The sequence below is a fragment of the Saccharopolyspora sp. NPDC045941 genome (genome assembly GCF_056431445.1).
In genome coordinates this window covers 1-41,985 of record NZ_JBWKKU010000078.1, presented here as the reverse complement: position 1 = coordinate 41,985, position 41,985 = coordinate 1, and the positions used below count along the sequence as shown (strand labels likewise).

41 protein-coding genes are annotated in these 41,985 nt (G+C 67.8%); 18 read left to right on the top strand and 23 right to left on the bottom strand.

What is annotated here, in order from left to right:
• Window positions 1-162: 162 nt before the first annotated feature.
• Both AC07FN_RS39625 and AC07FN_RS39620 read right to left on the bottom strand, forming a co-directional pair.
• Window positions 163-669 carry a methylated-DNA--[protein]-cysteine S-methyltransferase gene (locus tag AC07FN_RS39625; protein WP_478400285.1) on the bottom strand — a complete coding sequence of 169 codons (507 nt, stop codon included), beginning with the start codon at window positions 667-669 and terminating at the stop codon, window positions 163-165.
• A 13-nt stretch (window positions 670-682) separates the two neighbouring features.
• Window positions 683-2,149 carry an AlkA N-terminal domain-containing protein gene (locus AC07FN_RS39620; RefSeq protein WP_478400284.1) on the bottom strand — a complete coding sequence of 489 codons (1,467 nt, stop codon included), beginning with the start codon at window positions 2,147-2,149 and terminating at the stop codon, window positions 683-685.
• A gap of 143 nt (window positions 2,150-2,292) precedes the next feature.
• Here AC07FN_RS39620 and AC07FN_RS39615 point away from each other — a divergent pair, with 143 nt between their 5' ends.
• Window positions 2,293-4,671 carry a TOTE conflict system archaeo-eukaryotic primase domain-containing protein gene (locus tag AC07FN_RS39615; protein WP_478400283.1) on the top strand — a complete coding sequence of 793 codons (2,379 nt, stop codon included), beginning with the start codon at window positions 2,293-2,295 and terminating at the stop codon, window positions 4,669-4,671.
• Between the two features lie 126 nt (window positions 4,672-4,797).
• On the opposite strand, the gene AC07FN_RS39610 is transcribed toward AC07FN_RS39615, so the two are convergent.
• The 6 genes from AC07FN_RS39610 to AC07FN_RS39585 all read right to left on the bottom strand — a co-directional run bounded on the left by AC07FN_RS39610 (window position 4,798) and on the right by AC07FN_RS39585 (window position 8,726).
• Window positions 4,798-5,940, bottom strand: coding sequence for a hypothetical protein (locus AC07FN_RS39610; protein ID WP_478400282.1), 1,143 nt, complete (start codon window positions 5,938-5,940; stop codon window positions 4,798-4,800).
• A 594-nt stretch (window positions 5,941-6,534) separates the two neighbouring features.
• On the bottom strand, window positions 6,535-6,867 hold the full coding sequence (locus tag AC07FN_RS39605) for a DUF262 domain-containing protein (protein ID WP_478400281.1): 333 nt from the start codon (window positions 6,865-6,867) through the stop codon (window positions 6,535-6,537).
• 293 nt (window positions 6,868-7,160) lie between these two features.
• The gene (locus AC07FN_RS39600; protein WP_478400280.1) at window positions 7,161-7,316 is read right to left on the bottom strand and encodes a DUF397 domain-containing protein; all 156 of its coding nucleotides are present in this window, start codon (window positions 7,314-7,316) and stop codon (window positions 7,161-7,163) included.
• Between the two features lie 165 nt (window positions 7,317-7,481).
• A complete protein-coding gene (locus AC07FN_RS39595; protein ID WP_478400279.1) occupies window positions 7,482-7,658 on the bottom strand; it encodes a Scr1 family TA system antitoxin-like transcriptional regulator in 177 nt (58 codons plus the stop codon).
• A gap of 44 nt (window positions 7,659-7,702) precedes the next feature.
• On the bottom strand, window positions 7,703-7,894 hold the full coding sequence (locus AC07FN_RS39590; RefSeq protein WP_478400278.1) for a DUF397 domain-containing protein: 192 nt from the start codon (window positions 7,892-7,894) through the stop codon (window positions 7,703-7,705).
• A complete protein-coding gene (locus AC07FN_RS39585) occupies window positions 7,875-8,726 on the bottom strand; it encodes a helix-turn-helix domain-containing protein (protein ID WP_478400277.1) in 852 nt (283 codons plus the stop codon). Before AC07FN_RS39585 ends, AC07FN_RS39590 begins: the two co-directional genes overlap by 20 nt.
• Window positions 8,727-9,139: 413 nt before the next feature.
• On the opposite strand from AC07FN_RS39585, the gene AC07FN_RS39580 reads away from it, so the two are divergent.
• Together AC07FN_RS39580 and AC07FN_RS39575 are read left to right on the top strand one after the other, a co-directional pair.
• A complete protein-coding gene (locus tag AC07FN_RS39580; RefSeq protein WP_478400276.1) occupies window positions 9,140-9,352 on the top strand; it encodes an HC3 family zinc finger protein in 213 nt (70 codons plus the stop codon).
• Window positions 9,353-9,471: 119 nt separating this feature from the next.
• Window positions 9,472-9,756: a hypothetical protein gene (locus AC07FN_RS39575; protein WP_478400275.1), complete on the top strand. Its 285-nt coding sequence runs from the start codon at window positions 9,472-9,474 to the stop codon at window positions 9,754-9,756.
• Window positions 9,757-9,934: 178 nt separating this feature from the next.
• On the opposite strand, the gene AC07FN_RS39570 is transcribed toward AC07FN_RS39575, so the two are convergent.
• The 3 genes from AC07FN_RS39570 to AC07FN_RS39560 all read right to left on the bottom strand — a co-directional run bounded on the left by AC07FN_RS39570 (window position 9,935) and on the right by AC07FN_RS39560 (window position 13,376).
• Window positions 9,935-10,846, bottom strand: a complete 912-nt coding sequence (locus AC07FN_RS39570) for an SRA domain-containing endonuclease (RefSeq protein ID WP_478400274.1) — start codon at window positions 10,844-10,846, stop codon at window positions 9,935-9,937.
• Between the two features lie 132 nt (window positions 10,847-10,978).
• Window positions 10,979-12,379, bottom strand: coding sequence for an MFS transporter (locus AC07FN_RS39565; protein WP_478400273.1), 1,401 nt, complete (start codon window positions 12,377-12,379; stop codon window positions 10,979-10,981).
• 31 nt (window positions 12,380-12,410) lie between these two features.
• Window positions 12,411-13,376, bottom strand: a complete 966-nt coding sequence (locus AC07FN_RS39560; protein WP_478400272.1) for a nucleoside hydrolase — start codon at window positions 13,374-13,376, stop codon at window positions 12,411-12,413.
• A gap of 140 nt (window positions 13,377-13,516) precedes the next feature.
• Here AC07FN_RS39560 and AC07FN_RS39555 point away from each other — a divergent pair, with 140 nt between their 5' ends.
• The 3 genes from AC07FN_RS39555 (at window position 13,517) to AC07FN_RS39545 (ending at window position 16,122) form a co-directional block, all read left to right on the top strand.
• Window positions 13,517-14,413: a ribokinase gene (locus AC07FN_RS39555; protein WP_478400271.1), complete on the top strand. Its 897-nt coding sequence runs from the start codon at window positions 13,517-13,519 to the stop codon at window positions 14,411-14,413.
• 230 nt (window positions 14,414-14,643) lie between these two features.
• The gene (gene deoC / locus AC07FN_RS39550; protein WP_478400270.1) at window positions 14,644-15,333 is read left to right on the top strand and encodes a deoxyribose-phosphate aldolase; all 690 of its coding nucleotides are present in this window, start codon (window positions 14,644-14,646) and stop codon (window positions 15,331-15,333) included.
• A gap of 39 nt (window positions 15,334-15,372) precedes the next feature.
• Window positions 15,373-16,122, top strand: a complete 750-nt coding sequence (locus AC07FN_RS39545) for a GntR family transcriptional regulator (RefSeq protein WP_478400269.1) — start codon at window positions 15,373-15,375, stop codon at window positions 16,120-16,122.
• Here the strand turns inward: AC07FN_RS39545 and AC07FN_RS39540 are convergent.
• On the bottom strand, window positions 16,100-16,663 hold the full coding sequence (locus AC07FN_RS39540; protein WP_478400268.1) for a carboxymuconolactone decarboxylase family protein: 564 nt from the start codon (window positions 16,661-16,663) through the stop codon (window positions 16,100-16,102). The two genes, AC07FN_RS39545 and AC07FN_RS39540, sit on opposite strands and share 23 nt — an antisense overlap.
• An 80-nt stretch (window positions 16,664-16,743) precedes the next feature.
• Here AC07FN_RS39540 and AC07FN_RS39535 point away from each other — a divergent pair, with 80 nt between their 5' ends.
• From AC07FN_RS39535 to AC07FN_RS39520, 4 genes are all read left to right on the top strand, one after another.
• Window positions 16,744-17,220: a MarR family winged helix-turn-helix transcriptional regulator gene (locus AC07FN_RS39535; protein WP_478400267.1), complete on the top strand. Its 477-nt coding sequence runs from the start codon at window positions 16,744-16,746 to the stop codon at window positions 17,218-17,220.
• 136 nt (window positions 17,221-17,356) lie between these two features.
• A complete protein-coding gene (locus tag AC07FN_RS39530) occupies window positions 17,357-18,019 on the top strand; it encodes an alpha/beta fold hydrolase (RefSeq protein WP_478400266.1) in 663 nt (220 codons plus the stop codon).
• 139 nt (window positions 18,020-18,158) lie between these two features.
• Window positions 18,159-19,007 carry a metalloregulator ArsR/SmtB family transcription factor gene (locus tag AC07FN_RS39525; protein WP_478400265.1) on the top strand — a complete coding sequence of 283 codons (849 nt, stop codon included), beginning with the start codon at window positions 18,159-18,161 and terminating at the stop codon, window positions 19,005-19,007.
• Complete coding sequence (locus AC07FN_RS39520) at window positions 18,995-19,561, top strand: dihydrofolate reductase family protein (protein WP_478400264.1); 567 nt, start codon at window positions 18,995-18,997, stop codon at window positions 19,559-19,561. Before AC07FN_RS39525 ends, AC07FN_RS39520 begins: the two co-directional genes overlap by 13 nt.
• Window positions 19,562-19,666: 105 nt before the next feature.
• Here AC07FN_RS39520 and AC07FN_RS39515 read toward each other — a convergent pair whose 3' ends face one another.
• Both AC07FN_RS39515 and AC07FN_RS39510 read right to left on the bottom strand, forming a co-directional pair.
• Window positions 19,667-21,328, bottom strand: coding sequence for a hypothetical protein (locus AC07FN_RS39515; RefSeq protein ID WP_478400263.1), 1,662 nt, complete (start codon window positions 21,326-21,328; stop codon window positions 19,667-19,669).
• A 103-nt stretch (window positions 21,329-21,431) separates the two neighbouring features.
• Window positions 21,432-22,067: a TetR/AcrR family transcriptional regulator gene (locus AC07FN_RS39510; protein WP_478400262.1), complete on the bottom strand. Its 636-nt coding sequence runs from the start codon at window positions 22,065-22,067 to the stop codon at window positions 21,432-21,434.
• A gap of 115 nt (window positions 22,068-22,182) precedes the next feature.
• Between AC07FN_RS39510 and AC07FN_RS39505 the strand changes: the two genes are divergently transcribed.
• From AC07FN_RS39505 to AC07FN_RS39490, 4 genes are all read left to right on the top strand, one after another.
• Window positions 22,183-22,743, top strand: a complete 561-nt coding sequence (locus AC07FN_RS39505; protein ID WP_478400261.1) for an NADPH-dependent FMN reductase — start codon at window positions 22,183-22,185, stop codon at window positions 22,741-22,743.
• A gap of 17 nt (window positions 22,744-22,760) precedes the next feature.
• Window positions 22,761-24,209, top strand: coding sequence for an MFS transporter (locus AC07FN_RS39500; RefSeq protein ID WP_478400260.1), 1,449 nt, complete (start codon window positions 22,761-22,763; stop codon window positions 24,207-24,209).
• Window positions 24,210-24,287: 78 nt separating this feature from the next.
• Complete coding sequence (locus tag AC07FN_RS39495; RefSeq protein WP_358582543.1) at window positions 24,288-24,698, top strand: VOC family protein; 411 nt, start codon at window positions 24,288-24,290, stop codon at window positions 24,696-24,698.
• Between the two features lie 74 nt (window positions 24,699-24,772).
• Window positions 24,773-25,849: a peroxidase-related enzyme gene (locus AC07FN_RS39490; RefSeq protein WP_478400259.1), complete on the top strand. Its 1,077-nt coding sequence runs from the start codon at window positions 24,773-24,775 to the stop codon at window positions 25,847-25,849.
• A 189-nt stretch (window positions 25,850-26,038) separates the two neighbouring features.
• Here AC07FN_RS39490 and AC07FN_RS39485 read toward each other — a convergent pair whose 3' ends face one another.
• Both AC07FN_RS39485 and AC07FN_RS39480 read right to left on the bottom strand, forming a co-directional pair.
• Window positions 26,039-28,306: a molybdopterin-dependent oxidoreductase gene (locus AC07FN_RS39485; protein ID WP_478400258.1), complete on the bottom strand. Its 2,268-nt coding sequence runs from the start codon at window positions 28,304-28,306 to the stop codon at window positions 26,039-26,041.
• Window positions 28,307-28,352: 46 nt separating this feature from the next.
• Complete coding sequence (locus AC07FN_RS39480) at window positions 28,353-29,261, bottom strand: erythromycin esterase family protein (protein ID WP_478400257.1); 909 nt, start codon at window positions 29,259-29,261, stop codon at window positions 28,353-28,355.
• A gap of 167 nt (window positions 29,262-29,428) precedes the next feature.
• Between AC07FN_RS39480 and AC07FN_RS39475 the strand changes: the two genes are divergently transcribed.
• The 4 genes from AC07FN_RS39475 (at window position 29,429) to AC07FN_RS39460 (ending at window position 34,842) form a co-directional block, all read left to right on the top strand.
• Window positions 29,429-30,757: a purine-cytosine permease family protein gene (locus tag AC07FN_RS39475; protein WP_478400256.1), complete on the top strand. Its 1,329-nt coding sequence runs from the start codon at window positions 29,429-29,431 to the stop codon at window positions 30,755-30,757.
• A gap of 290 nt (window positions 30,758-31,047) precedes the next feature.
• Window positions 31,048-32,607, top strand: a complete 1,560-nt coding sequence (locus AC07FN_RS39470; RefSeq protein ID WP_478400255.1) for a hydantoinase/oxoprolinase N-terminal domain-containing protein — start codon at window positions 31,048-31,050, stop codon at window positions 32,605-32,607.
• A 61-nt stretch (window positions 32,608-32,668) separates the two neighbouring features.
• Window positions 32,669-33,745, top strand: a complete 1,077-nt coding sequence (locus tag AC07FN_RS39465) for a DUF917 domain-containing protein (protein WP_478400254.1) — start codon at window positions 32,669-32,671, stop codon at window positions 33,743-33,745.
• The gene (locus AC07FN_RS39460; protein WP_478400253.1) at window positions 33,742-34,842 is read left to right on the top strand and encodes a DUF917 domain-containing protein; all 1,101 of its coding nucleotides are present in this window, start codon (window positions 33,742-33,744) and stop codon (window positions 34,840-34,842) included. Before AC07FN_RS39465 ends, AC07FN_RS39460 begins: the two co-directional genes overlap by 4 nt.
• Window positions 34,843-35,160: 318 nt before the next feature.
• On the opposite strand, the gene AC07FN_RS39455 is transcribed toward AC07FN_RS39460, so the two are convergent.
• The 7 genes from AC07FN_RS39455 to AC07FN_RS39425 form a co-directional block, all read right to left on the bottom strand.
• Entirely contained in the window at window positions 35,161-35,787 is a 627-nt protein-coding gene (locus AC07FN_RS39455) for a helix-turn-helix transcriptional regulator (RefSeq protein WP_478400252.1), read from the bottom strand.
• Window positions 35,788-35,914: 127 nt separating this feature from the next.
• Window positions 35,915-36,085 (bottom strand): hypothetical protein, encoded by a 171-nt coding sequence (locus AC07FN_RS39450; RefSeq protein ID WP_478400251.1) that lies wholly within the window; start codon window positions 36,083-36,085, stop codon window positions 35,915-35,917.
• Between the two features lie 727 nt (window positions 36,086-36,812).
• Window positions 36,813-38,225, bottom strand: coding sequence for a GH1 family beta-glucosidase (locus tag AC07FN_RS39445; protein ID WP_478400250.1), 1,413 nt, complete (start codon window positions 38,223-38,225; stop codon window positions 36,813-36,815).
• A gap of 8 nt (window positions 38,226-38,233) precedes the next feature.
• Complete coding sequence (locus tag AC07FN_RS39440) at window positions 38,234-39,055, bottom strand: carbohydrate ABC transporter permease (RefSeq protein ID WP_358393608.1); 822 nt, start codon at window positions 39,053-39,055, stop codon at window positions 38,234-38,236.
• Between the two features lie 58 nt (window positions 39,056-39,113).
• Window positions 39,114-40,094, bottom strand: coding sequence for a carbohydrate ABC transporter permease (locus tag AC07FN_RS39435; protein ID WP_478400249.1), 981 nt, complete (start codon window positions 40,092-40,094; stop codon window positions 39,114-39,116).
• 5 nt (window positions 40,095-40,099) lie between these two features.
• Entirely contained in the window at window positions 40,100-41,380 is a 1,281-nt protein-coding gene (locus tag AC07FN_RS39430) for an ABC transporter substrate-binding protein (RefSeq protein ID WP_478400248.1), read from the bottom strand.
• Between the two features lie 124 nt (window positions 41,381-41,504).
• Window positions 41,505-41,756 carry a Smr/MutS family protein gene (locus tag AC07FN_RS39425; RefSeq protein WP_478400247.1) on the bottom strand — a complete coding sequence of 84 codons (252 nt, stop codon included), beginning with the start codon at window positions 41,754-41,756 and terminating at the stop codon, window positions 41,505-41,507.
• Between the last annotated feature and the right edge of the window lie 229 nt (window positions 41,757-41,985).

The following is a 41,985-nucleotide window of genomic DNA, read 5'->3' as shown; positions in this document are numbered from 1 at the left end:
GAACGCCGCGACGACATCCACGAAGCGTTCCTCGGCCTGGCCACATGCATCATCTGCTACCGACACACCAAAACCCTCTGTTAGGAACTCTAAGGGGTCGTTTCAGGACCGGCACGGAGTGCCGGTTTCGCGCGAAACCGCCCAGGCCTTGGAGCAGACTGTCTAGAAGTCGAACGCCGCCTGCGCGCCTGCGGTGTTGCGCCGCTCGAAGTCGAGCAGGTGCTGCTTCCGGCCCAGTCCGCCGCCATAGCCGGTGAGGTTGCCGTTGGAGCCGACGACGCGGTGGCAGGGCACGATGATGCCGATCGGGTTCTTGCCGTTGGCGAGGCCGACGGCCCGCGAGGCGCTGGGCTTGCCGATCCACTGGGCCAGCTCGCCGTAAGAAATCGTTTCGCTGTACGGGATTTCGCACAGGGCGGCCCACACGGCGCGTTGGAACGGGGTGCCGGCCGGCGCCATCGTCAGGTCGAACTCGCTGCGCTGCCCCGCGAAGTACTCGCCCAGCTGCTCGATCACCGGCCCGAACGGCGCGGCGTCCGGCTCGCCGAAGTTCTCCTCCGGCGGGCGGTGGCGCTGGTCCTCCATGTACAGACCGGTCAGAGCCCCGTCGACGGCGACGAGGGTGAGCGGCCCGACCGGACTGTCGATGACGGTCTTCACCGAATGCACGGAAATCCTCTCCTCAGGCGGGAAGCCGGTTGATCGCGTGGTCGCCGGTCGCCCACAGGTATTGCACGGCGTAGGCGCGCCAGGGGCGCCAAGCGGCCGCATGCCGGGTCAGCGCCGCGGGCGTCGAGGGCAGCCCCAGGTTACGGGCGGCGTACCGGATGCCGAGGTCGGTGGGCACGAAGGCATCGGGATCGCCGAGGGCGCGCATGGCGACCGTCTCGACGGTCCACGGACCGAAACCCGGCAGCTCGGCTAGCTGGGCGCGGGTCCGGTGCCAGTCGCTGCCGACGCTCAGGTCGATACCGCCGGCGGCCAGGGCGCCGATCAGCGTGGTGATCGTCTTCCGCCGCGACTGCGGGAAGGCGAGCGTCTCCGGGTCGAGCTCGGCCAGCGCCGCCGCGTCCGGGAACAGGTGGGTCAGCCCGCCTGCTGGGTCGTCGACGGGCTCGCCGTGGGCGGTGACCAGCCGGGCGGCTTGCGTTCGGGCCGCAGCGGTGGAAACCTGCTGCCCGAGCACGGCCCGCACCGCGAACTCGGCGGCGTCGACGGTCCGCGGCACCCGCCGCCCCGGCTCCTTCTCGACCAGCGGCGCGAGCACCGGATCCGCGCGCAGGAGATCGTCGACGGCGACCGGATCGGCGTCGAGGTCGAGCAGCCAGCGGCAGCGGGTGATGGCGGCCGACAAATCCCGCAGATCGGTCAGGGTCAGCCGGCAGTCGATGTACTCGGGCTGCGGTCGGAGCGTGACGACGCCGTGCCCGTGCGGCAGGCGCAAGGTGCGGCGATAAGCCCCGTCGCGCCACTCCTCAACCCCGGGCACGGCGGTGGCGGCGAGGTGCCCGAAGAGGTTGTCCGGGCACAACGGCGCCCGGAACGGCAACCGCAACACCAACGATCCGGCGGCGGCCGGCTGCCGCTTCGAAGCGCGCGCCCGCAACTCGGTCGGGACGAGCCCGAAGACCTCGCGCACGGTGTCGTTGAACGTCCGCACGCTGGCGAAACCAGCGGCGAACGCGACGTCGCTCATGGGCACGGAGGTGGTCTCGATCAGCAGCCGCGCGGTCTGCGCGCGCTGCGCCCTGGCGAGCGCGAGCGGCCCGGCCCCGAGCTCGGCCAGCAGCTGCCGCTGGATCTGCCGCACGCTGTACCCAAGCCGCGCGGCGAGCCCGGGAACGCCTTCCCGGTCGACGACGCCATCAGCGATCAGCCGCATCGCCCGCCCCACCAGGTCGGCCCGCTCGTTCCACTGCGGCGAGCCGGGGCTGGCGTCCGGTCGACACCGCTTGCAGGCCCGAAACCCGGCCTGCTGAGCAGCGGCGGCGCTCGGGTAGAACCGCATGTTCTCGACCTTGGGCGGCACCACCGGACAGCTGGGCCGGCAGTAGATCCCGGTGCTGATCACGGCGGTGAAGAACCACCCGTCGAACCGAGAGTCCTTCGACTGAACGGCCCGAACACACCGCGCAACATCCTCATGCATGCCACCCAGCATCGCCGCTGGACAGGCCGCAAGCTAGCGAAAAAACGACATCAACATTCGCGGCTCATCGCCCGTCAAACGGCCAGCATCGCGCCGCACAGCCCAGGCGGTGCGCACTTGTGGTGACCGATACTGTCCGTTCCGTGACGGGCGAGCTGGACGCGCTTCGGGCCGAGGTCGAACGATTGCAGGCGGAGAACACGCGGCTGCATCGATTGCTGCGGATGTCACCGCAGGAAGCAGCACCGCCCGGTCCCACTCAGACCGGCTTCTTCGAGGCACCACCCGGTCCGGTGCACGCCCGCTCCGCGCCGGCGGAGAAGGTCGCATTCTTCGGCGCCCTGTTCCGCGCGAGAACCGACATCTACGCACTGCGCTGGGAGAACAAACGCACCGGCAAGGCCGGTTGGTTGCCCGCAGTTCGTGGTGGGTGGCGCAAAGGGGTTCGCCACGAGGACCGGGAGTACCTGCCGTTGACCGCCGAGGTACTGACGGCACATCTGTCAGGCGAGCACCATCTCGGACTGTACCCGCTGTTGGACGGGGACAACTGCTGGTTCCTGGCAGCCGACTTCGATGGCCAAGCCGCGATGCTGGACGCGCTCGCATATCTGAAGGCAGCACGTGCCATTGGCGTTCCGGCGGGCTTGGAAGTATCCCGTTCAGGGACGGGTGCGCACGTGTGGATCTTCTTCGCCGCACCGGTGCCAGCAGAGGTCGCGCGAAAGCTCGGTTCCGGCTTGTTGCGCGAGGCTATGGCATTGCGGGGCCAGATGAACCTGGCCAGCTACGACCGGCTGTTCCCATCGCAGGACGTACTACCCACCGGCGGCGTGGGAAACTTGCTCGCGGCTCCGTTGCACGGGAAGTCCCGTAAGGACGGCGCAACGACCTTCCTCGACCTGTCCACGCTGGAACCATTTGAAGACCAATGGGCGTTTCTGTCCGCGCTGGGCCGAGTGAGCCCACGTGAGGCGACTCGACTGGCCAATCGGGTCGGATCGATCACCGTAGGCGCCAAGGTGGATCGGCTCGGAACGCCCGATTCAACACGCACCAGGCCGGTACCGCAGCCGGTGATCCACGCCGGCTTGGCCGCTGGGGTGAGCGTGAGTGAAGCCGAGTTGACCCCGGCATTGCTGGCGACGATCAAGCATGCGGCGTCGATGCCGAACCCGATCTTCTACGAGCGGCAGCGACGGCGAGCATCGACCTGGGGTGTTCCGCGATTCCTGCACAGTTACGACGAAACGCTCGACGGCCGCCTTGTGCTGCCACGCGGTCTCGCGAGCACCCTGTCATCGCTGGTGGAGCAAACCGGCAGCCGTTTGGAGACCGTCGATGAGCGCACGCCCGGCGCCAAGCAGGAGTTCGCGTTCACCGCGACTCTGAGCGCACAGCAACGATCGGCCACCGAAGCCTTGCGTGGACACGACCTCGCGGTGCTGGTCGCACCCCCTGGGGCAGGCAAGACCGTGATCGCATGCTCGCTGATCGCACAGCACGGGGTCGCGACGCTCGTGTTGGTCGACCGCAAGGCACTGGCCGATCAATGGAGGACCAGGATCGGCGACTTGCTAGGTGTGAAAGCCGGGCAGCTCGGAGGCGGCCGCAACAAGACATATGGCACCGTTGACGTCGTAATGCTGCCGACCTTGGCGAGGCGCGAAGACGTCGCGGACATCACGGGCGCATACGGACTGGTCGTGGTCGATGAGTGTCATCACGTGCCTGCGGCAGCCTTCGAGCACGCAGTCAAACAGATCCCAGCGCGTCGCTGGCTCGGCCTGACCGCTACCCCGTACCGACGGGACAAGCTCGACGATCTCATCGCACTACAGGTCGGCCCGATACGGCACACCATCGCCGCGGCGCCTCAACAACCGAGCACAGCAGCACCGCGGTTGGCTCTGGAACCGACGCACGACGACCGCCCAACCCCGGTGCTGCACGTGCACAACACAACGTTCCGTTACACCGGCGATGTCGAACCGTCCGATCCCGGCGGAATCGCCGCTGTCTACCGGGACCTCGTTGCTGATCGAGAACGCACCGAACAGGTCGTCGGCGATGTGCAGGAAGCGCTTGCTCGCGGTCGACACTGCCTGCTGCTGACGCAATGGACCGCACACCTCGAACAGCTAGCGGATTCACTGCGCAGCAAGAGATTCGACCCGATAGTGCTACGCGGCGGCATGGGCGCCAAAGCACGCGCCGCCGCGCAGGAACGACTCCAACGACAAGCGGACGAGGTTCCGTTGCTGGTCGTGGCGACAGGCCCGTACGTCGGCGAAGGCTTCGACTGTCCGGTGCTCGACACCTTGTTCCTTGCGGCACCTATCGCCTTCAAAGGCCGACTCGTCCAGTACGCCGGACGCATCCTCCGCCCCCACCCCGGCAAGACCACTGCCGAAGTCCACGACTACCACGACATCGCCACCGGAGTTCTCGCGTCTTCCCTGGCCAAACGCGCGCCCGGTTACACCAGTCTCGGCTTCCCGGACCCCCGTCGCGTCCGATGATCGCAGGCGCTGACGAGCACTGAGTAGGTCTTCGGTGTGTGCGGCGAGGCGGGCGGCGTCGACGCGGTTCATGCCCTTCAGGGCGAGGTCGACCGATCCGGATGTGCGGTTGTGATCAGCTGAGGTTCACAGTTCGGCTTTGTCGAAACGCTCCATCAGGCTCGGCTTGCGGCAGTGAACGTCCCGAATTTTCTGGTAGCGCTGGGTGAACGCCAACAGGTCGTTGCTTCGTGCGTTGAGCGCCTTGAGATCGAGCAGGAGGCTGACGGCAGAGTCGTAGTGGCTCTGGTTCTTGGTAGCGACTAGTGCTTCTACTTGCCGCCACGCCGCTTCCTCATCAGCAGCAAGCTCATCGAGCCGCTTCTCGCGAGCGGCAGCGGCCCTGCGCTGGCGGCTAGCGCGCGACTCTTCGGCGCGGCGAGCCTCCTCTCGCCGCCTTTCTGCCTCCCGTTCCGATGCCGCATTCAGCAACTCACCGACGGTACGGGAACCCGTCACAGGCACAGTCGCATGTAGACGTCGGTAGCGCCGCCGAAGATCGGCGATGCCGCTACCGTCGCCGTCGGCAGCGCGGACCAGGAGTGTGTCCTTTTCGTTCTGCGGCAAGCTTTTCACGAACTCGGCGAGCCTGTTGTCCGAAGGCCTGGCGCCGAGCGGTGGGCTGGCTTGTGCCGCTGCGGCCAGCAGGTCCTCATCGACCCGGAGAAACTCCACCAATGCACGCTGCGCTCCGGTCAGCTTCGAAAGCCCAGCGGGAACCGGAGGTTCGACCGCTTCGACGTCGATATCCTCCCAGTCGAGGTAAAAGCCGATCGCCGTCAGCCAAGCGAGATAAAGGGCCCGGTAGTCGCCACCGGCCAATTCCTCGCGAATCGCAAGCAGTGCTCCCAGCCTCGGATCGTCGGCATACTCCCATTCGCCGCTTTCATCCTGGTACGCGAAGCTGAGAATGACGTGGTCGCCATGCTGCCAGGCACCGGCCAGGTCGTCATCGACGCAGTACCGCTGCGCCGTCTCAAGATCGAGAAGCTGCTCGGACAACCGGAGCATCAGCGTCCGGTCTCCCCAGTTCGCAAAGTAGAGAAAGGCGTCGAAGTAACGCTCCATCAATACGCGCGGATTGCCCCGGAAGTCACTCCAGTGATACTCGTTGACGAATCTGGTCGCGGAAATGTCCGCCCGGCTCGAAAGAGCCCGAAGTTCGCCCTGCTGCTGTTCATCAAGCGGTTGATCAATAGCCAAGAACTCGTAGTACTGGTACTCGCTCACAAGCACCCCTCGTGCTGCCGGAGAACTGATCGTTTCGCGCCCGCGCACGCTACTCGCACCCGGCTCTACTGCGTCACCCGGCCAAGCCACTGAGCAGATCCTCGGGGCAGGCGACCAGGCGGGCTGCGTCGACGCGGTCCAGGGCCTGCAGGGGCAGATCAACCGACTTGCTTCGATTGACAGCGTCGAGCGGCTCCGTCGACGATGATCGATCCACTCGACGATCGGCCGAACCGAGTCGGCGACAACCGGAGATTCGCGTTCGCCGCTTGGTCTGCGCCTAAGTCTCTGCGATCGACGACGTTGGTCGCCGTACGTGTGTGCCTTGGGCTGCATGGCACCCAAAGCACACACGAGCGGAGACCAACGGAACCCGCATGCGCGGCCACGGTCTCCCGTATCTTCTCAGCGAACGACCACAGTCCGGATAGTCTCATTCAGAAGAGCGTTTAGATCATCAAGATACTTGTAGTCGCTCTCCATTTTCTTCAACGTGGCCAGTCGAAGATCGTCACGCACATCCAGGCCCGACAGAGAATACCCCTTGAATCCTTCCGATTCATCAGAGGCCGCGAACGACGAACCGTCAGCAAATTACCTAAGCGCCAGGAGGCGTTGCTTGCCGTCAAGCACGATGAACTTGCCACGCCGATCTTTATCCTCAGCAAGTACAATCTGAGGAATAGGAAGACCGAGAATCAGCGATTCGATGAATTTACTCTTACGCCCCTTAGACCACGCGTCTCTCCGCTGGAAACGCGGATTGAGCTGGATATTTCCACGACGGAGCTGACTCAAGATCGTTTCGGTTGTCCAGTCAGTGTCAGTGACGACCGCGCGCCTCACGTCCTCGGAGCTGACAGCCTCAGCAGCATCGTCCTCTTCCCCATCAACGTCGTCCCACTCGGCTTCGTCGTAGTCAGCCACGCGTCCCCTCAGCCTTCGTCGTAGAGGTATGCCTCAAGCACATTGGAACCTTGATCTTCCCAGAATTCTGTGAGGTTTGCGCCTAGTTTTGTAAACTAACGAGCAATGCAGGCCTCAGCACCGAGAGATCTAGTTTCGGCAGCAAACTCTCGGCCAGTGGATAACTCTTGACGACATCGTGCCGGCCTGTGCTCCAGCTTGCCCAGACGCTTGGTGGCTCGCTGGAAGCTGCTGGGTAGCAGCAGCGCAACCTGCTAAGCCGCGCGGTCCCGCAGCCTTGAAATGAATGCTGCCTACCGCGCCTGGGAGAACACGAGCACGGCACCGCTCTGCTGATCCTTCGAGTCCCGGACGCCGACTGACTTTGGTGCCACCGCCACCTCGACGCAGTTCGAGGTAGATCCCGACCTGCTTGACTTCCGCCACTCCGCCCGGGACCAATCCAGCACTGTCGTTACCTCAGCTCACGCTTGACCGCTATCAGGTGCTGAGATCCTCCCGCATTGAGCGCCACCAAGTCGATACGTCCAGGGCTTCCTGGTACGGCCCAGTCATCGGCGCTTCGTCGAGGAACACGGGGTCCTGGCCAACTCGGCGTGCACGACAGGACGCGCTCACGGGAACCCCATCAGCAAGAACCCGCCAACCATGCCCGGATGTGCGCAAACCTGGGTCGGCACAACCCGTACCGAGACCGACTTCAGCTTCGCGACTTCCTTAACGTGGCAAAGATGCTCGTGCATCACCTCGGCACCACCGACATGTGCTCGAAGTGCGGCCTCACCGATCAAGCCGACAGTGCCCCGGCAAACTGCCGGGGCACTGTCGTTGCCTCTCAGTAATCGAACCGGCCTGACTTCACCGCCTCTACGAACGCGATCAGCGTGCCTGGCTCCATCAGCAACGGCTGAGCGGTCGGGTTCTTGCTATCACGAATTGCCCGGATACCAGGAACATTCGAGGCGACTTCTACGCACGTGCCACTGCCGCCGCCACTGTAGCTGCTTTTACGAAATTCGAATTTCATTTTCGTACTGCTCCAGGTAGGTTGATATCAGCTGCCGCGACTCAGAAGAATCGAGCGCGACGTTGCCCAGATTCTCAAGCACGCTCTTGTAGACACTGGCGGACTCGTCATCGATGAAAACTCCGTTGCCCTGATTTTCCTGATAGACGACGTTGCGATCCTCTCCCAACTCGTAGAGCGTGAACGCACCCTCACATCCCCAGTAAGCGCCAACGGAGAAAGGAATCACACGGACCGACCTACTAGCGTCCTCCCCTATGCCGATCAGGTGGTTCAGCTGTGTCGCCATCATTTTTGGGCTACTGCCCACTCTGCGCCGCAGCGCAGCCTCGTCGATGAACGCAGAGTAACGCCGCAAGCCTGGACGTGTCAGTACGGTCTGGCGTCCAACTCGCGTAAAGACAGCCCGCTCACGTTCAGCAGATCCGAGTGGCGATGTGCTGATCAGGACTCGTGCGTATTCGGCCGTCTGCAACAGCCCCGGGAGAACTGAGACTTGGAACTCGTGAATCCCCTGCGCTTCCACCTCATAGGAAGAAATAGCAATGAGCTGCTGCGCGATTCCAGAACCGATCCCCACCCACGTGCCAGATGCATCACCGGCAAGGTTAATTAGCCGATCTTTCGCGGCGCCCGTGACAGACAGTGCGGTCAGGATGGAGGCAACCTCGCAGACGCTCGCCTTGCGTACGCCCGTCTCAATTCGGGAGAGCGTAGAACGTGAAATGTCCGTCGCTTCTGCCAGCTTCTCAAGCGTCCATCCGAGTGAATCTCGGTACTTCCGTATCTCAGCCCCGATGGCGCGAGCTTGAGAGCCTGCAAACTTCGCCACGTCTGACCTCCATAAGCATCGTAACCGCTCGTGCAACCCCTGAACGTGTCGCGCCTACCTGTGATTTCCCAGAGTTCCCTGAGCGCTGCTAGCTTTCTCAACATCAGAGACATCTGAGAAACGATCATAGTTGACGTAGCCGTGTGATCGGACCTGTGATCGCGTTGAGGTTTGAACGGAGCGTAGTCATGCCTGGTCAAGTCGATACTGAAGAGCCCGTGGCATGCTGCCCGTCGTCAACCGTCAGGCGCGCCTCGGCGCGGGCGCCTTTGGGCATGGGCCATCTCTCGGGCGCTGATCCGCGCTGCGCTATCCACCTCCACCGTGGCCGGAGGTGAGCGTCGAGATTTTCCTTGCGCGGCAACAGAAATGCGCCATGCACCGAACTGCCAATCATCGCTGATGGAGTTCCAATGTTCAATTACTTGACTTACGTCTGGCGCCCGGTCACCGGCGGCCGCCACGCTTTCCCGATCGCAGCAACGAAATCGCCTGCGGGTGTGCCGGTGGTGGCGTTCTGCGGAGCGGAAGCGGACGCAGGGGAGCTGCACGACCGCTCCGAAGTTGACTGGATACGCGAGGACACCTGCATGCGCTGCTGGCACGTCCTCACCACCCGCCCCTGACACTCCCCACACTTCCGGGTGGAGGTGGCGTTTTCGCGCGAAAACGGCGCCGCCACGCGTCCGAAACGCCGGTTTCGCGCGAAAACGGTGCACAACAACCCACGAAAGGAAACCTCGTCATGTTCTGGATTCAGCTCAGCACGTTCGTCCTGTTCAACCTGCTGATCCTCGCCATGCTCACCACCCAGCTCCCCGTGCAAACACTCGCGTTCGCGACGACAGGGCAGCACGCCGGAGGCGGTGAAGGCGCCTACACCGTCTGGCACCTCATCGCCGACATCGAAGCCGAAACCCGCGAAACGGCAGAAAAGCACGAGTCGGAACACGAACATCCCCGCATACCACCAGAATTCCCCACCACCGACCCCGACGAACCCACCGGACGCCACCACCTGCGCACCTAACACCTCGTGAGTGGTTTGGAGCGCTACAGCACTCCAAACCACTCACGAACCCCGAGCAGGGCCGGTGCGGTGACCTCCCCAGCCCTCACCCGCACCGGCCCACCCCGGTGACCGGGCGCGACACGCCCCCGACCACGCGCCCGGTCACCAGCAACCCTGCGCGCGAGCGCTATCGTTTTCAGGCCGCCTGAACGCGTTCGAAGTGTCCTGGCTTCGCCTCGTAGATACAGCTCACGCCGTACGACGTGAGCAGGTCAACCAGGTCAGATGCCGGGCGAACTGGCACCAGGATGGCGAGCTGGTCGTGCTTGACGTAGCGCCCATAGTCGAGAACCTGGCCAAGTGCGAGCCGAACATCGCTTCTTGAGGTCGCTCCCTTAGCTTCAATCAGCTCGCGGAGCCCTTCATCGAACAAGTCCGTGAACAGCTGACCAGCCTGCCCTGGCAAGCGGATCGATCGGCGCGTCGTCGCTCTCCCCTGCTCATGAAGCCACTCGGTGTACCGCTTCACCAGCGCCGCTTCTCGACGTTTCGCGACTATCGAAACATCTTTGGGAGTTGCGGAATACTCAGCCGCTTCATTCGACTCGACGGGGATCGACTGCACGTCAGGCTCCGTTGGCTCGCTCGCCGCAGGAACGGAAGGAACTGAGTCGGCACGCCAGAGGCGGAACACGATGACGCTGCGGAGTACGGCTTCCTCGTCGGGTGCGTCGGCGCGGTAGTAGGGCTCTACGGGGTCCAATGTGAACTCGCCGATGTACTTGACATAGCTCCGTCGCTCCGCTGCTTCGAAGAGCCGCAAAGCAACTCCTGGCGCTAGCACCGCCTTGTTTCCACGCACCAAACGCTGATCGCCAGCTTGGCCTTCACCGGTGTAGTGGTAGGAACCGTCTTCACGCCAGCCGTCGTATTTGTAGCCGTACTGCGCCCCCTGCGGAGAGCTGAACAGCAGCACGCTGCCCGCCTTTGGCGCCGACGCAATGCCGCCCTGACGAGAACCGCCAAACCTGTCGTGGACCTCGGTACGTCGCAACTCATCATCGACCTTGAGATCCCACTCGACCAGACCATCGTCACTCTTAGTCACCTGATCACCCCAAGTGACTATAGCCTGATCAGACGAAGTAGGCGCCAGATTTGACCTACGGCTACATCGGCAATCACAAGCGGGACCAGGCAAGCACGTTCGAGTACTCCGCAGCAGGTGACATGACGCTGCTCAGACCTTCTCGGTCGAGCTCTGCTTGCCCGGCAGTACGAAGGACGCCGCCAGGGCCACCGTCGAGATCGCTGTTGCCACCACCAGGGCCGTTGTGAATCCTGCCGGGTCCGTTGCGCCTTCCGGGGTTCCCTGGGCCACTAGGCCCGACAACACTCCGATGCCTACCGAGGCTCCGAGGTTGAACATTGTTGCGTTTAGGCCTGGGAGGATTCCTGGGGACTCCGCTGGCGCGTAGATCACTCCCATTCCGTTCAGGGCCGTTGCCGCGCATGCCGCGTAGGACACTCCCATCAGCGCTACCAGCGCGAACAACAGCCATGGGGACTTCACCGCGAATACCGTTGCCGCGATCAGCGCGAGGTTTACCGCCAGGCCGATTCTCAGCATCTTTCGGTAGCCGATCTTCGGCGCCAGGGTTCCCGCTAGGGGCGCCAGGATCCAGCCCGCCAGGGCGTAGGGCATCAGGAACATCAGCGCCGTCGTCGTTCCGTCGTAGCCGAAGCCCGCCGCCGCGTTCTGGGCCAGCGTCGGGTACACGAACGTCAGGACCGCGAAGATCGAGGCCATCGTGCAGAACGTCGTCACCAGGAGGCCCCACACACCCCTGCTGCGCAGGGCCGGCAGTGGCAGGAGCGGGTCGGACTGGCCGCGTTCCACCAGCCAGAACACCACCAGGAGCACCACGCCCGCCCCCAGGCACGCCAGCGGCCACGGGGCGAGCCAGCCCGCCGTCGGGCCGAGCGAGAGCCAGGCGTTCAGGCCCAGCAGGGCCAGGCAGATCACCGCCGCGCCCTTCCAGTCCATGCGGGTGCCCGTGCGCTCCGAGTCCGGGACCCAGGCGCCGATCATCACCACCGCGATCACCTCCAGGGCGAAGGTGAAGCCGAAGATGCCCCGGAAGCCGATCGTGTCCGTGATGACTCCGCCCAGCAGCGTGTCCACGCCCGCGACGCCGCTGTTCACCGCCGTCAGGATGCCCAGGTAGCGGCCGAACTGCTTGGTCGGCAGGATGTCGCGCAGCGTCAGGATGCCGAGGGAAATCGTTGCGCCGCAGGCACCTTGCAGGGCTCGGCCGACCATCAGCACCTCGACGTTCGGCGCGATCGTCGCGATCAGGCTGCCCGCCGCCATCACCGCGATCGAACCGAACAGCGCGCGGCGGCGGCCGATGATGTCGCTGTAGCGGGGCAGCACCACGCCCGCCAGGCCCGCCACGAACAGGAACACCGTCGCGGTCAGGCCGATCGTGCCGACGTCCGTGTTCAACGACGTCGCCATGTTGTCGATCGCCGGCGACAGCATGGTCGCGTTCATCTGGAAGCTGGCCACCGCCACCAGCAGGGCCGTGAGCACCAGTGGCGGGCGGGCCGCGACGCGCGGCGGGGCAGTTGCAGTCATCTCAGCGCTCTCGCTCGTGAAGCCCGGGTGGTCAGGCGATTTCGCGGGCCGGGGTGGTCTTCGTGGCCAGCAGGCCCTTGATGTAGTCGAAGAACGCTTCGGCGTCGATCTCCTCGACGACCGTCGCGTTCGCCTCCAGGCCGTGGACTCCCCAGGACATCGCCGCGTAGCCGCGGGTCAGCTCGCCCGCCGTCTCCACGTCGACGTGGTAGCGGGCGCTGCTGCGGATCAGCTCCGGGTGCAGGAGGACCGCCGCCGTCAGCGAGTCGGGGTGGGTGGTGCCGTCGATGCCGACGCTGCGGTCGAAGTCCAGCGTCGCCGCGCAGACCCGGGTGAAGAAGTCCGACAGCGGGGTGCCCAGCGCCGCGATCTCGTCCAGCGCCGGCTGCGCGAATACCGCCTGGTCCAGGGTGAGCGGCGCCCACGGGACCACGACGATCTCGAAACCCGCCGCGAACACCGTCTTGGCCGCCTCCGGGTCGACGTAGAAGTTGAACTCCGCCGCTGCGGTGATGTTGCCGCGGGCGTTGTTGGAACCGCCCATCACGTAGAGGGTTTTGACGTTCCGGACGAAGTCCGGGTCCTTCACGACGGCCGTCGCGATGTTGGTCAGCGGGCCGATCGCGACGATCGACAGCTCGCCGGGGTTCTCCGCGGCCAGCCGGATCAGCGCGTCCACCCCGTGCTCGGGCTCCGGGTCGCAGTCCGCCATGTCCATCGCCAGGCCGCCCGCGCCGTCGCCGTGCACGTTCTCCGCGCTCTCCCACGCCCGGACCATCGGGCGGCGGCAGCCGAGGTGGATCGGGACATCACCGAACCGTCCGGCGACGTTGCAGGTCAGGTAGGCGTTGCGGACCTGGTGGCCGAAGTCGACGTTGCCGGCGACCATCGTCACGGCGCGCAGATCGGCTCGGGGATCGAGCAGGCCCGCGAGCAGGGCGATGCAGTCGTCCTGCGCCGTGTCGGTGTCGATCACCAGTGGGATGCGCTCAGGCATGACGTCTCCAGTGCGGCCATTGTTCACGTCTTTGTTCACTTGGCAAAAGCCGAATGTACTGTAAGTCTGCCCTGTTGACGCGTCAATCGGGGCCTACCGGACTCACATATGTACACTTTTGTACATACCAGGGAGGTGTCATGCGGATCGCGGTTGTCGGCAGCTACGGCACGGGAATGACCATGCGCACCAGCCGGATGCCGGGGCGCGGGGAGACGCTCGGCGGGGCCGCCTTCTCGCTCGGCCCCGGCGGCAAGGGGTCGAACCAGGCCATCGGCGCCGCGCGACTGGGCGCGGAAGTCTCACTGCTGACCGCGATCGGCGACGACGTGCTCGGCGCGCAGGGCCGCGAGCTGTGGCGGCGCGAGGGCGTGGACGCGAGCGCCGTCGTCACCGTCGACGCGTCGACCATGACCGGCGTGATCCTCGTCGAGGACGACGGCGAGAACCGGATCATCGTCGCGCCCGGCGCCCTCGACCTGCTCCGCCCGGCGCACGTCGACGGCTTCGCCGACGTCATCGCCGCCGCCGACCTGCTGATGGTCTGCAACGAGATCCCCGCCGACGTGGTCGTTGCCGCGGTGCGGACCGCCGCCGACCGCGGCACCCGGGTCCTGTTCAACCCGGCCCCGGCCCGCGACCTGCCGCAGGACGCCGCGGACCTGGTCGACCTCCTCACCCCGAACCTCACCGAGGCCCAGGTGCTGACCGGCCTGGACACCACCGACCCGGACGCCCTGCTGGACGCGCTGCGCGAGCGGTTCTCCTCGACCATCGCGCTGACCTGCGGCACCGACGGCGCCTACGTGGACGACGGCACCGATCGCACGCACATCCCGCCGGTCCGGGTGGCTCGCGTCGTGGACACCACCGGCGCGGGGGACGCGTTCAACGCCGCCTTCGCCGTCGCGTGGTGCCGCGGCTGGGACCTGCACCGCGCCGCCCGCTACGCCGCCGCGGCCGGGGCGTTCGCCGTCGCCCACCACGAGGTGATCCCCGGCCTGCCCCACTCCGAAGATCTAGGACCTGCTTTATAAGCGGCGGAAGCCGCTTGCGGTGTGGGACTCAGCTCGCACCGCCGCGGGTTCACGATGCCCGCCCCTGCCGGGGTTCTCCCAGCGAGGACAGCCCCAGCGCCGCGTATTGGACATACATAAGTCGGGGATCCCGGAGCCGAGAAGGCCGCTGTAACTCCCGCAGGGGGGCCGCCACCCGCACCGCTACGCAAACCACCGTTGGAACACTCTCTAGACGAAAGGTGATCGACGTGCCCAGTTACTCGGCCGACCGACCGGCTTCCCTCGCACCGTTCATCCAGCACACCGCCATCGACATCGGCATCACGCGCGACGACATGATCCGGCACTGCGAGGAGGCCGTGCGCTTCGGCTTCAACGCCGCGATGGTCCCGGCGTCGTGGGTTCCGCTGGTCGCCGAGCGGCTGCGCGGCACCGGCGTGCATGTCGCCAGCGCCCTGGACTTCCCCACCGTCGGCTCGATGACCTCCGCGGGCAAGGCCGCCGAGGCCCGTGCCATCGCCGAGGCCGGCGCCGACCAGCTGGACATGGGCGTGCAGGTCGGCTGGCTGCGCAGCGGCATGGAGCAGGAGTTCCGGGACGACATCGCCGCCGTGGTCGAAGCGGCCGGGATTCCCGTGAAGGTCATGCTGGAGCTGCCGAAGTTCACCGCGGCCGAGCGGGAGCGCGCGGTCGAGCTGGCGATGGACGCCGGGGCGGCCTACCTGAAGAACGCCAGCAGCGGGGCGGTCGAGATCGCCAACCCGGACAGCATCGCCTACCTGGTCGAACGCGCCCGGCCGGGCGTCGCGGTCAAGGCCTCGGGCGGGATCAAGACCGTCGAGCAGGCGGTTTCGCTGCTCGACGCGGGCGCGTCGCTGCTGGGCACGAGCGCCGGCATCGCGATCGTCACGGGCGGCGCAGCGGCTTCGTCATACTGAGTCGTGATCGTCGAAAGCGCGCAACACCGGGGGGGTCAGGTGACGGAGACCGACGCGTCGCGCATCTCGCGCGACGCACCCGAGCCGCTGCACGTGCAGATCGCGGCGGTGTTCCGCGATGACATCCTCAGTGGACAGTGGCCGGCGCACTACAAGCTGCCGCCGGAGCCCGCGCTCGCGGAGCAGCTGGGGGTCAGCCGCGGAACGTTGCGGAAGGCGCTGGCCGTCCTCATCGAGGAGGGGCTGCTCACGCAGACCCGCGGCCGCGGCACGTTCGTCACCGCGGGCGTGCTGGAACCGCGGATCGCGCAGCGGCTGCACTCGCTGTCCGAGGACTTCCGCGCGCAGGGGTTCGCGCTGGACGTCCAGGTGATCGGCGCCCGATTGGAGGGCCTGCAGATGACCGTGCAGGCCCTCCTCGGCGCGCCGCCCGGCACGCCCGGGCTCAAGCTGGTCCGGATCTTCCGGGGCACGCAGGGGCCGCTCGCGTACCTGGTCAACTGGGTGCGCGCGGACCTCTGCCCCGGCATCGAGAAGGTCGACTTCGAGCGGCATTCGCTGTTCGACGTGCTGGAGGAGTCCTACGGCCTGCCGGTCGCCGAGGGCCGGCGGACCTTCAGCGCCGAACCCGCCCGCGAGGACGTCGCGGAGGCCCTGGAGGTCCCGGCGGGCACGCCGTTGCTGTACCTGGAGCAGGTGACCTACACCCGCGACGGCCAGGCCGTGGAGTACTCGGACGTGTGGATCAACAGCACCGCGGTGAAGGTCACCTCACTGCTGACCCGCTGAGCCCCGGCCAGGCGAAGGGTTCGAGCCACTCGTCGAGCGGCGCTTCGACCAGCCGGTTCGCCAACGTGGACATGGTGTAGGCGCCGATGCCGAGAACCACTTCGAGCGCGTTGCGGGTCGTGTAGCCGTGCGCCAGGAATGCTTGCAGCGCTTCGGGTTCCACCGCCCCGGCCCGCTCCACCACCTGGACCGCGAACTCCCGGATCGCCTCCAGGCGCGGATCGTCCAGCGGTTCTCCGTCGCGCAGCGCGGCGATGGTCTCGGGGCTCGCGCCCATGGTGGTCAGCTTGGCGGTGTGCATCGCGACGCAGAGGTGGCACTCGTTGCGGGTGGCGATCGTGAGGATCACGGTCTCGCGGGCGAGCGGGTCCAGCGTGGTCGCCTCGAACATGGCGCTGAGCTTGAGGAATCCGTCGAGCAGGTGCGGCGACTCGGCGAGTCGCCCGATCGCCGCCGGCAGGTGGCCGAGGCGCTTTGCGGTGGCCTCCATGGACCGCCGCGACTCCGCGGGCGCGGACTCCACCGTGTGGTCGGTGAACATGTTCCCCCGTTCCAGGTGGCGCCCTCCGGCGCCTAGAATCGACAACATGGTTGTCGAAAAGGTAAACCAGGTTGTCGAATATGGCAACGACTGAATCGCACGGATTCGAGCTGCCCCTGCTGCTGTTCGCGGGGTTCCGCTCGCTGATCGACCAACTGCACGCCGAACTGGCCGCGCAGGGACATCCCGAGGTGCGCCCGGCGCACGGATTCGCCCTGCAGGCGATCGGGCGCGACGGCGCGACGGCCAGCGAGCTGGGCCGCAGGCTCGGCATCTCCAAGCAGGCCGCGGGCAAGACGGTGGACCGCCTGGCGAGCCTCGGCTACGTCGAGCGGGCCGACGACGCGGCGGATGCGCGGCGGAAGCTGATCCGGCTCACCGACCGAGGGGTCGACATGCTCGCCCGCTCGGCGACGATCTTCGAAGCGCTCCGGTCGCAGTGGGCGAAAGCCCTTGGCGCGCAGCGGCTTCGGGAGCTGGAGGCAGACCTGCGCACCATGACGCCGGCGGAGACGTTCCGCCTCGACGTTCCGGGGTGGTTCGGCGCATCGTCGTGAGCGAACGGCCCGTTCGCGCCGCCTATCGAGGCGAACGGGCCGTTCACTCACACCCAACGAAGGTTTCCATGTGGACAGATCCTGTCCTAAACGGCTCCTAGGGTTGTTGTCACGACGACCTCGAAGGAGACGTGACATGGCGATCTACGTGCTGGTTCCCGGCGCCTGCCACGGCGGATGGTGGTACGAGCCGCTGGCCGCGGAGCTGCGCGACGAGGGGCACCGGGCGTACCCCGTGACGCTGACCGGTCTCGGCCCGCAGGCCGCGCCGACCGGCTCGGTCAACCTGGACACGCACATCGACGACGTGGTGCGCCTGCTGGAAGAGGCGGACCTGCGTGATGTCGTCCTGTGTGGACACAGCTATGCCGGGATGGTGATCACCGGGGCCGCCGACCGGGTGCCGGAGCGGATCGCGTCGCTGGTCTACGTCGACGCCTTCGTGCCGCAGGACGGCGATTCGGTGATGTCGCTGACCGACGACCACTGGCACCAGTGGTACATCGGCGGCTCGGCGGGCGACGGCTTCTCGGTCGCGCCGCTGCCGGTGCTGAGCCCGCGCGCGACGCCGCACCCGCTGGCCACGCTGGTGCAGGGCATCCGGCTCACCGGCGCGCTGGACCGGGTTCCGCGCCGCGAGTACGTGTTCTGCTCCGAGTTCGAGCACACCCCGTTCGCCTCCACCTACGAGCGCCTGCGGAACGATCCGGCGTGGCACGTCCGGTCGCTGCCGATCGGGCACAACATCGTCGCCGACGCCCCGGACGACTTCCGCAAGATCCTCCTCGCCGCCGCATAGGCGCGGAGTATCCGCTGGTCAGGACCCGTGTGTGTTTTGTGTTGCCATGGCAGCACAAAACACGCACGGCAGACCCGGCCGACCGACCCCGCGAAGTATTCCTTGACACGAAAATTCTCTGTGGCGAATACTTCTGTCCATGGACGCAGCATTCCTCGCCGCACTGGCCGATCCGGCTCGCTGGCGGCTCGTGAGCCTGTTGGCCGAGCGGCCCCGCTCGGTCGGCGTCCTGGCCCAGCTCGCCGAGGCACGCCAGCCGCAGACGACCAAGCACCTGCAGACCCTGGAGCGCGCCGGCATCGCCACCTCCCAGCGCACCGGCCAGCGCCGCATCTACGCGCTCCGACCCGGCCCGTTGCGTGACCTGGCGGCCGCGCTGAACCGGCTCGCCGACGCCGCGGCCCAGGTCGGTGGCCCGCGCGAGACCTACGACCGCTACGGGGCCAGCCTCGACGCGGAACGGCTCGCAGCCGAGGATTCGGGGTGGGCCGACGGCCGCTCGTTCGGGTTTCACCGGGCGCTGGCTGGGCGTCCCGAGCTGGTCTGGCGCCACCTGACCGATCCCGCGCTGCTCGCCCGCTGGTGGGTACCCGACGACCTGCGCGTCTCCGAGCTCGTCTTCGAGGCGCGACCGGGCGGGCGGATCGTCCAGGAGTACCGCGACGTCGAGGACACCGGCGACTCGGACCCGGTCGCCGGGCGCGCGGAGGGAGTCGTCGAAGACGTGCGCCCCGGCGAGCGCCTCACCTACCGGCTCTCCCCGCTGCTCCCCGACGGCGGCCTCGCCTTCACCGCGCACGTCGACCTGTGCCTCCGGTCCACCGGCACCGGCACGGAACTCGACGCCCACTGGCGGATCACCGACAGCACCGTCTACTCCGCCGACTTCATCGCAGGCATCGAGATCGGCTTCGGCCAGTGCCTCGACAAGCTCGCGGCGACCCTCACCGACACCATCGACACAAGGAGCTCCTCGTGGGACGACTGATCATCAACGTCGCCATGACCGTCAACGGCGCCTTCGAAGCACCGGCGCCCGAGCCGCAGGGGTGGCTGGTCACCGATCCCGACAGCATGCAGGCCGGGCTGGAGATGTGGCAGGCGGCCGACGCCATGGTGCTCGGGCGCAAGACCTTCGAGGGATTGTCCGCCGCCTGGCCCCAGCTCGCCGACGTCCCCGGCTTCGAGGCGTACGCGGCCCGGATGAACGGCATGCCCAAGTACGTCGCATCCCGGTCGCTGACCGGACCGCTGGAGTGGAACGCCACCCTGATCGACGGCGACCTCGCCGAGAGCGTGCGCCGCCTCAAGGCCGAACACGACGGCAACCTGATCGCCCCCTCCGCCGGTGAACTGACCCGAGACCTCCTCGCCCACGACCTCGTCGACGAGCTCTGGTTCAACGTCAGCCCCTACCTGTGGGCGACCGGACCGCGGATCTTCGACGACCTCGGCGACGTCCGGCTGGAACTCGTCAACACGACGACCTTCCCCTCGGGCGTGGTCCGCCTGTGCTACCGCCCCACCCCCGCCGCCGGGTGATCCCCACGGCAGCGGACCCCGCCGGTCAGGGCCCGTGCGCGTTTTGTGCTGCTACAGCAACACAAAACACGCACGGGCCCGTCGCTCACCGGAGCCGGCCGGGGGTCACTCCTCGGGGGCGATCTTGAAGCCCGCCTTGCGGGCCGCCTTGGCGATCTTCTTGTCCGGGTGCTGGGCGCCGATGAGGGCCAGGACCTCGCGGACGTCCGGGTGGTCCAGGCGCCACATCTCCTCGAAGACCGCCGACTCCTGCCCGGCGGGCACGGTCTCCGCGAGCACGTCGGGCAGCTCCTCCGGGTCGACCGAGTCGAGCGCGGCCGCGAGCATGTCGGTGAGCAACCGCGCCGCGTCGGCCACCGTCGATTCGAGCTCCTCGGACGGATTCAGCTGGTGCAGCGTCACCTTCGCGTAAGGCCGGAGCATCGGCTCGTCCAGCGCCTGCCGCCACCGCTGCGTCGCGGTCGCGGCGTGCGGCGCCGCGATGGCGACCGCGATCATCCGGTCTTCCGCCTCGCCTTCCGAGGCGGCGGTCAGCAGGTCGTCGGTGGCGGCGACGGCTCCGCGCGCCTCGAACCAGGCGTCGGTTTCCGCGTCCAGCTCCTCGTCGGTCGAGCCCTTGGCGAAGTCCACCAGGTCGAAGGCGGCCATCTCCTCGACCGGCGGCAGCAGCGGAACCTCGACGCCACCGTCGGTCAACGCGCCGCCGAAGGTGTACTGGCCGAGCGGGGTGAGGCGGGCGATGCCCCCTTCCACCGTCACCGCACCCAGGTCGGCGAGGACCGCCAGCAGCCGTTCCGCCGGATCGCCGCAGGTAGCGACCCAGTTGTCCCACGCTCCGCCGGAAGTGGTCTCGTCCACGGCGATCTCGCGGATCATGTCGCGCAGCTCGGCGACGGGCGCGCCTTCGCTGCGGGCGAGGAACAGCGACACCATCGCGTAGTAGGCGACGTCCTCGAGGTCGAGGTCGGCGCACTCGTCCTGGAAGATCTCCTCCAGCAGCAGCCCCAAGGCGTCCGCCCAGACGTCCAGCACCGCTTGGTCGTCGCCGTCCGGCCAGTCGTCGACGCTGGGGCCGACCTCGACGATTTCCGTTGAGGGGCCGATGAATTCCAGCTCGGCCGCCCACTCCCACAGCCGCTCCAGCTCCGGGATGTCCGCCATGCCCTCCACCGCGTCCGGAACCGCGAAGCCGAGCGCCTCGGCGGCTGCGATGGCGTCGCCGGTGCTCAGCGCGCCGGCGCTGATCGGGCAGGCGACCGTGCGGACCGCAAGCCGCCGGGCCCGGTCGAGCAGCGGGCTCTGCCGCGCCGCGGCGGCGAGCTCCTCGTCCGACGGCAACCGCAGCGGCGGCAACCGGTCCGGCAGCCCGAGCTCCACCCGGAGGTCGTAGGGCTGCTCGCCGGGCGGGGCCATCGCCACCTCGGCGAACCGCGGCTCGATCTCGTCGACCTTCCGCCGCAGGTCGTCCACCAGCGCCGGCTCGATCCGGCCGGTGTCGCCGGCGAAGGTCAGCAGTTCGCGGAGCGTCGCGAGCACCTCGGTCAGGTCCTCGTCCTCCTCGACCGCGACCTTGGCGGGGAACTGCTCCAGCAGCAGCTCGTCGAGATCGTCCGGACGCAGTTCGCCGAGTTCGGGCAGGCCGACGTGCTCGTACAGCAGCCGGAGCAGGATCTCGGCGTCGTTGCTGTTCCCCTGCACCGGTTGTGCCTGTTTATCGGCCCACTCCGCCAGTTCTGGCAGCAGGCTGTCGACCGGATCGCGCTCCATGTTCAAAGCGTATCGACCCGGGCACCAGCGCGAAGGCAGTGGGCGGCTCAGACCGGAACCGCTCCCCGAAGCCGACGGTGCAGCGGCGCCGGATGTGCTCGCCCTACTGAGGGCGGTAGGCGCGCAGGAACACCTCGACGCCAGCCGCGACGATGGCCTCGACCTCGCCCTCGTCGATCGAGCGCGCGCCCCAGAAGGTCAGGCTCTGCACCTCCCCGGCGACCAGGAGCACGAAGTGCACCGCCGCCCGCTGCGGATCGTCGATCTCCAGCAGCCCCTTGTCGCTCAGCTCGGCCAGCCGCCGGGCCAGATCGGCCTGCACCTGCCTCGGGCCGGCCGCCTGCCACTCCTCCACGACCTCCGCCGGGATGTGCCCGACGTCGGCGTTGATCTGCCGCACCAGGAAGAAATGGGCCTCGAACTCGGGCATCGCGGCGGTGAAGTCGCGCCCGAGGCCGATCAGGTCCGACCGCAGGTCGACGATCTTGCCGAGGTGCCGGTCGAGGTCGGCCAGCTGCGCGTCCCGGACCGCCGCCGCACTTTCCAGGATGACCTCGCGGAACAGCTCGCCCTTGTCCGCGAAGTGGTTGTAGATGGTGCGGGTCGACACCTCGGCCGCCTTGGCGATCGTGTCGATGCTGGCGCGCGCGTAGCCGTCCCGGCCGAACACCTCGCGGGCCCCGTCGATGATCGCCCGGCGCTTCTCCGAGCCGCGACGCGAGACGTTTTCCCTGCTCATCAATACCCTTTCCGCCAAAGTACAACGACCATTGCATTTAGTGCATTACATGTTGTACTTTACCACTGCGCCGCTTCCGGAGCCCACCGGAACGCCGATCCACGAGGAGCGAAAGATGTCCGCACTGCGCCTGGCCGTGATCATCGGGACCAACCGCGAAGGCCGCTTCGGCCCGACCGTCGGCAACTGGTTCACCCGGCAGGCCCGGGAGTTCGGCGGCCTCGACGTCGACGTCATCGACCTGGCCGAGATCGACCTGCCCGCCACCCTCGACTTCGGCGCCCGGCCGGTCGTCGAGCTCGGCGGGCGACTGGCCGCCGCCGACGCCTACGTCGTCGTGACCCCCGAGTACAACCACAGCTTCCCGGCCGTGCTGAAGCACGCGATCGACCTCTACCGCGAGGAATGGCAGGCGAAGCCGATCGGTTTCGTCTCCTACGGCGGGATGGGCGGCGGCCTGCGCGCCGTCGAGCAGCTGCGGCTGGTCTTCGCCGAACTGCACGCCACGACCGTCCGCGACACGGTCAGCTTCCACAACGCCTGGGAGCGCTTCGACGAGACCGGCGCCCCGCTCGACGAGGGCTGCAACGAGGCCGCCAAGGGCATGCTCGGCCAGCTCACCTGGTGGGCGCGCGCCCTGCGCGCCGCCCGCGCCACCGAACCGTACGCCGCGTGATCTCCCGGAGCTCTCCCGTGCAGAACAAGCTCACCCTGGTGGTCGTGCTGCTGGGCTACCTGGTCCTACCGATGGCGATGTCCGGCACGACCGTGGCACTGCCCCAGATCGGCGCCTCGCTCGACGCCTCCGGCGGCGCCCTGCAATGGGTGGTGACCGGCTACTTCCTCACGGCCTCGTCGTTCATGCTCGTCGCCGGCTCGACCGGGGACCTGTTCGGCAGGCGCCGGATCTACCGGGTCGGCGCCGCGATCTACGCGCTCGGCAGCCTGGCCGCCGCGCTCACGCCGGGCATCCTGGCGCTGGACGTGGCCCGCACGCTCACCGGCGTCGGGGCGGCGGGCGTGATGGCGGGCGGCGGCGCGATCCTCGCGTCCACGTTCACCGGGACCGAGCGGACCAGGGCGTTCGCCGCGATGGGCACGACCGCGGGCCTGGGCATGGCGATCGGCCCGACGCTGGCGGGCTGGCTGGTCGGCGCGCTCGGCTGGCGCGCGACGTTCGGCACCTTCGCGGCCGCCGGAATGCTCCTGCTGGCAGGCACTTTCGCGATGGCCGAGTCGCGGGCCGACCGGCGCCCGCGGGTGGACTGGGGAGGCGCGGTGACCTTCATCGCCGGGCTCGCCTCGGTGATGTTCGCGATCACCCAGAGCTCGCGGGCCGGCTGGACGAGCCCGCTGGTGCTGGGCCTGCTCGCCGCGGGCGCCGCGCTGCTGGCGCTGTTCGCGGCCGTCCAACGGCGCAGCGCGCATCCGGTGCTGGACCTGACCCTGCTGCGCAACCGGCGGTTCGTCGGCTGGCTCAGCTCGGGCGTCGTGATGGTGCTGGGCTTCGGCGGGATGATGTCGTACCTGCCCACGTTCCTGCAAGGCGCGAACGGGATGTCGGCGCGGGACGCCGGGCTGATCATGCTGATGTCGACGGCGCCGACGCTGTTCATGCCGCTGCTAGGCGGGCGGCTGGTCAACCGGGGCGTCTCGCCGCGCGCGCTGATCACCGCCGGGCTGCTGCTGATCGCGGCGGGCAACGCCTGGCTCACCGTGCTGCACCCCGGGATCGGCGCGGGCGCGCTGCTCGGCCCGCTGCTGACGGTCGGCGTCGGGATCGGCCTGGCCACCGGTCTCATCGACGCGCAGGCGATGAACCAGGTCGCCCAGTCCCGGACCGGCATGGCGGCGGGCCTGCTGAACACGATCCGCGGCGGCTCCCAGACGCTGGTGCTCGCGCTGTTCGGTTCGATGCTGATCAGCCTGCTGACCAGCCGCGTCGGCGACCAGGCCGGGAAGGTGGCGACCGGCGAGCTGGCCGCCGCGCAGCACGACTTCCTGGCCGTCCAGCTGAGCGACGCCTGGCAGGTCCTGCTCTGGGCGATCGCGGCGGTGACCGCGCTCGGCGCCCTGGTGGTCGCGGCCCTGCTCGCCCCGGCCCGCGAACCAGCCCGGCACGCGGTCCCGCAAGCCGGCTGACCGTTCCTCGTGGCGTGCGGGGGGACCGGAGCGGACGTTAGATTGCGGCGCGAAACCGGCATTCGAGGAGCAGCCACGATGACCAGCCCGGATTCCCCGCGGATCTCGACGTTCCTGATGTTCGAGGGCAAGGCGGAGGAGGCGATGAACTTCTACACCTCGCTGTTCGAGGACGGCGAGATCCTCGACATCACCCGCTACGGCGCCGACGGTCCGGGCGACGAGGGAACCGTGCAGCTCGCCACGTTCACGATCCTCGGCCAGCAGTTCATGTGCATCGACAGCCACGTGTCGCACGCCTTCACCTTCACGCCGTCGATGTCGTTGTTCGTCAACTGCCGCACGGAAGCCGAGCTCGACGGCGCTTACGCGGCGCTCGTCGAGGGCGGCGCGGCGCTGATGCCGCTGGGCTCCTACGGATTCAGCCCCAAGTTCGGCTGGGTGAACGACCGCTTCGGCGTCTCCTGGCAGCTGAACCTCCCCGGCTGACAACCCGGGATCACCGCTGGAGCGCGCAATGGAAAACTATTGCAGGAGAAGCCGTTCTAGCGGATGGGATGCTTATGACGATCGTCGGCAGCGAGCGCGTCAGCCGGACCGAAGAGGCGTTGGCCGTGCTGCGGCCGGACGTGCGCGAGTTGACCGCGAGCGTTGATGCCGCTGTGCTGCGCCCGGCCGACGAATCCGTGCTCAGCCACGCCGATCGGGCCCGGATCGCGTTACGCGTCGCGCTGGTCAACGAACACCAGGAATATGTGGACGAGCTGGCCGAACAGCTCGATTCGCTGGCCGGGGACGGGGCCGCCGAGGTGGTCTTCGACGTCGAGCGCTGGTCCGAACTTCCGGAGGCGCTGCAAGCGTTGCTCGCGCATTGCGAGCAGGTCGCGCTGGACCCGGCCGATGCGGGTTTCGATGAGATCACCGCGCTGCGGGAGCACGGGTTCAGCTCCGCGCAGGTGGTGGCCGCGGCGCAGATCGTCGCGTACGTCAGCTACCGGGTCCGGTTGCTGCTCGGGTTGTCGCTCGTCGAGGAGGCCGGGGACGGGCCGGTCGCCGACGGCCCGGTGAACACCATTGAGGCCGGGGCCACCGCCGACGGCTGCGAACTCCCCGCCCCCGCCGACGCGTTCCGGGCGCTGCGCTGGGTTCCGTGGGTCGATCCGGCGGATGCGCCGGAGGAATCCGCCGGGGCGCAGTGGTCGCCGTTCTACTTGACGCTGCGGCACGATCCGGAGTTGCTGGCGGAGCGCACCGCGCTGCACAACGCGATCATGAGCGGCTCCGGCGCGCTCGACCCGGCCGACCGCGAGCTGGCCGCGCTGGCCACGTCGCTGATCACCGGCTGCGAGTACTGCGCCGGGGTGCACGGCCGCCGCCAGGTGCAGTTGTCGGGCGACCAGATCACCGCCGTGGCGCTGGCGGAGGCGGGCCCGGCGGCGGTGGCGGATCCGCGACGGCGCGCCATCGTCGACACCGCAGGTGCCCTCGCCCCCACCCCGGCGGCGCTGTCCGCCGCCGGCATCCGCCGCCTGCACGCCGTCGGCCTCAGCGCCGACGACGTCCGCGACCTCGTCGCGGTCTCGGCGATGTTCACCTGGGACAACCGGTTGTTGATGACCCTCGGCAACGCCGCCGCCTGACATCCCGCAGGCTGAGGTCCGCAGGCTGAGGTCCCGGAGTCCGATGTCCCGCAGTTTCAATTGAAACTGCACCCCTCCGGCGTGTCGGGTGCACGACACGCCGGAGGCTGCGGGCGACTTCCGCAATTTCCATTGAAATCGAAGGTCTGATTTCCATTGAAATTGCGGGGAAACCGGGATCCGGGCCGGTCATCTGGGGGCGATCGGAGGGGTCCGGGTCCGCAGGGGCGGTGGCGGAGCCTCGTGGCGCCGGACCTCGACCCGGGTCAGCTGGCCCGTGCAGCCCTGGGCCAGGCTCGAAGTTCCGATGTCCCGCGTCACCGCATTCGGGTTCCCGTGGATGCAGGTCGCGACCTCGGGCGCACTCGGATCGAACCAGGCGCCGGTCGAGAGCTGGACCACGCCGGGCCGCACGGCGTCGCTGATCGCCACCGCCGCGAGGACGCTGCCCGTGGCGCTCACGATCCGCGCTATGTCCCCTGTGGACAGTCCTCGCGCCGCCGCGTCGGCGGGGTGGATGCGCATCGGTTCCCGGTCGTGGACCTTGGAATCCGCACTGGTCGCGCCGTGGTCGAGCTGGCTGTGCAGGCGGGTCGCCGGGTTGTTCGCGACCAGGAACAGCGGGAACTCGCCCGATCCCGGCGGGACCTGCAGCTCCTCCGGGACCAGCCAGGCCGGGTGGCCGGGACAGTCGGCGTAGCCGAAGGAGTCGATGCGCTGCGAGAACAGCTCGATCCTCCCGCTCGGCGTCGGCAGCGGGTTCCCAGCCGGGTCGGCGCGGAACCGGTCGTAGAGGACCTGGTCGTCCGGCTCTCCCGGCAGGTCCAGCCGGCCGTTCTCCCAGAACTGCGCGAAGTCCAGGCCCGGATCGAAGTTCTGCCGCCACTGCTCGTACAGGTGCTCCAGCCAGGCCCGCTCGTCGCGGCCCTCGGTGAACTCCTGCGCCAGCCCGAGCTCCTCGGCCAGGGCGGCGAAGATCTCGAAGTCCGACCGGGCCTCCCCGAGCGGCGGAACCACCTGGCGCATGGCGACCAGCGCGCGATCTTCCCTGGCGCAGCCCAGGTCGTTGCGCTCCAGCGTGGTCGTGGCCGGGAACACGATGTCGGCGTGCCGCGCCGTCGCCGTCCAGAACGGGTCGTGCACGATGACCGCCTCGGGGCGGTTGAACGCCTCCGCGAGCCGCGTCAGGTCCTGGTGGTGGTGGAACGGGTTCCCGCCGGCCCAGTACACCAGCCTGATGTCCGGGTACGTGCGCCGCTCGCCGTCGTACTCGTACTCCTGCCCCGGGTTCAGCAGCATGTCCGCGATGCGCGCGACCGGGATGAACTGGCGCACCGGGTTCACACCCTGCGGCAACTTCGGCAACCGGTACGGCAGCGGGCGCACCCCGATGCCGGCCATCGAGCCGTAACCGTGGCCGAATCCCCCGCCGGGCAGGCCGATCTGGCCTAGCACGCACGCCAGCGCGATGCCCGCCCACAGCGGCTGCTCGCCGTGGCGGGCGCGCTGCAGCGACCAGCTCAGCGTCACCATCGTCCGCCGCGTCGCCATGGACTCGGCGAGCCCGACGATCACCGCCGCGTCGATGCCGCAGATCTCCTCTGCCCACTGTGGACTCTTCGCGGTGCCGTCCGCCGCGCCGGAGAGGTACTTCCAGAACTCCTCGAAGCCCTCGCAGTGCGTGCGGAGGAATTCCTCGGCGTGCCAACCGCGTTCGATCAGCACGTGGCACAACGCCAGCATCAGCGCGGTGTCGGTGCCCGGCACCGGCGCCAGCCACTCGGCGTCGAGCTCCGCGGCGAGGTCGTCGCGCAGCGGGCCGACCAGCGTGAACCGCGCGCCGCGCTCCCTTGTCCGGCGCAGGTGCCCGGCGACCGAATGCCTGCTGATGCCGCCCGAGTTGACCTGCGAGTTCTTCGCCGGAATGCCGCCGAAGCAGACGAAGTGCTCGGTGTGCTCGGCCAGCACCGGCCACGCCGTCGGGCGGCCGATCGGGTCTTCGTTGCCGACGACGTGCCGCAGCAGCGGCGTGGCCGCGCCCAGGCTGTAGGAGTTCACCGAGCGGGTGTAGCCGCCGATGACGTTCAGGAACCGGTGGATCTGGCTCTGCGCGTGGTGGAACCGGCCCGCGCTGCCCCAGCCGTAGGAGCCGCCGTAGATCGCCTCGTTGCCGTGGGTGCGGCGGACCCGGTCCAGCGCGCTCGCCGCGAGCTCGACCGCCTCGGCCCAGCTGACCTGCACGTACTCGTCCCGGCCGCGCACGCCCCGGCCGTCCAGAAAGCCCTTCCGCACGTGCGGCGCGAGCACGCGCACCCGTTCGTCGAGCGCTGCGGGCACGTTCCGCAGCAGCGGAGCCGGGTCCGGGTCTCCGGGATCGGCGATCACGTCCAGGCCGTCCGGCGTGCCGGCCGCGGTGAACAGTCCCCAGTGCGAGCTCTGTTGCCGATACGTAGTCACCTCAACATCGTCGCAAACCATCTGCCCCAACCGAAGCCCCGCGGGATCAGCGGAGGAGGCGGGCGGCGCCGACCTCGCGGACGTGGACCACGAGGTCGAGCCATTCGGCCAGGGACCCACCGGAGAGGTGGTAGGAGGCGTCGTCGGCGGGGTCGTAGACCGGGCCGATCAGCCGCGTCCGCGTCGGGGCGTCGAGCCAGGCGCGCACGTCCGCCGGGGCATCGGCGCGCAGGTCGAGCACGTAGGCGTCGGGCCCGGCGGCGAGCACGGCTTCGGCGAAGTCCGCAGGCGGTGCGGGCACCTTGTGGCCGCGCTGGAAGGTCAACCCGACGGGGACGTATCCGGCACCGAAGCGTTCGCGCAGGTAGCTGCCCGCGTTGCGGTGGGTCAGCGCGCCCGGCGACACCGTGCGCGCCGCACCGTTGACGAGGTGCGCGAGGCCGCCCCAGTAGACGATCTTGTGCCCGCTGCGCTCGTGCCAGCGGATGGTGTTCTCGGCCAGTCCGCGCTCGATGTCCGCAAGGTCCGGCCCGGGCCCGACCACTTGGTCCGCCAGGGCGAACCGCACCTGGTCGTCGGGGTGCCGCTCGTTGTGACCGCGGATCCACCGCACGGCCTCGAGGACTTCCTCCACACGCAGGAAGGGCCGGGCGCCGGCCAGCACCTCGCGCGGGTCTCCCCGCCCCGTCCGCACGTAGGCGTCGAGCTCGGCGCTCGCGACGTCGTCGCCTTCCAGCAACAGCGACCGGAACCCCAGTTCCTCCACCAAGAACCGCAGCAGACGGTGCGCGACGGCCGCCAGCTCGTGAGTTCCCCGGGACGACGCGCCGAGCGCCACGACCGTGGCGTCGCTCAGCCGGTCCCGGAGCGGCCGCAAGTCCTCGTGCGGGGCGCGGGGGTCCAGCGAGGTGAGCCGCACCGCCTGACTGTTGATCCACTGCTCTGCTCGTTCCACGATCCGAACGTAGAACCTCGACCAAAGTGGAGGTCAACATCGCCGGACGCGGACTGTGCAAGAGGCACCCTTCTGCCCTCCGGACTGTGCATTAAGCCCACTGACGACGAGCTGACCTGGGCTTACGGTTACCGGCTAACACCGGCGCCCATCCGAAGGAGCTCGCCATGGCCTCATCCGTCGGGGTCGACGACTACGCGCTGACCCGGGTTCCCGCCGGCGCCCGCTACTCCTGGTGGTCCGTCGCGGTGCAGCGGTTCGGCCAGGTGTCCGCGCTCAGCCAGTTCCTGCTCGGCGCCACCCTCGGCTTCGGGATGACCTTCTGGAACGCCTTCCTCGCGCTGACGCTCGGCGCGGTGATCCTGGAGATCGTCGCGATCTTCGTCGGCATCATCGGCGCCCGCGAGGGCCTGTCCACCTCGATGCTGGCCCGCTGGACCGGCTTCGGCCGCGCCGGGTCCGCGCTGATCGGCCTGGCCATCGCGATCAGCCTGATCGGCTGGTTCGGCATCCAGTCCGCCGTGTCCGCCAAGGGCCTGGTGGCGCTGGTCGGCGGGCTGCCGGAATGGGGCTGGGCGCTGGTGTTCGGGCTGATCGTCACCGCGGTCGTGCTGCGCGGGTTCGGCTCGATGGCCTGGGTCGCCTACGTGACAGTGCCCGCCTTCCTGGTCCTGGTCGGCTGGTCGATCGGCGTCGAGCTCTCGCAGCACGACATCGGCGCGCTGATGGCCTCCGCCCCGCCCGGCCCGCAGCTGTCGCTGCTGGAGGGCACCACGCTGGTGGCGGGCGGTTTCATCACCGGCGCGGTGATCACCCCGGACATGACCCGCTTCAACCGCTCCGTCGGCGACGTGGTCAAGCAGACGCTGGTCGGCATCACCCTCGGCGAGTACGTGATCGGGCTGGCCGGGGTGCTGCTCGCGCACGCCGTGCGGTCCGCCGACATCACCACCATCGTCACCTCCTCGGTCGGCTGGGTCGGCATCCTGGTGGTCGTCGCCGGCACCGTGAAGATCAACGACTGGAACCTGTACTCGTCCGGGCTGGGCCTGGTGAACTTCGTCGGCACGGTCTTCGGCAAGAAGCTCAACCGCGGCGTCGCGACCGCGGTGTTCGGCCTGATCGGCAGCGTGCTGGCGGCCGTCGGCATCCTCGACCAGTTCACCGGTTTCCTGACCGTGCTCGGCGTGGTGTTCCCGCCGATCGGCGGGATCATGGTCGCCGAGTACTTCATCGTGCGGCGCTGGCGGGGCGAGCTGGAGGCGTCGCGGGCGCTGGGCGAGATCCCGGCCTCCGCGCCGAACTGGGTGCCCGCGACGCTGGTCGTCTGGCTGGTCTCCGCGCTGGTCGGCGGGTTCGTCGAGATCGGCCTGCCGAGCATCAACTCGCTCGTGCTCGCGTTCGTGCTCTACGTCGTCGCCGGGAAGCTCGGCCTCGTCCGCGGCGTCGGCAGCACCCGTACCACCGCCGAGGTCGCGAGCGCGCAAGCGGGCTAGAGAGGCTGTTTTGAATGTCGTGGTGGGGAGGTTTGGTAACGCGGGGTTTTGTCTTTGAAGCGGCGCAGCCGCTTAGCCCACCCTCGCCGCTTGCACCGCCGCGGGTTCTCAGGTGTCTTCTCGCGAGGACAGCCCCGACGTGGTGAATTGGCTATTCATGAGTCGGGGATCCCACAGCGAGAAGGCGCCTGAGGTTCCGCCACCCGCACCGCCACGCAAGGTGAGTCTGGAAACAGGCTCTAGAACCGGGCTCAGCGCTCACGACACCAACCCAGACAAGGAGTTCCGACTTGCGCATCGGCATTGACGTCGGCGGCACCAACACCGACGCCGTCCTGCTGGACGGCACAAAGGTGCTCGCCGCGGTGAAGATGAGCACCACCACCGATGTCACCTCCGGGATCGTCGCGGCCATCGACGGCCTGCAGCGGCAGCACCCGTTCGACCCGGCCGGGGTGCGGGCGGTGATGATCGGCACCACGCACTTCATCAACGCCCTCGTCGAGGCCCGCCGCCTCGCCCCGACCGCCGCGGTGCGGCTCAGCCTGCCCGCGGGCGCGTCGCTGCCGCCGATGGTGGACTGGCCGCAGCGGCTGGTGGACGCCGTTTCCGGGCGCAGCTACCTGTGCCACGGCGGGCACGAGTTCGACGGCAGGCACATCGCCGAGCTCGACGAGGCCGAGCTGCGCAAGGCCATCGACGACATGGGCCGCAACGGCATCCGCAGCGTCGCGATCACCTCGGTGTTCTCGCCCGTCAACCACGAGTTCGAGCAGCGCGCGGCGGAGCTCATCGCCGCGGAGCTGCCGGACGTGGCGATCTCGCTGTCCCACGAGATCGGCCGGATCGGCCTGCTGGAGCGGGAGAACGCGACCGTCATCAACGCCGCGCTGCGCGAGCTCGCGGCCAACATCGTCGACGGCCTGGCGTCGTCGGTGACCGGCGCGGGCATCACCGCCCCGCTCTACCTGAGCCAGAACGACGGCACCCTGATGGACGTCGACTTCGCCCGCCGCTACCCGGTGGCGACGTTCGCCTCCGGCCCGACGAACTCGATGCGCGGCGCCGCCGTGCTCTCCGGCCTGGACACCTGCGCGGTGGTCGACGTCGGCGGCACCACCAGCGACGTCGGCGTGCTCAACCAGGGCTTCCCGCGCGAGGCGACCACGGCGGTCAGCGTCGCCGGGATCCGCACCAACTTCCGGATGCCGGACGTGCTGTCGATCGGCATCGGCGGCGGCAGCCTGGTGCGCGGCGAGCCGTCGGCGGTGACCGTCGGGCCCGAGTCGGTGGGCTACCGGCTGACCTCGAAGGCGCTGGTGTTCGGCGGCGACACGCTGACCGCGACGGACATCGCGGTGGCGGCCGGGCGCGCCGAGATCGGCGACCCGGAGCTGGTCAAGCACCTGGACCGCGACCTGGTGCGGGCCGCGCTGGAGCGCATCGCGGCCGACAACGCGGACGCGGTCGAGCGGATGCGGACCTCGGCGGAGCCGCTGCCGGTGGTCGCCGTCGGCGGCGGTTCGGTGCTGCTGCCGGACGAGCTCGGCGACGCCGGCGAGGTGCACCGGCCGGAGAACTACGCGGTGGCCAACGCCATCGGGGCCGCGATCGCGCAGATCGGCGGCGAGGTCGACCGGGTGTACGCGATCGAGCCGGGCCGCCGCGAGTCGGTGGTCGACGAGGCCAAGCAGGAGGCGATCGACCGGGCGGTGGCGGCGGGCGCAAGACCATCCACAGTGGACATCGTGGACTTCGACGAGGTGCCGATCCCGTACCTGCCGGGCAACGCGACCCGGATCCGGGCGAAGGCCGTCGGCGACCTGCAGCTCGGAGGCGGCGATGAGTGACAATCGAACTTCCCGCTCATCGACGCCGACCGGGTGCGGGTGTCCCGCAGAAACACAGGGCATGAGCATGCGCGAGATCACGCTGTCCGACCTGGACGACATCGCCCGCGGCGCGGCCATCCTGGGCACCGGTGGCGGCGGCGACCCGCACATCGGCCGGCTGCTGGCCGCCGCCTCGGTGCGCGAGCACGGCTCGGTTTCCCTGACACCGCTGGAAGAAGTGCCCGCCGATGCCGCGGTGCTGCCGGTGGCGATGATGGGCGCGCCGACTGTGATGGTCGAGAAGCTGCCGTCGATCGAGCAGATCGGCCTGGCCGCCCGCACCCTCGCCGACTACCTCGGCCGCGAGCTCACGCACATCGCGTGCGCCGAGGCGGGCGGGGTCAACTCGCTGATCCCGGTCGCCGCCGCCGCGCAGCTGGGCCTGCCGCTGATCGACGGCGACGGCATGGGGCGCGCGTTCCCCGAGATCCAAATGGTGCTGCCGACGCTGTACGGCGTCGAGGCCACCCCGATGGCCATCGCCGACGAGAAGGGAAACCGCGGCGTTCTGGACACGGTGGACAACCACTGGGCCGAGCGGCTGGCGCGCAGCGCCACCATCGACATGGGCTGCTCGGCGATGATCAGCACGTACGCGATGACCGGGCAGCAGGCCCGCGACTCGCTGGTGCCGGGCACCCTGACGCTCTGCGCCGAGCTGGGCCGGCTGGTGCGCACCGCGCAGGCCGAGCACGCCGATCCGGTGGACGCGGTCGTCGCGCGGCTGGCCGGGCGGCGGCTGTTCACCGGCAAGGTCGTCGACGTCTCGCGGCGCACCGTCTCGGGCTTCGCGCGCGGCGACGCGCGGCTGACCGGCATGGACGGCGACAGCGGCAGCGAGCTGGTGCTGCGGTTCCAGAACGAGCACCTGGTCGCCGAGCGCGACGGCGCCGTCCTGGCCTCGGTACCGGACCTGATCTGCACGCTGGACCGGGAGTCCGGCGAGGCCGTCACCACCGAGGCGCTGCGCTTCGGCCAGCGGATCGCGGTCATCGCCGCGCCGGCCGACCCGCGCTGGCACACCCCGGCGGGCCTGGAGCTGGCCGGGCCGCGCTACTTCGGCTACGACATCGACCCGGTGGGGGTCGCGCGGTGAGCTGGCAGCTGACCGAGGAACACCTCGAAGACCTGGCCCGCGGCGCGGCGCTGCTGGGCACCGGTGGCGGCGGCGACCCGTACGTGGGCCGCCTGCTGGTGCAGCAGGCGATCCGCGAGTCCGGGCCGATCACGGTGCTCGATCCGTCCGAAGTGGACGACGATGCGCTGGTGATCCCGACGGCGCAGATGGGCGCGCCCACGGTGGTGCACGAGAAGATCCCCAGCGGCGACGAGCCGGTGTCGGCCCTGCGCGCGCTGGAGTCCTACCTCGGGGCCGAGGCGAGCGCGACCATGCCGATCGAGTGCGGCGGGATCAACTCGATGATCCCGCTGGTGGTGGCCGCGCGCACCGGCCTGCCGGTGGTGGACGCCGACGGCATGGGCCGGGCGTTCCCGGAACTGCAGATGGAGACCTTCGGGGTCTACGGCGTGACGGGTTCGCCGATGGCGGTGGCCGGCGAGCGCGGCGAGACGGCGGTGATCGACGCCGGCGACGACAACGAGCGGATGGAGTGGCTGGCGCGCGGCGTCACCATCAGGCTGGGCGGCGTCGCGCACATCGCCGAGTACTCGATGAGCGGCGCGGACGTGAAGCGCACCGCGATCCCGCGCACGCTCACGCTGGCGCACACCGTCGGCAAGGCCATCCGCGAGGCCCGGGAGGGCAACGGCGACCCGATCGCACACCTCGGCGAGGTCCTGAAGGACACGCTGTACGGGAACTTGCGGGTGCTGTTCCGGGGCAAGGTCTCGGACGTGGAGCGGCGCACCGAGGCCGGGTTCGCCCGCGGGCGCGCTGCGGCGGTGTCCTTCGACGGCGAGCACAAGCTGGAGCTGGAGTTCCAGAACGAGAACCTGGTGGCGCTGGTCGACGGCGAGGTGCGGTGCGTGGTGCCGGACCTGGTGTGCGTGCTCGAATCCGAGCAGGCGGAGCCGATCACCACCGAAACCCTGCGCTACGGCCAGCGGGTCACGGTCATCGGCATCTCCACCCCGGACCTGATGCGAACCCCGGAAGCCCTGGCGGTCTTCGGCCCGGCGGCCTTCGGCCTCCCCTACGACTTCCACCCCGTGGAAGACCTCGTCGACCCCTGACCCCCCAGTTTCAATTGAGGTTTTCCATCCTCGTTCTGCGTGGCGGTGCGGGTAGCGGAACCTCAGAGGCTCCCTGGACTGTGGGTGCCCCTCCTGATGTATGTCCAATACACGGCGGAGGGGCCGTCCTCGCCGAGGGAACCCCGGAGGGGTGGGCACCGTGAACCCGCGGCGGTGCGAGTGTCGTAGGTGGGTTATGCGCCTGCGGCGCATGCGACACCCCATCGACGTGTGGCTTTACGGATCCGCGGCTGCGGAACGACCAGGATGAAAAACGCTCAATAGAACGAAACGGCTATTTCGATCGTTGGGCGGCCCTTAGATGAGACCCGCGCGGATGGCGTAGGCGACAGCGTGGGTACGGTTGTCGAGATCGAATCGTTTCATGAAATTGTAGAGGATGTTCTTGACGGTACGTTCGGAGAAGTGGAGTTTTTCCGCTATTTCATCGAGGCCGAATCCTTCAGAGACGAGACGGAGGACATCGATGTCGCGGTGCGTGATACCGGAGGGTGTCATATCGAGCGGCGCGAGCACTTCGCGGTAGGTCCGTTGAAGCTGATCCATGAGTGCGCCCTGCATTGAAATGGGGAGAAAGCCACCACCGTCGCTGGCTGCTCGAATAGCTTGGACGAAGGCGCCGGCGGAGAAGTGGTGGCGCCATAGGACAGCGCGGACGCCCAACCTTACCGCCGTGGCTATGTCGGCGCGCCAACGGTTTTCCACTACGAGGACAACGGGTTTGACAGCGCCGGGATTGAGGCTTCGCAGCGATTCGATCGTAGATGCTTCGGCGATATCCAGGGCGACGACCACAACGTCGGCGTTGTCGTTGGTGGTCTCGATGTGTTGGCGCTCGTCCAAGCATTGGGCCAGTCCTGCTCGAATCAGCGGGTCCGAGGCAGTAATAGACACGCCGGTCTTCGTTGTTGTTCCGCCATCCATGACAACGTCCCCGTAAACTAAGTGGATGCTTCGGCGGTTCCCGTGGCGACGACCACAACGTCGGCGTTGTCGTTAGTGGTCTCGATGTATTGGCGCTCGTCCAAGCACTGATCCAGTCCTGCTCGAATCAGCGGGTAGCCACACCGGTCTTCGTTGTTGTTCCGCCACGCATGACAACGTCCCTGTTAGCCAAGGCAACGTCGTCGCGCGCTCCGAGCACGGCTCCGGTGTTGGTGAAATAGAACGGGTCCAGTTCTTTCTCGAACGTTAATCGATACAGAAGAGCGTCCGTGGCCATGTCTACCTCTCCGCGAGGTCCTGGTTGCTGCGGGGTAAGGGGACTTTAAGAAGACAGGCGGGTGGTTGTTGCACCTGGAAACACACGACAACCGCCCACACGCGCACGACTGCGCCGTCGGGACCGCTTTCTGCTCGCCCTGGTTGCCGCGTACTCGAGCTGGTCCGCGCGTGGCATGTCCTCGGTGGGGGTATCAACGGTGGTGGGATCCACGTGGTAAGTCGGCGGCATCACGACCTCTGGCTGCAGCAGGGATGAACATCGAAGAGTTTAGGCCATGTGGCTTGGCGAAACTAGACCGTTTAGTGGCAGCGCCTAGCTCGTAAGTTGGCGCGGGTTACGCCGCCGGTCAGGCAGCGGTGCGGGGTGAGGACCGATCGGCCAAGTCCGCATCACCGCGTGACGCTGCGCGCGAACCAGCGATCGGGGTGAAGACCGATCGGCCAAGTCCGCATCACCGCGTGACGCTGCGCGCGAACCAGCGATCGGGGTGAAGACCGATCGGCCAAGTCCGCATCACCGCGTGACGCTGCGGCGCGAACCAGCGACGAACCGTTCTACCGGACGGGCATGAATGGCCAGTTAGCTGTCACGGGGCGCCATCGAGCCCTGCCGGTCGTGGCTTCGGTGCGTGAGTCAGACACACCCTCCGCACTGGACGTCTTCCCAGGCAAGTAAACCGCCAACCAGAAGTAGTCGACGCATCGCTCGTATCGGATGGTCTGCGTCAGTCCGCAGTGAGCTCGGCGGAGTCGTCGACCGGAACGGCGTTGCTCGCCGCGACTCCGGAAAAGAAGCGGGCGCTGTCCTTTACCGTGCGCTGCAGGGTGTCGAAGTCGACGTGAATCAGGCCGAACCGCTGCGAATATCCCAGCGCCCACTCGAAATTGTCCAGCAACGACCAGGCGAGGTAACCGCGCACGTCCGCGCCCTGCTCGATCGCCGCATGGACCGCGCGAAGGTGGTCGGCGAAGTAGCGGACCCGGTCGCGGTCTCGAATCCGACCATCGCTGTCGATCGTGTCGGCGAAGGCCGCACCGTTCTCGGCGATCATGAGCGGAAGGCCAGGGCAGTACCGGCGCAGCCACAGCAGCAGGTCCGTCAACGAACTCGGCGTCTGTTCCCAGCCGAACGAGGTAAGCGGCCCGCGAGGCGGCAGAACGTCGAAGCCCCGCAAGCCCGGAAGGCCGCTGTTACTTGGTGCTTCCAGGTCCGCCAGCGGCGCCACCCGGACCGGCGCGTAGTAATTCACCCCGAGCCAGTCGAGCGGGGTAGTGATCGTCTCGAGATCGCCATCGCGTATAGCGGGTTCCAGCGCACCCAGGTGAGCGACGTCGGCGAGCACGTCCTCCGGGTAACCACGACCCAGCACCGGGTCGAGGAAGATCCTGTTCTGCATCCCGTCGAACTTGCGCGCGGCCTCGCGGTGGGCTTCGTCGTCCACATCGGTCAGCGCCGGCGCGAAGTTCAGCACCAGTGAGAACCGCTGTCCGGGTCGTGCGGCTGCGCGCAGCGCCCGCATCCCCAACCCGTGCGCCAGCAGGTGGTGGTGTGCCGCGACGAGCGCGGTGCCCGGCTCTGCCACTCCGGGTGCGTGCACCCCGGTTCCGTAGCCGAGAAATGCCGAGCAGTAGGGCTCGTTGAGCGTCGTCCAATCCGGCACTCGATCGCCGAGGGCGCCGTGCACTGCCGCCGCGTAATCGGCGAACCGTGCGGCGGTGTCACGAACCCGCCAACCGCCCTCGTCTTCCAACGCCTGGGGCAGGTCCCAGTGGAACAGCGTGATCATCGGCGTGATGCCGTGATCGAGCAACTCGTCGACCAGCCGGTCGTAGAACTCCATCCCCTGCTGGTTCACCGTCCGCCCGTCCGGCATGACCCGCGACCAGGACACCGAGAACCGGTAGGTCGGCAGGCCGAGTTCCGCCATCAGCGCGACGTCCTCGGGATATCGATGGAAGTGGTCGCAAGCCACGTCACCCGTATCACCACCCAGAACCTTGCCTTCCGTGGCCGTGAAGGTGTCCCAAATGGAAGGTCCGCGGCCGTCCTCCTTCGCTCCGCCTTCGATCTGGTATGAGGCCGTGGCAGCACCCCAGACGAAGTCCGACGGGAATCCGAGCGTCTTTTTGTTGGTCATATCCCACCTCATCCATTGACCGAAACTCGCGTGAGTCCGTTGACGATCTGCCTTGCCAGCAGGAGAAAAACGATGATCACGGGCAGCACGCCGAGCGTCGCACCGGTCAGCATCAATGAGTAGTCCAAGAAATAGCCGCTCGCCAACCTCGACAAGGCTACCTGAACGGTCAGGCTTTCGTTCGGGTCGAGCACGATCAGCGGCCAGAAGAAGTCGTTCCACGCGGCCATGAACGTCACCATGCCGAGCACTGCCGCCTGCGGACGAATCGCCGGGATCGCCACATGCCGAAACGTCCCCCACAGCGAGCAACCATCCACTCTGGCCGCGTCGACCAGTTCCGGGGCAACCGCCTCCTCGCACGCCTGGCGCATCCAGAAGACGCTGAACGCGTTGACCAGTGCGGGCACGATCACCGCCTCCAGCCTGCCGTACCACCCGAGGTCGCCGACGACCATGTACAGCGGGACCACCCCGAGCTGGGCCGGCACCATCACGGTTCCGATCACCACCAGGAACAGAGTGTTTCTCCCGGCAAAGCGCAGTCGGGCGAAAGCGAACCCGGCAAAGCTGGACAGCACCACGGTGGACACCATGACCGTCCCCGACACGATCAACGAGTTCTGGATAGCGAGCCAGAAGTCCACGGTGTCGAAGACGCGTTGCACGTTTTCCAGGAGGTAGCCGCCGGGGGCCAGAGGTGGGATGGAATCACCAATGGCCGAGCTGTCGCTGGAGGACACCACGAACGACCAGTACAGCGGGAACGCCGATGACACGACAACACCGGTCAGTAGCGCGTAGACCAGAACCCCGGGGCGGCGGGTCAATGGACCGGCACCGCCGGATCGACGGAGTCGCCGGGCAGGAACACTCGCGAGCACCGCTTCAGCTCCCTCCGCGAATTCGACGCACCAGCACGAAGTTCGCCACTGCGGATATCAGGCACATGATGAACAGCACCCATGCGATGGCAGCCGCATATCCGGCGTCGAACAGACCGAATCCCTTCTCGTACAGGTACATGGTCAACGTCTGGAACTGCCGGTCGTTGCCGCCGACACCGGCGGTTCCGGTCGAGTCGAACAGTTGCGGCTCCGCGAACAGCTGCAGGCCGCCGATCGTCGAGACCACCACCGTGAAAATGATGGTCGGCCGGATTCCCGGCACGGTGATCGACCAGAACGACCGCCACCGCGAAGCCCCATCGAGCGCGGCCGCTTCGTAGAGCTCCCTGGGGACGTTGCGCATCGCGGCGAGGTAGAGCAACGCGTTGTAGCCGGTCCAACGCCAGATCACCATGGTGGCGACGGCCAGGTGCGACGACCAGCGCTGGCCCTCCCAGTCGACGGGATCCAACCCGGACAACCCCAGAATCCAGTTGATCATGCCGAAATCGCGGCCGAATAGCTGGGCGAAGACCAGCGCCACGGCCACCACCGAGACGACGTTCGGCAGCAGAACACCTGCGCGCCAAACGGTCCCTGCACGAAGCGGCCGGTTGAGCAGCGCCGCGATACCGAGCGCGGCCAACAGCTGTGGCACCGTGGAGACCACGAAGATGCTCGCGGTGTTGAACAGGGCGTTGTAGAAATCCGGGTCGGCGAACAGTGCGGTGTAGTTCGCCAGCCCGACGAAGCCCTGATCACCGTCGATCAAATTCCAGTCGTGCAGCGAAATCCACGCGGTGTACAGCAGCGGGAAGAGACCGAACACCGCGAACAGCACGAAAAAAGGAGCGACGAACAGGTACGGCGTGACCCGGGCGTCGATCCGGGAGAGCAGGACCCCCCGGCGCCCACCCGGAACCGACCCACGAAGAACGTGGGCCGGTTCATGGGTGGGCGCCGGTGAAGGGCTTCGTGACATCCTCCCTACCTCACGGCGTCGCGGGCCTGCTGCACGGCCTCGTCCCACGCCTGGTCGGCGCTCTGCTTGCCGGCCTCGACGCGGCCGAGTGCCTGGCCGAACTTCGGTCGCACCACGCTGTCCTTGGCACCGCGGTAATTCGGGCGCAGGCCGTCCGCCGAGCTCGCGTAGATCTGGCCCACCGGTGCGTCGCTGAAGTACGGGTCGGTCTTGCCGATCACCTCAGGATCCTGGTACGCAGCCGGCGTGCTGGGCAGGATGCCGCTCTGCAGGAAAATCTTCTTCTGCTGCTCCGGGGCGGTCAGCCACTTGGCGACTTCGTAAGCCTCCTTCGGGTGTGCGCCCTGCTTGGGCACCGTCAGGTAGGAGCCACCCTGGTTTCCGCTGTTGCCGGGAACCGTGGTGAGGTCCCACTTGCCCTTGTTCCCGTCGCCACCGGCTTCCCTGATCTGCTCCAGCATCCAGGCCGGGCAGTTCATCACGGCGAAGGAGCCCTGCTTGACCGCCACGTTCCAGCCCTGGGTGTAGCTGGTCACCCTGGCGGTCTGCCCCTTCGCTCCGATGCTCCCGGCGATGTCGAAGGCACGTCGCAGGTTCGGATTCCGGTCGGCGATGAGCGAGTCGTCCGCCTTCGAGAAGAAGTTCTCCTCGGATTGATTGAGGATCGCGGTGTAGATGGTGCCGGCGGAATCGGCGAACTTCGCATCCGGCACCGCAGCGCTGAACCGGTCGGCGACCCGGGCGAAGTCTTCCCAGGTCGGCCACAGCTTGGCTACCTCGGTACGCTCGGTCGGCAGACCGGCCCGGGCGAACAGGTCACGGCGGTAGCACATCGCCAGGCTGCCCATGTCAGTCCCGAGACCGAGTACGAAACTTCCGTCCTTGCTGACCCCCTGCTCCCACTTCCAGGGGGCCCACTGGTTCTGCAAGTCCTTGGCCCCGAAGTCGGCGAGGTTGACGAACTTGTCCCTGGACTGCAGGAACTGCGGCATGTACTGTTCTTCGACGGCGACGACATCGGCAGCGCCCTTGCCGCCCGCAAGGTGGGTGGCCAGTCCTTTGTGGTGCGCCTCGAAGTCGGCGACCTGCGGTACCAAGCGAATGTTGGGATGCTGTTCCTCGTACTCCTTGAACAGCGGCTCGTAACCGAACTCGCCGAAGGTCGCGACCTTGATCTCGATCTTCCCACTGCCGGCCCCATCGGTTCCCGCGCACCCTGCCAGGGCCACCGACACAGCCGAGGTCAGGGCAGCAACAGCCAGCCAGCGCGAACGCCTTCTCCTCATCACACTTCCTCATCTCCCAATCGTGACCACCATGCCGCGAGCCTTTGGTTGATCTACCGAGCAGCGAAACGTATGTCCACCACGGGAACCGAAGTCTGCCTTTTTGGCCATCCGGACCACGGTTTCAGAAGTGCACCAGCACCCGTCCCTCGTTGCCCGCGCCGACCTCGACCCGCCGGTAGAATTTCCGGAGATGAGGCTGGTCCAGCATCGCCAGCACACGGTGCTTCAACTTGCCTGAGCCTTTGCCGGGGATGATTTCCACCAGCTTGACCTTCTCCCGAACCGCACGAAAAACCGCACTGCGCACGGCGGTGTCGATGTCCCTGTCGCTTCGGAAGGCCGGGTGGAGATCCACCGTCAACTTCTCAGGCAATTTCAACTCCCTGTTCTCGGGAGAACCGATGGATTTCGAGTCAGGCTAGATCGCGGCGAATCGGAAGATCAACGGATCCGAGGGCAGGGAATCGAAGCAAAAGAGGCAGAACCAGGCCGAGGTGAAGGTGCTATGTCAGAGGGGGATGTTGCCGTGGGAGCCTCGCCCGGCGGGGGCCGCGGCGAGCGCTTCGGCGATGCGGCGGCGGGTCGTCTTGGGGTCGATGACC

Coding starts and splice junctions, on each gene's coding strand:
- AC07FN_RS39620 (WP_478400284.1), bottom strand. CDS start 2,149: ATGCATGAGGATGTTGCGCGGTGTGTTCGGGCCGTTCAGTCGAAGGAC.
- AC07FN_RS39590 (WP_478400278.1), bottom strand. CDS start 7,894: ATGAAATTCGAATTTCGTAAAAGCAGCTACAGTGGCGGCGGCAGTGGC.
- AC07FN_RS39580 (WP_478400276.1), top strand. CDS start 9,140: ATGTTCAATTACTTGACTTACGTCTGGCGCCCGGTCACCGGCGGCCGC.
- AC07FN_RS39575 (WP_478400275.1), top strand. CDS start 9,472: ATGTTCTGGATTCAGCTCAGCACGTTCGTCCTGTTCAACCTGCTGATC.
- AC07FN_RS39565 (WP_478400273.1), bottom strand. CDS start 12,379: ATGACTGCAACTGCCCCGCCGCGCGTCGCGGCCCGCCCGCCACTGGTG.
- AC07FN_RS39560 (WP_478400272.1), bottom strand. CDS start 13,376: ATGCCTGAGCGCATCCCACTGGTGATCGACACCGACACGGCGCAGGAC.
- AC07FN_RS39555 (WP_478400271.1), top strand. CDS start 13,517: ATGCGGATCGCGGTTGTCGGCAGCTACGGCACGGGAATGACCATGCGC.
- AC07FN_RS39540 (WP_478400268.1), bottom strand. CDS start 16,663: ATGTTCACCGACCACACGGTGGAGTCCGCGCCCGCGGAGTCGCGGCGG.
- AC07FN_RS39535 (WP_478400267.1), top strand. CDS start 16,744: ATGGCAACGACTGAATCGCACGGATTCGAGCTGCCCCTGCTGCTGTTC.
- AC07FN_RS39530 (WP_478400266.1), top strand. CDS start 17,357: ATGGCGATCTACGTGCTGGTTCCCGGCGCCTGCCACGGCGGATGGTGG.
- AC07FN_RS39525 (WP_478400265.1), top strand. CDS start 18,159: ATGGACGCAGCATTCCTCGCCGCACTGGCCGATCCGGCTCGCTGGCGG.
- AC07FN_RS39515 (WP_478400263.1), bottom strand. CDS start 21,328: ATGGAGCGCGATCCGGTCGACAGCCTGCTGCCAGAACTGGCGGAGTGG.
- AC07FN_RS39510 (WP_478400262.1), bottom strand. CDS start 22,067: ATGAGCAGGGAAAACGTCTCGCGTCGCGGCTCGGAGAAGCGCCGGGCG.
- AC07FN_RS39505 (WP_478400261.1), top strand. CDS start 22,183: ATGTCCGCACTGCGCCTGGCCGTGATCATCGGGACCAACCGCGAAGGC.
- AC07FN_RS39495 (WP_358582543.1), top strand. CDS start 24,288: ATGACCAGCCCGGATTCCCCGCGGATCTCGACGTTCCTGATGTTCGAG.
- AC07FN_RS39490 (WP_478400259.1), top strand. CDS start 24,773: ATGACGATCGTCGGCAGCGAGCGCGTCAGCCGGACCGAAGAGGCGTTG.
- AC07FN_RS39475 (WP_478400256.1), top strand. CDS start 29,429: ATGGCCTCATCCGTCGGGGTCGACGACTACGCGCTGACCCGGGTTCCC.
- AC07FN_RS39465 (WP_478400254.1), top strand. CDS start 32,669: ATGAGCATGCGCGAGATCACGCTGTCCGACCTGGACGACATCGCCCGC.
- AC07FN_RS39455 (WP_478400252.1), bottom strand. CDS start 35,787: ATGGATGGCGGAACAACAACGAAGACCGGCGTGTCTATTACTGCCTCG.
- AC07FN_RS39450 (WP_478400251.1), bottom strand. CDS start 36,085: ATGGCCACGGACGCTCTTCTGTATCGATTAACGTTCGAGAAAGAACTG.
- AC07FN_RS39445 (WP_478400250.1), bottom strand. CDS start 38,225: ATGACCAACAAAAAGACGCTCGGATTCCCGTCGGACTTCGTCTGGGGT.
- AC07FN_RS39435 (WP_478400249.1), bottom strand. CDS start 40,094: ATGTCACGAAGCCCTTCACCGGCGCCCACCCATGAACCGGCCCACGTT.
- AC07FN_RS39430 (WP_478400248.1), bottom strand. CDS start 41,380: ATGAGGAGAAGGCGTTCGCGCTGGCTGGCTGTTGCTGCCCTGACCTCG.